Source organism: Cobetia crustatorum (genome assembly GCF_000591415.1).
Taxonomy (GTDB): domain Bacteria; phylum Pseudomonadota; class Gammaproteobacteria; order Pseudomonadales; family Halomonadaceae; genus Cobetia; species Cobetia crustatorum.
In genome coordinates, this window is record NZ_JEMF01000083.1 from 1 (window position 1) to 51,628 (window position 51,628).

A 51,628-nucleotide genomic window follows, 5' to 3' on the forward strand; every position below is an offset into this window, starting at 1 on the left:
GATAACGATGCGGACGGTGGTAACGACACCGATGCCCTGACGGTCAGCCAGGTGGGCGAAGATGCCGCCAATGTCGGTCAGCCGACTGCCGGTGACAACGGTGGCCAGTACACCGTCAATGCCGATGGCAGCTATGACTTCGCGCCGGGCGCGGACTTCGACGACCTCGCGGTCGATGAGACCCGTACCACCAGCATCAGCTACCAAGTCAGCGATGGTCAGGGCGGCCTTGATACCGCCACCCTGAGTGTCACCGTGACCGGGGCTGATGATGCGCCTGTTGTTGTATCTGATCTACCAGACCGTACCGCCGGAAATGGCGGGGATATCTCAATTCCTGCCGGAGAAGCCTTCGCCGATACTGATGCCTCTGATGAGTTGACGTATTCGGCAAGTGGCCTTCCTGAAGGGGTGATGATTGACCCGCAAACAGGCCATATTTCGGGGCAGCTGGCTCTGGACGCTTCTCTTGATGCTCCATATGTCATTACCGTCACTGCTGATGATGGTAATGGTGGAACTGCCAGTTACAGTTTCACGCTATCCGTTCCGGCTGAGCCTTTGGCGTCACCAGGAATCACTCAAGCCCCGAGCACCTTTGTTCCTGACGCACCTGTGACAGATCCTTTTGTCAATGAGGTGCTTGGGGCAGAAGGATTCGTAGCTGGTAGTGATGACTCGCAGGGGCAAGATGGTGGGAATGACATTGGCAATCTCGACTACTTCCTTCGGACAGCCGCTTCCAACACTCTGAATGACATAGGTGCGTTTGGCCTGCCAGAAGCGATGACAATTCGCTACCAGGGGACGCAGACCGATGGCTCGCCATTACCGGGGACTTTGACAGTGGATGCTTCCTCTGGGCAGCTGTCTGGAAGACTGCCGCCGGGAATGGAGCGTGCACGAGTTACTGTGATTGGTATTGATGAATACGGTAATACGCAGCCGCGTGAAGTATTGGTCGATGCTGATGGACAGGTGCTGGAAGAGCGTGAGGATCAAGTGCTGTATCGCCGTCTTGATATCAGCATGGATTCCCAAGGATCGGCCGAAGTCGTGCATGAAGAGAATGCCGGTAATGACATGCAGATCGGCCGTATGAGTCTCACCGGCTCGCGCTTGGTTATCACTCTGAATGACCCACGTACTGCGGAGGTCACTCTATATGAGGCCTCTCTTGGCGATGGATCATCTTTGCCAGCAGGGCTGTCGATTGATCCGCAGACAGGTGATGTAGTGGGTGACATCAATGGGATAAGTGACTCTCTGAATATCCGAATCGTGGCAATATCGGGAGATGGTACAACTCGCATCTTGTCTTTGGATATTGCGTTGCCTGAAGCCTTGGATACCGCCGAGGTTCGCTGGCAGTCGCTAGGTCAACAGGCTGAGGAAGCATTGGCAGAAGTTGGCGATAATCACCAAGAAGATAGTCTGGCCAATCGCTTGGCTCGTATGCTTGGTCTGTCATGAAGCATGGCCAATTATTATTAAAAATAAGCACGGACTTCAATAAAATGACTTCAGGAAAGGGACTTATGAGTCAAAAGATACTCACGGCATCACCTCTGGCAGCGTTGCTTTTGTTAAGCGGCTGTGCAGTCACTCCAAATCCACTGACGATGGCGGAAATACAGCCGAAGGCGGCTGAGGACGTCAAGACACTCAACGCCTCGCAGAGTAAGGTGACAGGATTGCTGACGCCCGAAATGGCGGTTGCAAGGGCACTGCTCTACAACCGGGATAGGCATGTCAAGACGATGCAGTCTGCCCTGAGAAGCCAACAATTGGATGCAGCCAACTACGACATGCTGCCGTCATTGACCGCGCGCGCCGGTTACACGACGCGTAGCGAATATGAAGCCACCCAGAGTGTGCCTTTTGTCGATGGTGAGCCGAGTAATTCATCAAATGACAATAGCTACAGCATTTCCCAAGAGCGAAATCGCAAGACTTACGGTGTCGATTTCACCTGGAGCATTCTGGATTTCGGTCTTTCCTATGTGCGGGCAAACCAGAGTGCTGATCAGTATCTGATTTCTGTCGAGGAAGAGCGCAAGGCGGTTCAGAATCTGGCACAGGAAGTGCGTACCGCGTATTGGAAGTCGGTCTCTGCTGATCGTCTGCTGAACAAGGTTGAGCCGCTGATGGTTCGGGTCAACGAATCGCTGGAGCGGAGTCGCACAATCTCACGTCAGCGTCTTTCCAATCCGCTGGACAGCTACTCCTACGAGCGCAGCTTGCTGGACGTGAAGCGCAGCCTGGATAGTTTGCGCAATGAGTTGATCGGTGCGCGTGAAAAACTGGCCAGCCTGATGGGACTTCCACCGACTACCACGCTCGAACTGCCGCAATATGACAGCGCACAGCTCAAGGCACCGAAGGCCAAGCTTGATGTGGCGACCATGGAGCAGACGGCGCTGCTGATGCGTCCTGAAGTGCTGACGACACATTATCGTGAACGTATTGCGCGTGACGAAGTGCGGGCCTCACTGCTCAAGATGTTCCCTGACCTGAGCTTCTCCGCGAGCTATTCGTACGATGACAATCAGTACCTGCTTTTCCAGGATTGGACCAGTGCCGGGGCGGCTGTCAGCTATGACCTGCTCAACGTTTTCCAGGCGAAAGCCAATAAGGAAGCGGCAGAGACAAGTGTAGAGATCACGCGTGAAGAACGTCTGGCTACATCACTGGCAGTATTGACGCAGGTGCATCTGGCTCAGCTCAAGTACGTGGCAGCTGACCGTGATCTTGGAACTGCACAGAACTACCTGCAGGTCTCGCGTAATATATCCGATCTGGTGACTCAGCAGTCTCGTTCCGGCAGCATCGGCGAGCTGACCGCTATCAAGGAGCAGCTTAACTCTCTGATTGCCGAGTTGCGTCGTGACCTTGCTTATGCGCAGATCCAGAATGCCTACGCTCGCGTTTACCAAAGTATCGGCCTGGACCCTTATCCGAAACTTGAAGGTACTGCTGAGCCGGCACAGCTGGCCAGCGCGTTGGTGCAGCGTCGCCAGGATTGGGACGACGGCCAGATTGGTGTCGTGGTTGAGCCCATTTCTGAACAGTCGCCAATCCTGAAGCAGGGCGAGAATGGTGAAGCGCCGTCCTTCAGCTTTGATGCCAACACCTTCGCTGTTGCAGGCTCTGTGCATTACAGCTTTTCCACCCCCGCGGGAGAGGGGCTTCCGCAGTGGCTGACATTCTCTGAGGCCACGCGGACCTTCACCGCTGTGCCGGGATCACCGGCCACGCCTGTCACCATCATGATCAAGGCCGAGAACGAAAAGGGTGTCTATGCGTTGGATCGCTTTGTGCTAGCGCCGGATAGCAGTTTGACCGAAGCGTAACCTTCGCCTCTTCAGAAGTCTTTCGGGAGAGCGCCGTCTATCCAAGACGGCGCTCTTGTTTTCTTTATTCATTGGTGATGGCGTAAATCATGAAAAATTTAGGCATTCGGTGCGAAAAGCTGCGGCACTGGGGCACTGTCGTCACGCTATCGTGTATTTCTCTGACGCTGGGTACTGCTGCACATGCGGCTGGTGAGGAAGATGCCGCAGAGTCGCGATTGGAGCCGCAGCGCGCTGTCATTGAGGCAACTGACAGAGCCACTATCAGCAGTGAGGTCAGTGGCCGCATCGAAAAGATGGAGTTTCGTGAGGGGGATGCTTTCACGAAAGGGCAGACGCTGGTCAAGATGGATTGCAGTCTTTACGCTGCCGAGCGCGATCGTGTCGGCGCGAGGTTGGCAAGCGCGCGGCGTCAGCTGCAGAACAATCAGCGGCTTCTGGAGTTGCGTTCCGTCGGCCAGTTAGACGTCGATCTGTCGCGACTGGCTGTCAACGAGAACGATGCCGAGTACCGGATCGCCCGTACCAACATGAACCGGTGTGATATCAAGTCGCCTTACGACGGCCGTGTTGTCGAGCGCAAGGCTAGCGTAGGTCAAAGTGTCGAGGCTCAGGCAGAGCTGTTGTCCATCGTCGGACAGGCGCTCGAGGCGCGCATCATTGTGCCGGCTGACTGGCTTGCCTGGCTGGAGCCGGGACGACAGGCACAGCTGACCATTGAGGAAACTCGCGAGAATGTGTCGGCCAAGGTGACGCGAGTAGGAGCCAGTGTCGATCCTGTCAGCCATACCATTCCCATCTGGGCGGAGATCAAGGTCACGCCAGCTCTGCGACCCGGGATGACAGCTTCCGCGATTTTCACGCCGCCACTTGATTTATCGCAAGGGCAGTAAGGCAATGAACCGGGCAGTAAGTGAGACATTATCGTGAGTGAGCCGAATCAATTCGATACCGCACAACTCTCGGCATTATTTGATGTCGAGCACCGTGCTCGCAAAGCCGAGACCCTCAAAGCGCTGCGTTATGTGGCTGTCAATGATGCCCGTCAGGTGATCGACTATCAGCAGGCTGCGATGGTGGAGCGTTCCGGTGTCAATGGATGGCGGATTACTGCGCTGGCCAATGTGCCCTCAGTAGATCGCAACAGTCTTTATGTTCAGTGGGTCGAGCACGTCATGGCTCACCACCTTCCTGTTGGGTCAGAGCCTACCGTGCTTGGCACTGACGGGATGGATGAATGGGCGCTTGCTACCTGGCGAGAAGTCTGTCCCGGGCAGGTGTTACTGGTGCCAATGAATACTCGAGAGTCCTCGGCCTCATGGCTCTGGTTGACCCGAGAGGCTCCCTGGCAACCAGCCCCTATCAACTTGGCGGCACATCTTGGTGAAGTATTCGGTCATGCCATGAATGCGTTCGTCCAGACTCGACAGCGCGCTCAATGGCGAAGCAGACTCCGCTCATCACGACTGTGGTGGGGGGCATTGGTATTGGCTCTCCTGATACTTTGTCTGCCGGTGCGGTTATCTGCACTGGCGCCAGCTGAGGTGGTAGCAAGAGCTCCCCTGATGGTGTCATCTCCGATGGATGGCGTAGTGGATCATGTGCTGGTTGAACCCAACGCCCAAGTCATCAAGGGCCAGCCACTGGTCAAGTTGCAGGACATTGATGCCCAGGCAAGGCTCAAAGTGGCTGACCAGGCACTCAATGTTGCCCAGGCACGCTATGAACAGGCCCGACAGGAAGCGTTCGGTGATGCAAAGTCGCGTGCCAGCATGGCCGCGTTGAGTGCCGAGCGTGATTTGCGAGCCGTGCAGCGTACCTACGCTGAGGTCCAGTTGGAGCAAGTGATTCTGAGGCTGATGAGGCCGGGCTGGCAATTTTCGACGATCCCAATGATTGGGCAGGGCGGCCGGTACGGACAGGCGAACGCATCATGCAGCTGGCTGACCCATTGGATCGTAAGGTGAACATTGAACTCCCGGTTGATGATGCTCTTGTGTTATCCAAAGGCGCACCGATCACTCTATTCCTGGATTCTCGCCCACTATCTCCCATTGAGGGCGAAGTCGAGCGAGTTAGCTACAAACCCATCATTAATGGTCGCGATCAGCTGATCTATCATGTGTCGGCCACATTGGAGGAGTCTCCGGACTTTCTACGCATCGGGCTTCGTGGGACGGCGCGTATCAGCGGTGATCGTGTACCGCTGGCTTATTACTTGTTCCGTCGGCCGCTTGCAGGCCTGCGCCAAGCCTTGGGGGTCTGAATATGGAGTCAATGCAGGCTCCAATGGACGATGCTCCTCTGCCCGAATTACGAGCCGATCTTCGTCTTAGTCGTAGTGCTCCAGATACAGATGGCGCCCCGATGTGGACGTTGTTTGACCCGATGCGCGGACTCTACTTTCACCTGCATCTCAGCGGGCTACGTATCATCAGGCTCTGGCGGCAATGTAGCACTCTTGGCGAACTTGTCTTGCGGGCAAAAGCCGAGGGCGCTGCCTTGGATGATGGTGATGTCGAGGGATTAGTGCGGTTTGCGGAGGCCAATCACCTGGTAGTGGTGCAAGGGCATGAGGGTCGGCAGCGTCTCGCCAGTGCAATGGAACAAGTACGTGTTTCGACGGGTAGCTGGCTACTGCATCATTATCTGTTTTTCCGAATACCCTTGGTACGTCCAGATCGGCATCTTGAAGGCCTGCTGCCATTGGCGCGTTTACTGGTCAGTCGTACGGCGAAATTTCTGCTGCTGTTTCTTGCGATGCTGGGGTGCTACTTCATCGTGCGTCAGTGGTCGGATTTTGTCGGTACCTTGGTGCGCTTTCTTTCCTGGGAGGGCATTTTCTGGTACGCGCTGGCGCTTGTGATTGTGAAGTCAGCCCATGAACTCGGTCATGCTCTGGTCGCCAAGCATTATGGCTGCCGAGTGCCCACCATGGGAGTTGCCTTTCTCGTCATGTTTCCGATGCTCTACACCGATGCAACGGATACCTGGCGACTTGAGAAAGATCATGACCGGCTAAGAGTCGCCATGGCTGGCGTCATGACAGAGCTAACAATCGCGGTGTTGGCAACGGTGTGCTGGGGACTCTTGCCGGATGGTGCGCTAAGACAGGCGGCCTTTTTCCTGGCCACGACCAGTTTGATAACGTCTCTGCTGGTCAACTTGAGCCCCTTCATGCGTTTTGATGGTTATCACGCCCTGAGCGATCTATGGGGGATTCGCAATCTGCAGCCACGGGCCTTTGCGATCACCCGTTGGTGGTTGCGTGAACGACTGTTCGGCTTTGGCGAGCCACCGACGGAAGCTTTTACTCGTCGTCGGCGCCACTTGTTAGTCGTCTATTCCGTATTGACCTGGCTTTATCGCTTCTTCCTGTTTCTGGGGATCGCGTTACTGGTCTATCACTTTGCTTTCAAAGTGCTGGGCATCATCCTGTTTGCGGTCGAGATTTTCTGGTTCATCCTACGGCCTATTATGAATGAGATCCGAGAAGTGAGTAGACGCCGCATATCACTGAATATGCGCACCATCATCACGATCATGAGTGCCTGCCTGATACTGGGTATCTTGTTTTTACCTTGGCAAGGTCGGGTCTCGCTCCCTGCCGTGCTCGAAGCAGATGCCCATGTCGTATTGTTCCCTCCCGAATCGGCGCAATTGAAAAAGATGCCTGTCTCACAGGATGAGCATGTATCGGTAGGGCAGATCGTTTATGAACTCGAACAGCCTGAGATCAACGTCAACCTGCAGCAAGCCAGGCGGCGTATACAGGCGATAAAGGCACGTCTCGCACGCCGTGCGGGTTCTGCAGATGATCTTGCACAGCAGGGAGTGCTACGCACCCAGATGGCTGAGCTTGAAGCGCAAATCAGTGGTCTTGAGTCCCGTGCTCGTGCCCTCGTGATACGAGCGCCCATGGCGGGTCGGGTGGATATGCCAGACGTCTTGCATGAAGGCCAGTGGCTGGATTCTCGAACGCGACTTGCCGATCTCGTCAGTCAGCACAGTCTACGAGTCAATGCCTTTGTGCGTGAGCAGGACCTCGAGCGTATTCGTGTCGGAAGTTCGGCGCGATTCATCCCTGACGATGGCAACCACGATAGCGTGGACTTGACCGTGCGGAGTATCGATAACGTAGGGGCTGAGCGGTTGGCTTACCCCGGGCTTGCAAGCCGCTATGGCGGCCCTTTGCCTGTCGAGGAGCGGCGCCGAGAGGACCAGGACGGTTTGCGTCTTGAGGACGGTATCTATCGTGTCAGCCTGGTGCCTGATAGTGATGCTTCAGTGCGTGACTGGCAGGTCTACGGGAAAGTTTCGGTGGAGGGGCCTGCCGAAAGTCTGGCGGGTGCTATCTTCCGGCATGCCGCCAGTGTCTTGATACGCGAAAGCGGCTTTTGAGACTGATAGCGCTCGAGCTTCGTGCCGGTGACTGAATACTGACAATATTCGTACAGCGTTGCCCGCCAGTCCTGGGCTTGAGGAGTCATGAGTCATTCACTCCATCTGATTGGTCAGGCCCTGTGGATGACAATGCGTCAAGCATGAAAAGCCCCACTGTCTTTACTGAAGGCAGTGGGGCTTTTGGGGTAATGCATGTGTTAAGAGCGGCCTGGTCCGTCAGGGCTGCAAGAGGCCCTGGCAGCACAATAGCTCATGACAGGCACCGAGGCTGTGGTAGTCGCACTTGGCGCCCGGGGAGCTCTTGAGGTCATCAAAGCGCTGGTTGTCAGCATCGAGTATCCGATACCAACCGCCGTGCCGATGGTCGATCAGATGCGCCCAGGCGTATTGCCAGAGACGGTCATACCACGCGGTATAACCGTCATCGCCGGTAGCTTCGTACAACAGTGCCGCTGCGACCAGGCTCTCGGCCTGCACCCAGAAGTACTTGTCGTCGTCGCAGATGCGACCGTCTGGCGCGAAGCCGTAGTAGAGCCCACCACGCACGCTGTCCCAGGCTAGATCCACGGCAGTATCGAACAGACGCTGCGCAGTGGGGAGCAGCCATTCATCATCGCGATGACGCCTGAGCATCAACAACAGTTTGGCCCATTCGGTGAGGTGACCCGGCTGGAAGCCCCACGGACGATAGAGGTTCTTGGGATCGTCGCGGTTGTAGTCCCAGTCGACATTCCAGTCGTGATCGTAATGTTCCCAGATCAGGCCATCCGCCTTGGCTGCCTGACGCTGACAGATGTTGCTGGCAAGCGTCATGGCGCGTGCCAGATAGTGTGTCTCAGCGGTGGCCTCATAGGCGGCCAGCATGGCTTCACAGGCATGCATGTTGGCATTCTGGCCACGGTAGTCAGACAGCGTCTGCCAGTCGGCACTGGCTTCATCGGCATACAGACCGTGGTGCTCCGACCAGAAATGTTGCTCCATCAGTGCGTGGGTCTCGTCGAGCCAGCCTCGGGCTTCCTCGATGCCGGCGCGATAGGCGGTCGCGTAGGCCAGTATCACGAAGGCCAGCCCATAGCACTGATTGGTGTGATCGGTCTCGCCGTCCTCGCTGAGTGACCACAGATAGCCGCCGGTCTCTTTGTTGAGGTGGACCTCGCGCAGATAGCGGATGCCATGGTGAGTGGCTTCCAGGCATTCGGTGTCGCCAGTGCGCAGGTATTCCATCGCAAAGTTGAAGATCATTCGTGTGCTGCTGACCAGATGGCGAGCTGTCGGCGCATACACTGTGCCGTCATCACGCCAGGCCTGGAAATAGCCGCCACGCTCATGGTCCACCGCGCGCGGCAGGTAGAAATTCATGATCGAACGGATATGCACGTCCAGAAACTCACGGCTGGCAAAGGAGGCGGGTGGTGCCACTGGAATGTCAGGCTGAGCTGTCGTCAGTGTGCTTTTCGCGGCCATCAGGAGACCTCCACGGCACTGTCCTGCGCCTTGTTCGCAGTGAAGATGTCCAGCGGATTGAGCCAATAAAGATCCATCGCAGCGGTCCATGAGAAATCGCGTCCGCCACAGCCTTCGCCTGTCACCGAATTGAAGTATTCCCAGTAACCCGCGGCCGCGATGCAATCCTTGCTGGCCTGTTTGATCTGCGCAGCCTCCTGGGTGAGTCCATGGTCTTCACAGCCGATGGCCAGCATCCAGTTGATATGTAGCCAGCTTGGCCCGCGCCAATAGCGCTTCGGCTCGAAGCGAGTGCTCTCGGGATGGGTTGAGGCAACTCCATACGGTGCCTGGGCCAGCCAGTCAGCGACCAGACTTCCCATCTGTTTGGCCTGAGTATCGTTGGGCAAGCCCGCGAACAGCGGCAGTATCCCGGCGGTGGTCACATGCTCCAGCAGCACGTTGGCACGCGCATCACGGCTCAGGAAGCAGCCGAGTTCTTCGCTCCACAGTGCCTGCACGCCTTCCTCGGTACGGGCCAGCGATTGTTTGAGACTGAACAGCGCTTCGCCATGGGCGTTGACGAGATCGAGACTGGCAGCATCCTCTTCACACAGCGTAACCAGGTCCCGCGTGCCGCGATGCAGGATGGAGATCAGGCTGATATCTTCCACGCGGTACGGGCAGTCGCGATACAGCACCTTGGCATCGTGATCATTCTGCTGGAAGAACTTCACCAGGTAGATGTAGCGGTCGTATTCGTATTTGTGCGGGCGCTCGGACGGGTCGACCAGCCCGGTATCGCGGCGTACGTATTCGGCATCGACGGCCGGTACGCCAGCCAACGGACCATCCCACTGTGGACTGTTGTCCATGCCGGATTCCCACGGATGGTAGCTACAGACGCGCCCCGTACCTTCAGGGTCACGCTCGCGATAGAACCACAGGTGATAATCGATGACGGCCGGCAGCGTCGCGGCCAGCTTTTGCTCGGCAAGCGTCCGGTCACGACCTTCCTCGAACAGGATCTTCATCACGCTGGCTAGCACGGGCGGCTGTGAGATGGCGCTGGTCGACGGGCTGCGCTGCACGCCCCAGACCTCCGGCCCCGGGAAGTAGGTTTCCGCATCTCCATGGAAGACAATGTGCGGCACCATGCCGTTGTCCCACTGGCCTTCCAGCAGGCGCTCCACTTCGCGCCAGGCGCGCGCTTCATCACCGGCGGCCATCCAGCCCAGCGCCGTGATGGCGGCGTCCCAGTTCCACTGGAAGGGATAGAGGCCACGCGTGGGTACGGTATAACCGCCCAGATCGTTGAGCTTGAGAATGTCGTGGGCACTTGGGGCATCGGGCATTGCTGTCATGTGCAACGGGCTCCGTCGTCGGGTTGAAGGTCAGACATGGATGAATCAGGGCGTGTCAGGCAGACATCAGATGACCTGTCTGGTCATAGAAACGCATCTTTTCCGTCATCGGGCGGACGTGGATATCGCTGCCGTTGGCGATATCGAGGTCACTTGGCACATTCACGCGAATCATTTCGTCGCCGAAGCGCGCGGTGAGTTGCTTGTGCGAGCCCAGTAGCTCGGAGACCAACACGCGGACCGGTGAAAAGTGCTCGGTGGGCTCAAAGCGCACCTCAAAATCTTCGGGGCGAATACCGCATTTATGAATTCGCGACAGTGTCGGAGCGTTTGGCTGGGACTGCGTCCAGCGAGTGTCTGGCAGGATGAAGTTCATGGGCGGGTTGCCAATGAAGCTGCCGACGAATTCGGTGGCCGGGTAATGGTAGATCTCGGACGGTGGGGCGTACTGTTCTATCTCACCACCTTTCATCACTGCGATGCGATCGGCGAGACTCATGGCCTCGACCTGATCGTGGGTCACGTAGATGGTGGTGGTATCGGATGCCGACAGGATGGTCTTCAGCTCGGCGCGCATCTCGAGACGCAGCAGCGCATCCAGGTTGGAGAGTGGCTCATCCATCAGCAGCACTTCCGGTTCCATCGCCAGCGCGCGGGCGACGGCAACACGCTGACGCTGACCGCCGGAGAGCTGGCCGGAATAGTGATCCAGTCGGTCCTCGATGTGCATCAACTCGGCCGTTTCCTTCACCTTGCGCTGAATGTGCGCCTCGCTATCCTTGCGCACGCGCAGGCCGAAGGCGATGTTCTCCGCCACCGTCATGTGCGGGAAGACGGCGTAGTTCTGGAACACCATCGCGATACGGCGGTCCCGCGGGGCCAGTGAGGTGATCTCGCGGTCACCGATGCGAATCGAGCCGCTGCTCTCGTATTCAAGCCCCGCGATGATGCGCAGCAGGGTGGACTTGCCGCAGCCGGACGGGCCGAGCAGCACGGTGAATTCCTTGTCGCGAATCTCGAGATCGATGGACTTGAGGATTTCTTGCTTGCCGAACTGCTTGCGTACGGCACTGATCTGGATGGCTGACATGGTCGGACTCCTTGTGGTCGTGATCGACGGCGCTGAATGGACAGGTGACAGCCGTCGTCATGCATTGGCCGGATGAAAGGCCGTACGCTAGCGGTTGGAAATGCCCCACATGCTGAACAGGTACTTCCTGATCGCGAACAGGAACAGCAGTGCAGGGACGACCAGAATCAGGCCGCCGGCGTATTTGATCTCGGCGGGCGACTCGGAAAGGCTCTGAACGAGGAAGGCGGTCAAGGTGCGGTTCTGAACGGTGAGAATTGCCGAGGCAAATACCTCATTCCACGAGATGACGAAGGCGAACACTGCCGAGGCAGTAATGCCCGGCGCGGCCAGCGGCAGCACCACGCGACGGAAGGCCTGCCAACGATTGCACCCCATCAACCAGGCCGCTTCTTCAAGTTCGACCGGAATGCCCATGAACAGGCTTGAGGTGATCAGCACCGCGAAGGGCAGCGCCAACGTGGCATGCACCATCGCCAAGCCGAGAATGGAGTCATCGATGCCGACGCGAATGAAGATGACCGCCAATGGCAACGCCAGCAGAGGCATCGGGAAGGCTCGCGACAGAATGATGATCATCCGGTAGGCATTCATGCCCGGAAATACGAAGCGCGCCAGTGCATAACCCGCCGGTGCGCCCAACACGATGGCAATCACCATGGTGAAGCCAGCGGCCAGTAGCGAGTTGCCCAGCGCACTGATCACGCCCTGGTAGTGCCAGAAGAAGTCGAGCGTCTCGAAGCTCAATGCTGGTGTCAGGGTCTTGGGCCAGCCACTGATCTGCTCCGGTGTGCTGATGCTGTTGAGCATCAATAACGCGATGGGTACCAGCACCCACAGCACCAGAATCGCGACCCCCGCTCGGAACAGCCATTTCCAGGCCATGTCATGACGACGTGGTTTGTGAGCGATCTGCTCCAGCGGGCGCGCAGAGGCCTCGGAGGGTAGCGAAGAGGACATGACGGCTTCGGAGGATGAGGATTTCATCAGCGGGCCTCCTTCGGAACATTGAGGAACTTGAGGTAGCAGCCGGTGATGGCAACCGAGATCAACATGATCAGCACGGCGTAGGCGGCCGCAGCACCGGTTTGCTGGTAAAGGAACTGCCAGTCGAAGGTCTCGCTCATCAGCACCGGCATGTCACTGCCGCCCAGCATCATCACCACCGCGAAGACTTCCAGCGCCAGCAGGGTACGCAGGATCAGTGCTGACTGAATGCTCGGGCGCAGCATCGGCAGAGTGATCTTCCACAGGCGTTGCCAGTAGCTGGCGCCGAATACCTGCCCGGCCTCGTCATATTCCTTGGGGATCAGCCCCATGCCCGACACCAGGATCACCAGCACGATGGCGGTACCCCGCCAGATCTCGGCGACGACGACGGCCAGAAACAGCGCGAAGGCATTCTGATAGTTGAGCCACGAGGTTGGGGCGTCGATCAGGTTCACGGCGCTCATGAAGCTGTTGAGGAAGCCGAACTGCTCCAGAATCGCCAGCCAGATGATGCCGGCGGCCAGATCGGAGATGCCCAGCGGGATGGTCCAGATGTAGAGGATGCTGTCGCGACCCTTGTTCATCTTGGTCACCATCAATGCCATGCCGATGGCCATGACCAGCTGGACCGGCACGACGACCCCGGTCAGCAGTAAAGTGTTGGTGAGCGAAGGCCAGAAATTGAAATCACTGATGATGCGACTGAAGTTGCCCAGCCCCACGCCGCCGTCACTGTTGGTGAAGGCTTCAGCAAAGATCTGCAGAAAGGGATAGAGAAAGAATGCGCCCATGAACAGCAGGCTGGGAGCGATCAAGTAATAAGGTAGCCAGCGATTGTGCTTCATCAGTGCTCACCTTTGATTGTTGTGATGGTGGATGGCAGAGAGCAGACATGACAGGGGTTGGCGTACTGTCATGTCGACTCTTGAGGGCGCTTATGGTGCTTGTGAACTTACGGCAACATCGATGTTCTGCAGGCTTGCGAATCAGCGACTGTCTTGCGGTTCTGGTGGAAGGGGCGGAGTCATTTGACGGGACAGGGACCATCGCTGGGAGCATCCGGCAACCAACAGCCAGCGCCCGACTTGTCAATCAGGGCCTGTAGGCGCGGCGCGAGGATATCCAACGTCTCGTGAATGTCGGCATCGCGCAGCACGATCTGTACGAAGGCGTCACGATAGATCTTGTTGAATAGCCCCGATTGCTTGCCAAGGCCGCTGGGCAGCAGTGACAGCACGGCATCCTCGGCTGAGGACTGGGTGGCGACGGCCTTGCCGGACATGCGGATGCTGGCGGGCAGGTCATCGGGAAGCTCGGTTGCCACCACGGGGAAGAAGTTGGTGGCGCGCAGAGTGCGAATCTGAGCCTCAGGCGTCATCAGGTACTGAATCAGCTTGCGCGAAGCGTCTGGCGCAGGTGCGTTGGCGGGCACGGCCAGTCCGGCGACCACCGGCATGTAGCCACGTCCACTGGGGCCAGCGGGGGCAGGGAAGGCCACGAAATCATCGGGTCGCTTGTTGAAGGCATCCTTCAATCGCGCCGTGTGGTCGAACGCGACCCAGACTTCGCCGTTGAGCAATGGCTCCTGCATGAAGCCAAAGGCGGTAGAGCGCGGATTGGTCACGGCCCAGATCTCGCGGAACTTTTGCCACATCGCTACTGCGTCTTCACTGCGGAATTCGCGTACCACCGAGTGCGTGAAGGACGGATAGAGATAGCCCTCGAGGAAGCGATGGATCAGTCCCTTGCGACCCGCGGGAAAGCCCAGTTTCGGCTGTCCGGTGGCAGCCTCGATATTACGTCCCCAGGCCAGTAGCTCGTCGTAGCTCAACGCATTGAGGTCCGCGCCTTCGGGCAGGTAGGGCAGCGCCTTGCGACTGGCCGCCATGATGTAGGTGGCCTGCATCCAGGGGATGTAGCGCTGCTGCTCGCCCCCCAACTTGCCGAGTGACAGATACTGCTCACTGATACCCTGCTCACCCAGTGTGCTCATCAGGTCATCGAGAGGGGCCAATACCGCTGGCGTCAGCGAGCCAAGCTCACCATGCAGCCCGCCCAACACATCCAGTGCACCATTCGCGCTGCCTTTCTCAGCTTCAAGGCGCGACAGGAAGGTACCCGCCTCCTGGGGCATGTAATTCACGGCCTCGCCATAAGGCGCCAGCGCGATCTCGCGCATCTGCTGGGCTTCCTCCAGCGGTCTGGCCTGGGTGCTGAAGAAATTGATATCAGCCATGGCGGGCGTGCTACCCAGTAGTGCCATCAATGTGAGGGCAATTGGCGTCTTGCGCATGGAGCTCTCCCTTCTCGGGTGTCGTTGTACTTGTCAGGCGTGCTGTTGAAACATGTCGGCGAGGTCGATTGATCAACCGGTGGTATCGCGCAGCAGGAGTTCGTAGTCGAAGCAACGATGACGCGGTGTGCCACCCGCGGGAGCCAACACCAGTTCGATCAGCGCCTGACTGACGGATTCGAAGGACACTTCCAGCGTGCTGAGACTCGGCTGACGATACATCTGGGCGGGCAGGTTATCCGCGCCGATGATGGCGAGGTCCTTGCCAGGCACGCGTCCCGATTCAGTGGCTGCTTCCATCACGGCGTAGGCGAAGATATCGCTGGCACATACGAAAGCCGTGGGTGGGGTAGCGCTGGACAATGCTTCGCAAGCGGCCTGGTAGGCGCTGGCATACCCATGTTGGCAATGGCGTGACATGGGAGTCAGTTCGGCCGCCTGCATGGCATCGTGATAGCCCTTCTCACGTTCTACCGCCGTGTAGAGGTCACTGAAGAAGTTCAGGAACAGGATGTCTCGATGGCCGCTATCAATCAGGTAACGAGTGGCTCTGACAAATCCATCGGTCGCGTTGGTATCTACCCAGGCATGTTCATCAGCACGGCCTGTGCGTCCGTGGGTGACGAAGGGGAAACCGCTTTCGAGCAGGAAGTCGACGCGGGGGTCCTGAATACGGGTACGTGCTACCACGAAGGAATCCACCTTGCCGCCGTCGATGAAGCGCTTGTAGGTATCCAGCTCGTCGCGATCTTCCGGCACAGTGGTGACGATCAGGTCATGTTCCGGTGCGGCGTCATGTAGTGCCTGGCCCAGCGCAACCAATAACCGCGTGTTGAATTGATCGCGAAAGTCGCCCTGGGCACCGTTCATGATGTAGCCCACCGATGAGGTGCGACCGGTCTTCAAGCGGCGTGCGCTCTGGTTGGGCTGGTAGCCTACTTCATTGGCAAAAGCCTGAACTCGCTCACGGGTGGCGACACTGACATCCTCGAACCCGCCTAATGCTCTGGAAACGGTTGTCACTGAGAGTCCCAGTTGGCTGGCGAGATGCTTGAGCGTGATGTTGGGTGGCATGGCCAGAATCCTTGAGCAGCAATAACGTTAAAAACTGTTATCCGAAACGTTTCGGATGAATGATTTCACTGTTTTTCGTTCCTCCGCAAGGCTGTCGCTACTAAAGAATATGTCTGTAATGTTTCTTGCATCAACTTGACTGGGGCGCCTGTTGGCATGCAGCGAATCACACGCTGAGCACACGCAACCTTGATGGTTATCTTGGAGGCCGTACCCGCTCAGATGCCTCTGGTGGATACCGGTACGTATGGTGCATCAGCCCCGATACGTGGGACATGCCCTGCAAGGGTGGGAGCAAGAAGTACTGAAATCAGGGGCCCAGAAACGCAAACACCCCGCACAGGGCGGGGTGTCGATAAGAAAAGCGATAGAGCGTTAGACGAGGGCTTCGCCCTGTGGGTTCAGTCGTGCGAATCAGCTGCGCTGTGCTTGTAACGCCGCGTCCTGCTCGGCTTGTTCCTTGCGCGAGGGGCGAATCAGTCGGCCCTGCAGGTCTTCAAGTGAGACGCCTTTTGTTTCCGGCATGAAGAACAGCACGAAGATCAGCTGTAGCAGCATCATCACCGCGAAGAAGGCGAACACTGGGCCGCCACTGAACTGGCTGAGAATGGCGGGCATCAGCAGGGCGATCAGTGCCGCGAAGACCCAATGCACGGAGCTGCCAAAGGACTGGCCCAAGGCACGTACCTTGTTGGGGAATATCTCGGAGATGAACACCCAGATCACCGCGCCCTGGCCCATGGCATGGGCCGCGATGAACACGCCCAGCAATACCGGCACGCCATAACCGTCGAGAGCGCTGAAATCCTGGAGGTAGAACGCCCATGAGATCAGGCACAGCGAAAGCAGATAGCCGGCTGAGCCGATCAGAATCAAGGTGCGGCGGCCCAGCTTGTCGATCAGTGACATGCCCAGCATGGTGAAGACCAGATTGATCAGGCCGATACCCGCGGTCGAGAGCAGAGCCGCGCTCGTCTCGAGTTGTGCCTCGGCGAGAATTCGCGGCGCGTAATAGATGATGAAGTTGATACCCGACAGCTGGTTGAAGGCGGCGATCAGGAAGGCGAATAGCACGGGAAGACGGTAGCGCCACGCGAACAGGCGAGTGTGCTTGCCGACGGATTCGGGGGACTCGGTGCCGCGAATGATGGCGACTTCTTCTGCGATATTCGCGTTGGGGTCGATCATCCTGATCACTTCACCGGCAGCGGCTTCATCGTTGCGTTGCAGGATGAGCCAACGAGGGCTGCGTGGCACCTTGCAGATCATCAGCAGATAGATCGCCGCTGGAATCGCCTCGACGCCCAGCATCCAGCGCCAGTTCTCGCCCTCGATGAAGCCGATGAAGTAGTTGGACACGAAGGCGATCAGGATACCCAACACGATATTGAACTGATAAAGCCCGACCAGCGCTCCGCGTCGCGCACGTGGCGCAATCTCGGAGATATAGATCGGTGCGGCCACGGAAGAGGCACCGACACCCAGGCCCCCCAACAGGCGGAAGAAGGAGAAGATGTAAGGATCGGTTGCCAGCGCTGAGCCCAGTGCCGAGACGAGATAGAGCACACCGATGCCGATCAGCGTCGCACGACGGCCAAAGCGATCCGTCGGCCAGTTGCCGAAGATGGCGCCAATCACCGTGCCCCATAACGCCATCGACATGATGATGAGGCCATGCGACAGGTCACTCAGCTCCCACAGCTGTTGCAAGGAGGTATCCGCGCCAGAAATGACGGCGGTATCGAAGCCGAACAGAAAGCCGGCCAGCGCGACCGTTATCGACCATTGCAGAATTCTAGACATGAGAGTTTCTCGTCCGATGAGAGATGATTGACCACTTTTAGCTTAAGATGAATCGAGTCACCTTGTAAATTAGCTTGGCATGTCTCTTTCATGTGTATCTGCTAGACCTTGTATGAAGGCGACGGTATCTGCCGCCGTTACAGTGCTGTTCATATTGGGTTAAGCAAATAATATCAATTAGTTATCAGTACACATATTCATTTATTCCATATAGGAATAACGTTATTCGTTATTTTGCATCTCATGCGATTGAGGCGTAACCTGAAGTCAGTTTTCCGACACGATCTGACCTACGAGGTATGCACCTATGGCGCCCTCTATCCTACATCCTGATGTCACCAGCTTCTTTGACAAGGACAGCAACACCTTCACTCATCTGGTGTGTGACCCGCAGTCGCGCCGCTGCGCGATCATCGACCCGGTACTGGATTTCGATTATCCCGCCGGCAAGACGAAGACCGATTCTGCTGATGCTCTGCTGGCCCATATCGCGGCGCAGTCACTGGAAGTGGAGTGGATTCTCGAGACGCATGTGCACGCGGACCACCTCTCGGCGGCCGCCTATTTGAAAGACACGCTGGGTTGTCAGTTGGCGATCGGCGCACGTATTCGTGAAGTGCAGGACATCTTTGCTGATATCTTCGCCGCCGAGTCCGGTTTTGCCCGCGATGGTCGCCAGTTTGATCGACTGCTGGAAGAGGGTGATAGCTTGGCGATTGGTGCGCTTGAATGCCGAATATTGCATACGCCGGGTCATACGCCCGCCTGTGTCAGCTATGTGATCGGGGATGCGGTATTCGTGGGTGATACTCTATTCATGCCGGATTACGGCACCGCACGCTGTGATTTCCCAGGCGGCGATGCGCGCACCCTGTATCGTTCGATTCACAAGGTATTGGCGCTACCCGCAGACACGCGATTATTCCTCTGCCACGATTATTCGGCAGACGGGCGTGAAGGTTTCTGCTGTGAAACCACCGTGGGCGAGCAGCGTCAGCACAACGTACATGTCCATGAAGGCATTGATGAGGAGGCCTTCGTCAGCATGCGCTCCACGCGTGATGCAGGCTTGGGTATGCCGCGCCTGATGTTGCCAGCGGTTCAGGTCAACATGCGCGCCGGGCAGATGCCGCCGGTGGAAGCCAATGGGCAGGTCTATCTCAAGATTCCCCTCAATCACTTTTGAGTGGTGCAGATGGCAGTCGGCATTCGTGGTTCAGGCAACGCTCCTGCGTGGCGACAGCGTGGGTCTCAGCGAATGATGTAAGTGAATGACGTAAACTTCTTACCGACACATGTTCCTTTTCTTTTTCAGGAGTCACGGATGAACAACCCAGTCACCGAGTCAGCGTCCGCACAGCCTTCACACGCTACGGCGTCAGTCACGATTCCGCCCAATGCTCACAAGGTAGTGATTCTGGGCGGCGGTGCTGGCGGTATTGCCGTCGCGGCCAGCCTGCTCAAGCGCCAATCGGACATGGATATCGCCATCGTCGAACCCGCTGAGCAGCACAGCTATCAGCCAGGCTGGACGATGGTTGGTGGCGGTATCTTCACGCCGGAATACACGCGCAAGCCGATGCAGGCGGTAATGCCCAAGGGCGTGCATTGGTATCGCGAATCGGTGATGGCGATTGATGCCGAAGCGCATGAAGTCACGCTCGGCGATGGCCGCAAGCTCAGCTATACCCGGCTGGTCGTTGCCATTGGCCTTGAGCTTGACTGGGCCGCCATCGAGGGTCTGGAAGACACCTTGGGCAAGAATGGCGTGACCTCCAACTACCGTTACGATCTCGCCCCTTATACCTGGGAGCTGGTGCAGACTCTCAAGGGCGGCAAGGCGCTATTCACCCAGCCGCCAATGCCGATCAAGTGTGCCGGTGCTCCTCAGAAGGCGATGTATCTTTCCTGTGATCACTGGCAGCGTGAGGGAGTGCTCGGTCAGCTGAACGTCACCTTCCACAATGCGGGCGGCGTGATGTTCGGTGTACCGGCCTATGTGCCGGCGCTGGAAGAGGCCGTCAAGGGCTATGGCATTGACGTGCAGTTCAACCAGCGCCTGATCTCCGTTGATGGCGAAACGCAGACGGCTCGCTTTGAGGTGCCGGCGACCGAAGAGGGAGGAGAGCCGCAGATCGTCGAGCAATCCTTTGACATGCTGCACGTAGTGCCGCCCCAGAAGGCTCCCGCATTGATTGCCGAATCAAGCCTGGCCAATGCCGGTGGCTGGTTGGATCTCGAGCCGGAGACCCTGCAACACGTGACGCATGCCGATATCTTCGGGCTGGGTGATGTCAGTGGCACCGCCAACGCCAAGACGGCCGCTGCAGTGCGCAAGCAGGCACCTGTGGTGGCTGAGAATCTGCTTGCGACCCTGGCCGGTGGTGCACTTGTGGCCGGTTATCGCGGTTATGGTTCTTGCCCGTTGACGGTCGAGAATGGCCGCATCGTGCTGGCGGAGTTCGGTTACGGCGGCGAACTTCAACCCACGTTCCCTAAGTGGATCAATGACGGCACGCGCCCGACACGGCTTGCCTGGCAGCTCAAGTCACGCGGGCTGCCGTTCATCTACTGGAACATGATGCTCAAGGGACACGAGTGGCTGGCGCGTCCGGCGTCACATGATGTCTGAGCAGGCTCGCGGAGCGGATAGCCGTACACTCGCCCGCTGGCTACCTCTGGCGGGTTGGTTGGAACATTATGATCGCCAGAGTTTCGGGCGCGACCTGCTGGCCGCAGTGATCGTCAGCGTCATGCTGGTGCCGCAGGCACTGGCGTATGCGCTGTTGGCGGGACTGCCCGCGCAGGTGGGCCTGTATGCCAGCATGTTGCCGTTGGTGCTGTATGCGCTATTCGGCACCAGTAGCACGCTGGCGGTGGGGCCGGTGGCGATTATCTCATTGATGACAGCCTCGGCCATCGCGGGTATGACGGGGGCTGATGGTGCAGCGTTGAGCACTCCTGAGATGCTGGGTGCCGCGCTGCTACTGGCGCTGGTGTCAGGCGCGCTGCTGGTGACGATGGGGCTGTTGCGCCTCGGGGCGCTGGTCAATTTCATCAGCCATCCGGTGATCTCAGGTTTCATGACAGCGTCTGGCATTCTGATCATCGCCAGTCAGCTAGGGCCCTTGAGCGGACTGAGTCTCAAAGGCGGCAATCTGATCGAGATGGGCCAGTCGCTGCTGGCGCTGCCAACAGGGATAGGCATTCATCTGCCGACACTGACCATCGGGCTGGGATGTTGGGCGGGGCTCATTCTGGCGCGCCGTCATCTCAAGAATGGAGTGATGGCGCTGGGGCTAAGCAAAACAACGGCAGGCATGTGCTGCAAGACGACCCCGATCATCGCGGTGATCGCCTCCAGCCTGCTGGCGTGGGGATTGAACCTGGGAGATCAGAACGCAGAGCACAGCATGGCCCTGGTCGGTGCTGTTCCGGCCGGTTTGCCGGTGATCAGCCTGCCGTCATTCGTCAGCCACGACTGGTCTGGCCTGCTGATGTCGGCGCTGTTGATCAGCGTGGTGGGGTTCGTCGAGTCGTTGGCACTGGCACAGACACTGGCCGCGCGTCGTCGTCAGCGCATTGATCCCGACAAGGAGTTGATCGCGCTGGGGCTCTCCAACATGGGGGCAGGCGTCAGTGGTGGCATGCCGGTCTCTGGCGGGCTGTCGCGTTCAGTCGTCAACTTCGATGCCGGTGCCGCGACGCCGTTGGCGGGTGCCTTTACGGCGCTCGGTATCCTGCTGGCGAGCCTGCTGCTGACCGATTGGTTGGCGTGGCTGCCGCGCACCACACTGGCGGCGATCATCATCGTGGCCACCACCAGCCTGATTGATATCGCGGCGATCAAACGCACCTTCCGCTACTCACGCGGTGATGGTACAGCGCTGGCGATCACGCTGATCGTGACACTGCTGCATGGCGTCGAGAGCGGCATCATGGCGGGAGTAGTGATTTCACTGGGTTTGTATCTAAAGCGTACCAGCCAGCCGCACAGTGCGCTGGTCGGGCGTGTGTCGGGAACCGAGCACTTTCGCAATGTCGAGCGTCACGCGGTGGAGACTGATCCTGAATTGGCGATTCTGCGTATCGATGAGAGTCTCTATTTCGCCAATGCGCGCTACCTGGAAGACACCGTGCTGGCGTTGACGGCCGACCGTCCCTCGCTGCGCCATCTGGTGCTGGCCTGTCAGGCCGTCAATCTGATTGATGCCTCGGCACTGGAAAGCCTCGAAGTCATCAACGAGCGCATGACAGCGGCAGGTGTGAAGCTGCATCTGAGTGAAGTGAAAGGGCCGGTGATGGACCGCCTCAAGTGCTCTGATCTGCCAGAGAATCTTGGCGGCGAGATCTATCTCAGCACCTTCGATGCCTGGCAGGCGCTCAGCATTCATGGCAGCCATTGCGGACAGGCCTGCGCGCGGGATGGCGTCAGTCAGACAGCGGCGCTGAACGGATAGTGAGCGAGATGACTTGATTGAATGACCCGCGATAGACCAAAACGCCCCGAGCCTGCCAGTGGCAGAGTCGGGGCGTTTTTCTTTACGTTCTGTTAGCTACGTTCTATTAGCCACGTTCTGTCTTGTGAGTTCTGTTGCGAGCGCTAGCCATGCCGCCCAGTCAGCGGGCGATGCTCAGAGACTGATCAGTCCTGTTCACTTCAGTCCTGTTCACTCCAGTGCAGTGCAGCTCAATGTAGCCCGGTTCAGTCGAGTACTGGGCCGATGATGTGCTTCACTTCCAGATAGCCTGCCAGTCCCCACGGGCCAAGCTCGCGGCCGATACCACTGTGCTTGAAGCCACCCCAGCTGGCCTGAACCAGTGGAATCTGCTCGCTGTTGTACCACGTCACACCGGTACGCAGACGGCGGCACACGGCACGAGCACGTTTGGCATCGCCACTGACGACGGTGCCGACTAGGCCATAGTCACTGTCATTGGCCAGGCGGACGGCCTCGGCTTCATCAGCCACGGTGTGCGAACACAGCACCGGCCCGAAGATCTCTTCACGCCACAGGCGGCTCTCCAGCGGTACCTCGGTGAAGAGTGTCGGCGCCACGAAGTAGCCTGTGCCGGCAAGGTACGATGCGTACCATCGCGCAGCACGGTCAGGCATTCTTCGCGTGCCACGTCCAGATAATTCAGCACGGTGTCACGCTGGCGTGCGCTGGTCATCGGGCCCATCTGGGTCGCGGCATCCATTGGATCGCCCAGCACCAGCGCATCGATGCGCTTGGCAAGCGCGGCGTGCAGATCATCGGCGACGGCTTCATGCACCAGCAGGCGCGAGGTGGCAGAACAGATCTGCCCAGCATTGAAGTAGATACCTGCCATGACCCAGTCAGCGGCTTCCTCAATGTTGGCATCTTCCAACACGATGATGGGCGACTTGCCGCCCAGCTCCAGTGATACTCCGCGAATGCCGCAGGCAGCGGCTTGCATTACCTTCTCGCCGACCACATTGCTGCCAGTGAAGGAAATCTTGTCGATACGCGGATGACGCGTCAGCGGGCCACCGATGCCTTCGCCATCACCGTGCAGCAGGTTGAATACGCCCGTCGGCAGCTTGGCTTCCAGCGCAATCTCGGCCAGCACCTGTTCCGGCAGCGGGGTTACCTCAGACGGCTTGATGACTAGCGTGCAGCCCGCCGCAAGCGCGGGAGCGACCTTCCAGGCACTGGTGACCAGCGGGAAGTTCCACGGCGTGATCAGCCCGACGACACCGGCGGGTTCCTGGTAGCAATGTCCGGCGTAGCCCTCGACATCATGCTCCACCGCGACGCCCTGACGGGCATCCAGTGCACGTGCCTGCTCGGCGTAATAGCGATAGCAACCGATGGCATCGTCGAGATCGATTTCGGCTTCGGCGCGAATCTTGCCGTTATTGCGCACCGATAGTTCGACCAGCGCCTCACGACGGGTCGTCAGGCCCTCCGCGAAGGCCTCCAGATACACGGCGCGCTCGGCGCCACTCAATGTCTGCCAGCCCTCGAAGGCAATGGCGGCGGCCTCGACGGCAGCATCGACATCACGGGGATCACCGGCAGTCACCTCGGCAATCACGCTCTCCTCATACGGGTTGGTCACGACCAGACGGCGCTCACCGTGGCTCTTGACCCACTGGTTGTTGATGAATTGATGGAGACACTGATTGCCGAGAGTCTGCTGATCGAGCTGTTGCATGTGAATTCCTTGAGACGATGACGCCATGAAGCGGATGAAAGTGCCAATGAGGTGACAGGCAGATGATCTAGCGTACGTGATGGCACCACGCGGCCGCATCTATTTCTACCAGCAGCGGTGCCTTGGCATTTCGTTCGGTCAGCGAACGGGTCAGGCTGTCCGGCGAGTCGACACGCACGGCGGCACAGCCGAAGCCTTGGGCGATCAGCTGGAAGTCGGGTGCCTGGATGTCGACGCCCAGACGGGTGACGCCGGCGTTGTCCATGAAGCGGCGAATCTCTTCATAACCCTGGTTGTGCCACAGCACGATGACGACGGGCAGCTGCTCTTCCACCGCGCAGGCAAGCTCACTCAACGTGAACATGATGCCGCCATCGCCGACCAACGCGATCACCGGCAGGTCAGGACGCCCGAGCGTCGCGCCCATTGCGGCAGGCAGGCCATAGCCAAGGGTGCCGTAACCGGTCGCGGAGTTGAAGTAGCGCCGCGGCGCCGGCTGGCTGACCAGATGATTGGCAGCGTAGACGGTCGCGCAGGAATCACCGACCCAGATGGCCTCTGGCAGTGATTGCTGCAAGGTGTCGAACAGCGGCACGTAGGGTGCGAAGGCCGGGTCTGTCGGTAGTGCGAGCGCTTCCAGTGCGGCAGCGGTGATCTGCGCGCCCCTGGTTGAGCCATTGCTTGAGCCATTGGGCGTGTGTTTGCTTGCTTCACTGCAGCGCTTGGCCAATATCTCCAGCGCCAGTCCTGCATCGGCGACCATCGCCAAGGTGGCGTGCTGGTTGCGGCCCAGCTGCTCAGGATCGATATCGATGCGAATCAGCTTGCCACCAATCACGAAGCCGTCATCGAAGACGACGTCATAGTCTGTCTCGCCCAGCTCGGTGCCGATCGCCAGTACCACATCGGCATCACGTGCCAGTTCGCGCACGGCAGGCAGTGAGGCATTGGCACCGAGATCCAATGGATGAGCAGCGCCCAGCAAGCCCTTGGCATTTACCGTAATGACGGTGGGCGCATCGAGCGCCTCCACCAGCTGTCGTGCAGCCTCGGGCGCGGCGACACAGCCACCGCCGAGCAGCACCAGCGGGCGCTTGGCGCCGTTGAGCAGTTCGACCGCGGCATCGATCAGCGCGGGGTCGGGTGCGGTGCGACCAATACGCGGGCGAGTCCACTCATGCGAAGTGCGGCCGTGTGGCGGCGCGACTTCCGCGGGAAACAGGTCGATGGGAATCTCGATGTGCACCGGGCCGGGGCGTGCACCCTCGAAGAGGGCAAAGGCACGGGCCAGCACTTCTGGCAGCGCCGATGGATCAAGCAGGGTATGACTGAAGCGTGCGACGCCCGCGACCAGCTGCTGCTGGCTGGGCAGCTCATGCAGACGACCCTGACCACGGCCCAGCGTATCGCTGCGATTGACGCTGGAAATCACCAGCATCGGGATGGAGTCGGCCAACGCCTGGCCCATCGCGGTGGTGATGTTGGTCATGCCCGGGCCGGTGATGATGAAGCACACGCCCGGCTTGCCGGTGGCGCGCGCGTAACCATCGGCCATGAAGCCAGCGCCCTGTTCGTGGCGTGGCGTGACGTGGCGGATGGTCTTGTCAGTGCCGTCGTCTTCCAGGCCACGTTTCTCTTCCAAACCACGATAGAGCTCGATGGTATGCACGCCAGGGATGCCGAACACGGTATCCACGCCGTAGGTATCACGTAGTAGTCGAATCAACAATTCAGCACAGGTCATGGCAGGTTATTCCAATGACGGGAGCACCTGGGTGCTCCCGTATGAGACAAGAAACGTGTCAGGGGTTCGCGTGACTCAGAACACGAACACATGCGCGATGAAGGCGATGATCGGCAGGGTGATTAGCGTGCGCAGCAGGAAGATGGCGACCAGCTCCCATATCTTGAGCGGAATCTTTGACTTGAGCAGCAGGGCGCCGATCTCTGACATGTAGATCAACTGGGTCAGTGACAGGCAGGCGATCACGAAGCGCGTCAGTTCGCTGTCGATATCCTTGGCCAGCACCGCCGGCAGGAACATGTCAGCAAAGCCGACCAGCGTAGCAGGTGCCGCCTCGGCTGCGTGGGGAATCTGCAGCAGTTCCAGCAGCGGAATCATCGGGTAGGACAGCCAGGTGAACACGGGGGTGAACTCGGCCAGCATCAGCGCGACGGTACCGATGGCGATCACGACCGGCAACAGCCCCAGGAAGATATCGGCCACATTGATACCGGCTGTCTTCGCCAGTTTCAGTGGGCCCGGTGCAAATTCGGCGCGAGCCACGGCCATGCTGAGGGCGAAGCGCAGTTCACTGCCGTCAGTCTGATTCTTTTCAGAGATCTGGCAACCGACCGGCTCATGATAGCTATTGCTCTTGCGTGACAGCGGCGGCAGGCGCGGTACGATGACCGCGGCAATCAAGCCCGCCACGATGACGGTCAGGTAGAAGGGCACGAACAGGTGATTGATGTTCATGAAGCTGGTGATCAGCAGGGCAAAGGCAATCGAGACTACTGAGAAGTTGGTCGCGATCACCGCGGCTTCGCGCTGGTTGTAGAAGCCCTGCTCATACTGCTGGGTAGTGATCAATACGCCGACGGTGCCAGACCCCATCCATGATGCGGTGGCATCGATGGCGCTACGGCCGGGCAGATTGAAGATGGCGCGAAACGGGCGACATACCAGACTGCCGATGAATTCCATGAAGCCGAAATCGACCAGCAGCGGCAGTAGAATCGCCGCGAAGAAGAAGAAGGTCAGCAGCACTGGCGCGAGGTCATTGAGCATCACGCCACCGGTGAAGGCCGCCGTGACGGCGGTCGGCCCCCACTGGAAGTAGGTCATCAGCGCGAACATTGCGCCGAGTGCCCGCATGCCGAACCAGACGGCAGACACATCGAATAGCTCATGGGCGGCACCTTGCTTGGCCCAGTTAGGCTTGGCGAGCTTGACGAAGCCCGTCAGCAATACCGAGAGGCACAGCACGACGACGGCGATGGCGGGCAGAGAGTCGCCGAGCGACGCCTTGAGCCAGTCAGCCATCAGGCCCATGCCGATATTGATGGTGTCGCCGACGCTGAACGGCACCAGGAAGAAGGAGACGCCGATAATTGATGGCACCAGGAACTTGATCAGGCCGCGCTTGCTCAACGGGGCGGGGGCCGTGGCGATTATTGTTTTCTGTGTCGTTTTCGGCTGATCGGAGCGCGGAGGCTGATCAACAGAGGACGGCGTGGTAGCCGCCGTCGGATCAATGCTTGAGGACATGGTAAGTCACCTTGGTCTTTTTATAATGGTCAGGCTTCGTTAACGCTTTGTTTTTACTGAATACTTTCATGAGACTGTCGCAGGGCAATGCATTGGCAGGTCTTGAGACTGTGCGCTGCTCGCCTGACGGGACGATCAAGCGGGCAGCGCGAAGCTCATGCCAGTCGAGTACGACTCAGTCGCGCTGCACTACGCCCGGCAGCACACACAGCATTTCGTAAAGCAGGGTCGCGCCCATCAGCGCGGTGTTGCCGCTGGTGTCGTAGGGCGGAGAGACTTCCATCAAATCACCGCCGACGATATTGAGGCCACGCGCACCACGCACGATTTCCATGCCCTGCGGCATGGTCAGGCCACCCGCTTCCACGGTGCCGGTGCCCGGTGCCACGGAGGGGTCGAGGCCATCGATGTCGAAGGTGATGTAGACGGGGCGATCGCCCATCATGTCGCGCACTTCGGCCATCAGCGGCGCGAGTGACTTGAACCAGCACATCTCGGCGGTCTCGACACGGAAGCCCTGCTGACGACACCAGTCGAAATCATCGGCGGAGTAGCCAGTGCCGCGCAGGCCGATCTGCACCACACGCGTGCTGTCGAGCAGGCCTTCTTCCTGAGCACGACGAATCGGCGTGCCGTGGGCAATCGGCTCGCCGAACATGTGGTCGTTCACATCGGCGTGGGCATCGATATGGATCAGGCCGACCGGCCCGTGCTTCTTGGCGATGGCCCGCAGCACCGGCAGAGTGACGGTGTGGTCACCGCCCAGCGTCAGCGGAACGCAATCGTGGCTGAGTACTTCATCGTAGAATTTCTCGATGATGTCCATGCTCTTGGGCAGGTGGAAGGTGTTGATCGGCACATCGCCGATGTCCGCCACCTGCAGGCTATCGAAGGGCGCGGCGCGGGTGGCCATGTTGTAAGGGCGCAGCATGCGGGATTCATCGCGAATCTGGCGCGGGCCAAAACGGGCGCCGGGACGGTTGGAGGTGCCGATATCCAGCGGAATACCGATGAAGGCCACATCAAGATCCTTGGCCGTCTCTTGAGTTGGCAGACGCATCATGGTGGCCGGGCCGCCGAAACGTGGCATGTCGTTGCCGCCCAACGGCTGATTGAATTCGCTCATGAAACTCTCCGGTAGTCCTGTATCGCTCGTCGGATGAAGAGGACGAGCGGTGTATTGTCGTTTTAGGCCCGAGTGAATACTGCGGCGCATATTCTAGTATTGCAGTAAGTGTGCCAACTTTTAGTCGTCTGTTTTTTTATAGATTTTTTATAAAGCGATTCATTTATGGATCATCAGGAATGCCTACAGTGATCCATTTATGTATCATCGATTCATAAATGGATCACTCTCCAGGTGGCTGCGATGTCAGAGCTCGACCGTCAGACCCTCAAAACCATCATCGACACCGCGCACGATCACTACTTCGTGGTGGGTGCCGATGGGCAGGTGCTCGATGTCAGTCCCGGCGCGGCAGCGGTGTATGGCATGACGCGTGAAGCGCTATGCGCGGCCAACGTGCATGAGCTGGAAGCCAGTGGCGTGCTCAAGCCTTCCATCAGCCTTGAAGTGCTGCGCACGGGACGCACGGTACAGATGATGCAGCTGACGGCCACAGGGCGGCGGGTTGTCGCGCAGGCGCATCCGGTATTTGTCGAGGGGCGGCTTGAGTGCGTGGTCAGCCGCTCGATGGACCTCACCGACATTCAGCTGTTGCAGCAGGAATATGCCGTGCTCCAGCAGCGCTTCAGTGATCACCTGCGGCGCAATACGCGTGGCGGTGAGCTGTCGCGGGTGTCAGCGATATCGGGGCGTTCCGGTGATGTGAGTCAGTACGACGATGAGGGACAGAGGGCAGAGCAGAGAGAGGAGGAGAAAGAACAGGACCTGCTGACCGACATGGGCGAGCTGAAAGTCTGCAGTCCGGTGATGCGCGAGATAGCGTTACTGCTCAAGCGTGTCGCGCCCACCAACGCCACGGTACTGATGCTGGGCGAATCCGGGGTCGGCAAGACGGCCTTCGCGCATCAACTGCATCGCTGGAGCCAACGCGCTGACGGCCCCTTCATCGAGGTCAATTGTGGGGCGATTCCGGAAAGCCTGTTCGAGTCGGAGATGTTCGGCTATCAACCCGGTGCCTTCACTGGCGCAGGCAATCGTGGCAAGGCGGGCCTGATGGAGCAGGCCGAAGGCGGCACCTTGTTCCTGGATGAAATAGGCGAGCTGCCGCTGGCCACGCAGACCAAGCTGCTCAAGGTGATTCAGGATGGCGTAATCACACGGCTGGGTGACACCACCACTCGCCGCGCCGACTTCCGGCTGGTCGTCGCCACCAATCAAGACCTCGCCGCCCGCGTGGAGCAGGGCCAGTTCCGGCTGGACCTCTACTACCGCATCAATGTGCTACCCGTCAGCCTGCCGCCGCTTCGTGAACGTCGCGAAGATATTCCCTCGCTGGTCGAACAACACCTCGCACGTCTCAATACCCGCCACGGGCGTGACAAGCTTCTCGACGCCTCGCTCTGGCCTGTCCTCATGCGCCAGGACTGGCTCGGCAATATTCGCGAACTCGAAAACTGGCTGGAACGCGCCTGGCTCAGCGCCCCCAGTGATGTCATCGACAACGACTCAGTACAATCGCTGCTCAACACTTGTTCCACGAATAACGCTAATGGACTAGGCAATTCATTTGGATTTAGTAATGACAAATCTAATGGAATAGGCATAACTAATACTGTTGCCATTGATAATATCTCTCAAGGCAATAACTCCCTCTCAGAGCCTGCCGCTGAGGGGGCGGTAGCCATGCCAATACCCAAACTCGGCCCCAACGAAACTCTCAAGGAAGGCTTGGCACGCATTGAAGCGCAATGGCTACGCGAGATGGCTGCTGAATTGCCCAGTACCTATGCGATAGCCAAGAGGGCAGGGATTAGTCAGCCGACGGTGGTGAGGAAGCTCAAAAGGTTGAAGGATTGATTCCTTTGTATCTGTATTCGCCATAAGTTAAAGACTGAAATTGCCCAGTAACCATGGACACCAATCTAAGAGCTCATTCGGATTTCGAAGGCCTGAGTGACAATCACCATGATGGCACAGGCATTGTCATAGCCCTTTCCCTTGACGCTCATGCTGCATTGGAGATCGCAGTGGGTCAACAACGACCGATAAAGTTTCGATATCTTTTGATGAGTTGTAATGTGTCAATTAATTTCAATGATGAATCATGCTAAATTGTCTCTTTTTTTATACTGTAAGTTCTTAAGACGCTACTAGCGCGCATTGATGTGTGAGTGACAGTGGGTTTATTGAAATCTGAATGCATAAAGTTTTTACGGGGCAATAGCGTAGTGGTTGGATAAATATTCTTGGTATGTACGTATGCTCTAAATAATATCGATTGAGTTGGTTTGGATGTGGTGAGTGCATTTGATTTAAATGGCAAATAGTGAGGTGGAAATGGAATTTCTTAAAGTAGAGATCGAAAATGTTAAAAGTATCAAAAACTTTAGTTTAGAGATACCTATCGAGCAAGGGTTATACGCTATTGCAGGTACTAATGGTGTAGGAAAAAGCACTATTATGGCCTTGTTGGCAGTGCCTTTTAGACCTGCATTATTAAATGATCTTTTCGGTAGATGTGGTAATGCATCCAAGGTTAATTATTTTTATGAAGGTAAGTCGGATTACTGGGAGAAGGAGGGGGCAGGTGCAAGATGGAAGGTTAAAGGTAAGTCTTCTAAGGATATAAGGATTGATGGTTTTATTGAGGGTAGTATTATTCATGGCACACGTTTCTCCGATTCTACCCTTGAATCTTTGCAACTGTCAGATAGTGTTAGTGAAGAGCATCTAGTCGATGCTGATGATTTTATAAATACTAACTTCAATTATATTTTGCATGGCAAGAAGGGTGTTTATCCCATAATTAGGAAAGTTAGGAATAGACAAGTAGCTTCTAAGCTTGGATTTGAAACAGTACCTTATTTTATGCACTATCCAGATACAATGCTAAGTCAGTACTGGCTCAGCACTGGAGAAAATCTGCTTTTGAGCCTGTTACATTTTTTGAATAATAAGATTTTCCAGCAAAAACGAAAGGGCACAGATAATAAGTCATTTATACTTATTGATGAAGTTGAGCTTGCGTTACATCCTGTGGCTATCAGTAGGTTGCTTGGTTTCCTGAAGTCTATATCAAGAGAGTATAATCTCGCCGTATACTTTTCTACTCATTCAACTGAGCTGTTACGTGGTATTGGTGCCGATAGTATATATTATCTTCAGACTTTGCCAGATAGAACTATTGAAGTGATCAATCCATGCTATCCTGCTTATGCAACTAGATTTCTTTATAATCAAGATAGCTATGATTTCTTGATATTATGTGAAGATGAACTAGCTAAATTTATTATTGGTGAAGTAATAAATGCAGAAAGCCTCTATAGTGGAAAGCTATATCATATATTACCTTGTGGAGACTGGAGGAATACTATCAGGCTTCATAGGGAGATTTACGATTCTAACTTAGCCAGCAAAGCTACAAAAATTATCTCTGTTTTGGATGGTGATGTAGTTGAGGAATTTGAAAAGAGTAAGTCTAATGATAGTATTGTTGCAAGACTTAATGTAACATTTCTTCCCGTGCCTAGTCTTGAGAAGTACTTGCATTCCAATTTAATTGAAAGCGTTGATACAACTTTGTTTAGAGAGTTGAATGATAGATTTTTCAGGAAAGAGTCGCTAGATGATGTGATTACAAAATACCAAGATGGCAAAACTGACAATAAAGGAAAAAAGCTTTGGAGCCTGATGGTGGCAAGCGTAGCAAGTAATAATGTTAGTGAGAAAGAATTTTTGAGAGAAGTTTGTGGAGTTATATATAAAAAGGTGAATACGGATTCGTTAACTGATCGAATCGTCAGAATGTTCTAAGTAACTTATAGCTCGTCAATATTAATTGGCGAGCTATATCCGGACTAAGTTTTTACGCAAAACTTCTAGTGGGGTACTAACACTTTAGATGTTAAGTGTAAATATATGTTTATGATTAACATGAGTTTTGGAAGCAGATAGAGCACCTTAATAGTTTTCTCAGTAACCATATATATTTTTCTGTTTTTATAATGATAAGTTTTATTTTATGTAATTAATTATATATATTTGTTCTAATCTATGTCCATCACCACTAAACTCCCCATCACCCTTCACATAACGGCTTGATCTCGCTGAAGCCTTCCTCGACGGTAAAGTCCGTCTTGGCTTTGGCGTAGGCGGTGCCGTCGGCGGCGGGGTGATAGCTGGTGCAGTGCAGGCGGATCAGTTTGTCATCGAGGAAGAGGCCGTATTCGCGGGTCTGCGAGGTGATGGGCGTGCCCTGGTGTCGCTGTGTCATGGCGATATCGAACCAGTTGGCCCGCCGGTATTGGGTGTGATGATGATGCGAGGGAGATATCGGTGATCAGGCGGATTCATGGGAGAAGTGCAGGGGGGGGAGCAACGAGATAGCAACGAGATAGCATACTGTCTAACGGCTGACGCTGGTCTCGTATGTCTGCATCACCGCCGAGCCTTTGATCACTCCACCACACAGTGTCTTGAGTGACTCGAATTCGCTGTTGGAATCCCGATCGCGAGGCGATTTCACTTCTGTCACCCCCTCTGGCAGCGCCTGATAGGCACTGCAGCTGAGCCGTACCATCTTGTCGTTGATGAAGATGCCGTACTGACGGGTATGCGAGAGGGTGCGCTTGTTTTTATGCTGTTGTGCCATCGAGATATCAAACCAGTAGCCCGGACGATGATTGATGGTCGTAACGCCAGAGTCGAGCATCTCGCTGCCTTGCGGCGCCCATCGGCTGAGCTGTTGGTTGGCTTGCATCACCTTTAGCTGTTGGGCATTGATAGTGGCGCCGTCCAGGTCATAGACCTCCAGCACGATCAGTTGCATACCGGTGCCGACCTGATTGCGCCATTTCTGCACGATATGTGGCTGTCGACTTTCCTTGGCACCCCAGGAGGCAGGCAGACGCAACGTGAGGTCTACTCCTCTCGATTTGGCATGCCCCTTGGTGCTGAATTGCTGATAGTAGCCGTCGTATAGCTCATAGACCGGCTCGTCCTGGTAGGTGGTCGCCAGCAGATATTCGCGGTAGGGCGAAGGGATGTCATCACCTTCAGCGCGGCGATGAAGGATCTCGAGGAAGCGCTGTGAGAAGTCGGTCGTCAATACGGTTGGTGCCAGCATGGCGGCCAATTTCTTGTGGACTCGCGTCTCGATGCGCTGCATCGCGTTGGCCGTCGCCTCGCGCCCGATGAGGGACTCTACCGCCCGCGTCAGCCGCTGGGTGATATTCGGGAAGGCATTGTCGAAGTCGGTCGCGGCGGCACGCACCTCATCCTGAAGTTCTGGATGTTGCTCCGCTATCCGCGAAAGCGTGATGTCCTGCGCCACGATGAAGCCGTAACTACCCCCCAGGTTATTGAGCACTATCTGAGTGTGCTGGAAATGGGCGGCGTTCGCGGGCGATGTGGCAGACAGCAATACGCCAGCCCCACCGAGCATCAGTGCGGCAACGGTACGCCGCGCCATTGAATCGTATCGCGCCAGAGAGGCGCGACAGGTAACCGAAAGCGACATGCATGACATCCTGTCAGAGTACAAGTGACGCAAGACCCACAATGGAAAACGTGACATCGCTGAGCACTGCAGGGAAAACATCGTGAGAACAGCACGCGACAAGACGCTGTTCTGAGAAAGGTGTGACTCGATGCTGTGGCTCGATGCGTTGATGTGCGGCCGTGCCAAGCGCCGTGATAGCCCATGACAATAAGCCACAACCGAAAAGGCCACCAGAGTGATTCTGGTGGCCTTTTTTGCTTTCAGCATCTCTCGAAAGAATCAGCGTCTCGCGACCTGATCAAGCGGGGGGATCAGCCGCGTGCGTTCACTTCCTCGATCAGCTGGCTTGCGCCGGTGAGGTCCGGCAGGCAGGCACCATCGGCGATCTTCGCCAGCAGCACGTCTTCCGCTTCTTGGACCTCGATGGCGTGGGTGGCGATGGCGGAGACTTCTGAGGGGGCCATGACGATGACACCGCTTTCATCGGCGAGGATGGCATCGCCCGGATTGACGACCACGCCGCCAATGCTGACCGGCACGTTGAGCGCGCCGCCGATTCCGGCGAAGCGGGTGGTAAGCGAGGCGACCCCGCGACTCCACACCGGGAAATGCTTGTCGCGAATGGTCAAGGCGTCGGTGGCCATGCCGTCGATCACCACGCCGGCCACGCCCAGACGTGAGGCGACCGTGGTCATCACGCCGCCCCAGCAGGCGCGGTGGCGATCGCCCTGACGATGCACGATGAGCACATCGCCCGGGCGCACCAGACGCATCAGGTGGTTGAGCAGGGTGCCATCTTCCGGTGGCAGCGAGACGGTGACGGCGGTGCCGGCAATCCGTACCTGGGGCAGCATGCAGGCAATCGCCGGTTCGACGAAGCCGTGGGTGTGGAAGTGGCCGATGGTGGCCGTCTCGCACTGGGTGAGCTGTGCCAGCAGCTCCGGCGCGACCTGGTCTGGCATGTCATTGAGTTGGTACATGGAAGTCTCTCGGCGTGGTCGGTCAGATCAGGCTGGGCAGGAAGGTGGTGAGTGCCGGTACCCAGTAGAGCATCAGCATCGCGAACAGGAAGCAGATGACGATGGGCCAGGCGGCGGCGTAGATGGTCTGCATCGGGGTCGCGGGGGCGGCACCTTTCACCGCGAACAGGTTGTAGCCGAAGGGCGGGGTGAGACTGCCCACCGAGATGTTGATCAAGAACAGTGTCCAGAACCACACCGGGTCAAAGCCATACAGCTTGACCAGCGGCGCGTAGATGGGAATCACCACCATCATGAAGGCGATCTGGTCGATGAACATGCAGGCGATCAGCGGAATCAGCATCAGGATCAGCAGCATCCATACCGGGTCGAGATCCAGCCCGGTCACGCTGCTCACCAGCCCGCTGGTGGCGCCGGTGAAGCTCAACAGCTGCGAGAACAGCTTCGAGCACGCCAGGATCACGATGATCATGGTGCTGACCTTCAGCGATGACATCACCGCTTCGCCCGCCATCTTGAACGAGAACTTGCGGTAGTAGGCCGCAACCAGCAATGCACCCAGCACGCCAGTGGCGGCGGACTCGGAGGGCGTGGCGATACCGAGCAGAATCAGTCCGAGCACGGCGAAGATGATGATGCTGAACGGCAGCATGTTGATCAGGGCGCGCCGCTTTTCCTGGGCACTGCCACCGCCGCTTTCATCGATGGCCGGGGCACGGCTGGGGTCCAGCGTGATGCGCACCTTCACATAGAGGATGAACAGGGCCGCGAGCAGAATGCCGGGCAAGATACCGGCGATCAGCAGGCGGGCGATGGAGACATCGACCATCGAGCCGATGATGATGACCAACAGGCTGGGTGGGATGATGGGAGCGAGACTTGCGCCCCCCAGAATCAGACCGATGGAGAGGCGGTCATCATAGCCACGCTGCTGCATGGTCGGCAGTGCCGAACGACTGAGCATGGCGGTCACCGCGAGCGCGGAGCCAGACAGGGCACCGAACAGGGTCGAGAGCGCGACGACGAAGAAATAGAGGCGTCCCTTCATGCGTCCCATCAGGGTATCGAGGGAGTCGAAGATGACGTCGATGGAACCGGAACGGAACAGTAGCTCGCCCATCAACACGAACAGCGCGATGGTGGTCAGCGTCTCCGAGGTCATGCTGTCGTAGATGCTGTTGGCGAACATGCCGAAGCCGGCAGTGCCCATCAACCACAGCGTGCCGAGCACGTTGATGGTCAGGAATGCGGCAAAGACGGGAATGCCGAGGGCGAACAGGCCCATCAGCACGGCAATGGCGAGGCCCAGAGAGAAATACCATTCCATGACTCAGGGTCCTTTTGTGGGGTCTGTCGCAGATGTGGACTTGGCAGGCGTCGGCTCAACAGCTTCTGGCACCGCCGGGCGGCCGAAGCCATGACGCAGGAAGTGCAGTGCAGCGCTGACCAAGGCATAGGCGATGAACATCGAGATCCAGACTTTCGGAATGTCGAGCCCCAGCGCCGTGGTGGTGTGTAGGTGAACTGGCGCAGGCTTTCTTGCACGCAGATCCAGCCGGCCACGGCACAGACACCGCCAGTCAATACCGCGAGTGCACGGTCATAGCGGGCGCGGGTGGCAGGAGACAGCCGCTCCGGCAATACCGTGATGGCGATGTGGCCGTGGGTGCGGGCCAGTTCTGGCATCGCCAGTGAGATCGAGAGGCACAGCAGGTAAGCCACCATCGCGCCGGACCACAGCGTAGGGGAGTTGAAGAAGTAGCGCGCGATGACTTCCAGCCAGAAGCACAGGACGATGCCACAGAGAGTGACACCGCCCAGAAGGAAGCCTGCTCGCGTCACGCCGTCATGCACACGTGCAAGCAGGGTTAGCATGGTGAATTCCTTACTCGCTGACGGTGGTCAGGTTCTTCTCGATCGCCAGCTTGCGCATGGCCGTCACGGTCTCTGGTGTCTTGTCGATGCCCAGCTGCCAGATACCGTCGGTGACCAGCGCATCCAGACGTGAAGCATCTTCGGGTGAGAACTCGGTCGGCTGCATGCCTGCCGCTTCCAGTGACTTCCACTCATCGATGGCCAGCTTGTCCATCACCGGCGCGATCTCGGTTTCAAGCTGACGACCTTGATCCAGCAAGACTTGCTGCTGTTCCGGCGAAAGGCTGTTGAAGGCATTCAGGTTCATCAGCACGAAGTTGTAGGTCTGACCGAAGGTCGGCTTGGAGAAGTAACCGGCCACTTCCTGCCAGCCCATGTCCTTGACGCCGTTCAGGCCCCAGGCGGCACCGTCGATCACGCCGCGGTCCATGGCGGAGTAGACATCGCCGCTCGACATCAGCACCGGTGTGCCACCCATGCCCTTGGTAACGTTGGTATAGGTCGGGCTGCCGCGCAGGCGGCGACCATCCAGACCCGGTGAGCCTTCAATCGGCTTCTTGAGTACGTACTGGAAACCACTGCTGCCCAGCGGCGGAATCGAGATCAGCTTGAGGCCGAGTGTCTGGTAGTGCTCATCGACCAGATCCCAAAGGCCGGATTCACGCGTCTGCTCAGGGTTGACCTTGATCGCATCCATCGCAGCGCCGACACCGGTAGTGTTGGTGTGATACGCGGCGTGGGTGTAAAGCAACTGGAAAACACCTGCGGCCACTGGCTGCAGCTGCTCGAACGGCGACACGACATCGGGGCCGGTCAGCTTGATGGAGAGGTCTGCCGTGTCGTTGGCTTCGACTTCCTTGATGAAGCGCTGGGCAATTTCACGCGAGTAGGCGCTGGTTTGATCGTAGCTTGCGAGCATGCGCAGCTCGGTCGCCATGGCAGACGTCGCGGGCAGCAGGGCAAACAGCGGGAGCAGTAGGGTGGGCTTGAGTGTTTTCATTGAATTATCCGCATTATCGTTATTTTTGAGTTCCCGAGATCGTAAGATCTGGAAGCTAGAGGCAGTGGTGAATACTGACCAAGTGGCCAGGAACAGGTGGCATCCTTGGTAAGCACTAGGGGTGCCTTCTCTGTCATCAACATGATGGTACGCCTTCAATCTATGAGTCGCTCAGGCCACGGTCAACGAATCATCTTCCTTTTGGCTTTTCAAATTTCAATACTTGGTATTTATATTATTTATGTTAGTTAATAAACTTATATTTATGCTCAAGATTGACACGTTGTAATTACAGATTGATCTGAAAGTCATGTGATTATCGCTGACGGAATTGAACATCAATTACCATTCGATAGTATATAGAATGCGACCATCAGAAACGCACGACACCCCTTCCAGAACCCCAGTGAAGGGTGCAGGAAAGGGTGTCGAAAGTACCTTGAAATGCAGCGTCGCTATCTGCACTCATTTCATGAATTCAGCTGCTGAGTTCTATTGGCCTAACCTCTGCATCAACGCCAGCAAGCACTATCACTCTGCGTTGGACGTTGTCGTCAGCGGTGATCGTGCCTGACGCAAGGCGAGTGGCATCAGTGCCAGTGAAACGGGTAAGCCAATCATCACCGGATGCAGTCCGAACGGATGCCCAAGTATCTGCCACATGACGGCAGTGGCGAGACCGCCCCACATCATGACCTGACCGCCACGCGGATTCGGCGTACGGCAACACAGCGCCACTATCGTGGGGACCAGTACCCCGCATACCAACATGGCGCTGCCCAGGATCCAGATATCCAGCAAGCGCGGCGCATAGAGCGCAAGTCCCAGTGAAATCAATGACATGGCGATCACAGAGTGGCGGCTCATGCGTAGCATGAAGGCATCATCACGGCCTTTCATGCGCGGTTTGATGACGTCATTGGCAATCGACGAGGCACCCGCGATGAAGAACGAATCCGCACACGAGATGATGGTCGCCAGCAGCACCACGACCATGCTGACCATCAACGGCAATGGCAGGGTCGCCTTGATGATGGCATAGAAGGAGAGATCCGGATTGGTGACCGCAATGTCCAGCCCCAGCCTGGCGAAGCTGCCGATCAAGACCACCGCCGCACCGACCAGCAGCGTGAAGACGATGGCCACAGCGTAGCCGGTACGTGCCGCTCTGAGGCTGCGAGCGGCCCAGAAGCGTTGCCACAGGTCCTGACGCACGAACTGATAGGCACCGATGGTCAGCATGTAGACCGTCAATTCGTGGCCGGAAATGCCGGTCAGGCTCAGGAAGTCAGGGCTGTCAGTGGGCAGCGGCGCGGCCGACATCACCTCCCAGCTACCGCTGGCAAAATAGACCATGCCCAGCAGGAAGAAGATACCCAGCGTTTGCAGGGTGCCGAGGATGGCGTCTGACCAGATCACCGCCATCAGGCCACCCAGCCAGGTCTTGGCGGTCAGCAGTGCCCAGGTCAGCAGGATGCCCACCGGCAGTGCCAGCCCGAAGACTAGCTTGAGCACCGTGGCCACCGCGACGAATTGCATGCCGGTGATGGCGGAGTAGGCGCACAGCACACTGATCAGGGTGGGGGTTCTTACGCCTTCACCGAAGCGACTGACCAGAAAGTCGGCCAGTGTCACCATGTTCAGGCGCTCACCTTCAGAGTGAATCCTGGCGATGAAGAAGTAGAGCGCCACACCGGCAACGGTCATGCCGACCGGTAGCCACAGCTGGCCAAGCCCGAACGCATAGCCCTTGGAAACGAATCCCAATAATGTGGACCCTCCGACGGCGGTACCAATGAGTGTGCAGATCAGCGGGAAGGTACCGGTGGATCGTCCGGCAACATTGTAGTCGTCATAGGTCTTGATGCGGCGGAAGAAATAGAGCGAAAGCCCCATCATAAATACGCCACATGCTATGATCATGATCGAGAGGATGAAGGTTTCTCGGCTATTGAACATCGTCTTTATTTCCGCTTTCTTGGTATTGTATTTAACGTCATAACAGCGTGAGTTGTCATAGCATATTGCACAGGCAAACTCGACTGTCGTACGGATTTTCTCACGACATACAGGAAAAAGTGACATGCGGCCTATTCATGACACGCTGGACTGGAATCTACTGCGCACCTTCATTGTTATTGTCCAAGAGGAGAGTGTCAGTCGTGCAGCCGCACGTCTTTACCTGTCTCAACCCGCGGTCAGCCTGTCACTCAAGCGGCTGGAAGAAAGACTGGGGCAGCGATTGATCGAGCGTGATAGTCACCGCTTTCGGGTGACATCGGCAGGGCAGGTAGTCTATCGCGAAGCGGTGGAGATCTACGCCAATGTGGCACGTCTGGCGTCGGAGGTGGGCAATAGTCAAACGGAGATTTCCGGGCATGTCTCGCTCCTTTTCGTGACTGGCATTGAATGCCGTTTCCTTGATAGCGTCTTTGCACGCTTTCATCGCTGTTTCCCCCAGGTCACCTTCTCGATACAGGACATGTCCAGTCACGAGGTTCAGCAGGGCCTGTTGCAGCGCCAGGGGGCATTGGGAATCTGTCTGGCCCGCCAGACACCGGACCAGCTGATGTCACAGGTGTTGGTACGCCAGAGTTATCACTACTTCTGTGGCCAGACCCATCCGCTGTTTGGCCGCCAGAATCTGCCCCTCGAGGCGCTGCGCAGTGAGCGCTACATCTCGTTTGGCAGTGAGCAGCTGGATGGTGTGTTGTCGCCGCTGGCGATGTTCCGCGCCAAGGAAGGCCTGCAGGGGCCAGTGGTCGGCCAGTCCAGCAGCCTGCAGGAAATCCAGCGCATGGTGCATGCCGGCTGGGGCATCGGCTGCATGCCGGAACACATCGTCAGGCGCGAAGTCGAACAGGGTCAGCTGTGGCCGCTGCCGCCCTATGGCGGTGTCGCGGATATCGACCTGCATCTGATGTGGCACCGCGAGGCGCGCTTCAGTGCGGCCGAATCCACCTTCGTCGACTTCCTGCATAACGCACTCGCCAAGGTACCGCTGGAAGACCGCCTGCATCGCGGCCTTGAGTCCGTGCGTGCGCCAGAACCAGATGCCAAGACGGCAGCGCCAGAGAATCGATCGTCCGATACGCCGCGAATGATTGATTCCCTGACACTGCCGCCTGCGGATACCTAGTAGTCGAGATTGATCCAGGTGGTCTTCAGGTCTGAATACTTGTCGAGGGCGTGCAGTGACTTGTCACGCCCGAAGCCAGACTGCTTGACGCCACCGAAGGGCACGCTGATATCGCCATCGGCGTAGCAGTTGACCCACACCAGCCCCGCCTTCAATCGACGCGAGACACGGTGGGCGCGGGCCAGATCGCGCGTCCACAGCCCCGCCCCCAGGCCATAGACTGAGTCGTTGGCCATCGCGACCGCTTCATCCTCACCATTGAAGCGCGTCACGCCCAGCACTGGCCCGAAGATCTCTTCACGCATCACGGTGCTGTCATGGGCGCCTTCCACGATGGTCGGTTCCAGATACCAGCCGCCTGCGCACGCTGCGCTCGGTGGCAGCGAACCGCCTCCCTGATGCAGTGTCATGCCTTCCGCGAGTGCTGTCTCGACGAACCCCAGCACCTTCTGATGATGATCAGCGCTGACCAGTGCGCCCATGCGCGTGGCCGGGTTGAGCGGATCACCGGCCGGCATGGCGCGGGCACAGGCGATCAAGCGCGGCATGAAGTCGTCATAGATGGCGTCATCGACATACAGACGTGAGCCCGCGATACAGACTTCGCCCTGATTGATGAAGATGGCATCAGCGGCCGCGCGCGCCGCCATGTCGAGGTCCGGGCAATCGGCGAACACAATATGCGGCGACTTGCCGCCGCACTCAAGCCACACACGTTTGAGGTTCGACTCGCTGGCGTAGCGCATGAAGCGCTTGCCGGTGGCGGTAGAGCCGGTGAAGGCCAGTGCATCGACTTCCATGTGCAGGCCGAGTGCCTGTCCTGCCACTGCGCCCAGCCCTGGAGTGACATTGAAGACGCCCGACGGAATGCCGGCGTCAGTGGCCAGTGCCGCCAGACGCAGCGCACTCAGGCTTGAGGATTCGGCCGGCTTGAGTACCACGCTGTTGCCCAGCGCCAGCGCCGGGGCGAACTTCCAAGAGGCGATCATCAGCGGGAAGTTCCATGGCACTACCGCCGCGACCACGCCCAGCGCTTCACGGGTGATGGTGGCGTGAACGTTCTCGCCCGTCGGTGCGATCTCGTCATAGTGCTTGTCGATGGCCTCGGCATACCAGGCCACCGAGCGGGCGGTTTCCGCCAGATCAAAGCCCAGGCTGTCACCGATCGGCTTGCCCATCTCCAGTGTCTGCAACAGCGCCAGCTCTTCGGCATGCTCGCTGATCAATGCCGAGAAACGCTGCAAGACTGCCTTGCGTGCCTGGGGTGACTGACGCGACCAGATGCCAGAGTCAAAGGCACGCCGCGCCGCTATCACGGCGCGGTCGATGTCCTGCTCGGTGCAGGCGGTGATATGCGCGAGCACTTCACCGGTCGCCGGATTCCAGGCCGGGAAGGTATCGCAGCCGGTGCTTTCGACATACGCCCCGTCAATGAAGGCGCGGGTCTCGAAGACGAGCCCTGCCGCGCGTGCTTGCCAGTCGGCATGCGTCAGCGGGGCGGTAGAGGCCTGAACCGAAGTCGCCTGATCAGAAGAGGTGCTCATTGCGCAGCCTCCTGCGGGTTGGCAACGACACCGGCACGTTCCAGCATCGCCAGCAGCAGAACATTGGCGCCGTCTTCGAGATCCTCCGGTTCGGCATTCTCGCTCTCGTTATGGCTGATGCCGTCCTCGCAGGGCACGAAGATCATCGCGACCGGATTGATGCCGGCGATCTGCACGGCGTCATGGCCCGCGCCGGTTTCCATGTCGCGGAAGCTCAAGCCGAGATGTCGACTGGCACCGCGCACCATCTCGATCAGCGCCGGCGCGAAGGGCGTCGGCGGAATATGCTGCACTTCGATCAGCTCAACCTCGACGCGCTGCTTGTCGCTCTGATTGGCCGCGTGATGCTTGAGGCACAGCGCCTTGAGTCTGGCGTGCATCTCGGCGAGCACTGGAGGTTCGAGGTGGCGCAGGTCAACGCTGAAACGCACCTGGCCCGGAATCACGTTGCGCGAGTTGGGATGCACATTGAACTCACCACAGGTCACGCGGCCGTTGGGCTGGTAGTCATCGGCCAGCGTCAGGATATCGCTGACCAGCGCGCAGGCGGTCTTGAGCGCATCGCGACGGTAGGGCATCGGCGTCGGTCCGGCATGGGCTTCCTGACCGCTGACGACGACATCAAACCAGTGCAGGCCGAGGGAGCCGGTGACGGCGCCGATGGTGATGGCTTCTTGCTCCAGCACTGGGCCCTGCTCGATATGCGCTTCAAAATAGGCCCCAAACTCATGGCTGCCCACGGGCACATCACCGGCATAGCCGGTGCGTTCCAGCGAGGCGGCAACGCTGTCGCCGTCGCGGTCGGTGGCGGCCAGTGCCTTCTCCAGCGGGATCAAGCCTGCATGCACACCAGAGCCCATCATCACCGGCACGAAACGGCTGCCTTCCTCGTTGGTCCAGATCACCACCTCCAGCGGTGCTTCGGTCTCGATGCCGCGTTCTTGCAGCACGCGCATGACTTCGAGTCCGGCCAGCACGCCGTAACAGCCGTCGAACTTGCCGCCGGTCGGCTGGGTGTCGATGTGACTGCCGGTGGCGATGGGCGGCAGGGCATTGTTACGGCCTGCACGGCGCGCGAAAATATTGCCGATCTGATCGACGCGCAGTGTCAGGCCAGCGGCTTCCAACCAGCCGGTGACCAGCTCACGACCGGCGCGATCTTCCTCGGTCAGTGCCAGACGGCAGTTGCCGCCCTTGGGGGTAGCGCCGATCTTGGCCAAGGTCATCAGCGCTTCCCATAGGCGCTGGCCATCGACGCGCAGGTCGAGCGTTTCAAGAACATGATGAGGTGACTGGGGAGATGTTGTGCTCATGTCAGACTCCTGCCTGTGCGGTGGTCGCGTTGCGGGCCAGGGCATCTTCGCGAATGCCGCTCAGCAGCTTGCCGGGGGCGATGCCGTCCGGGTCATAGCGCAGCTCGATCAGGGCCGGCAGGCGCTCGCGATCAGCGAATTCCAGCGCGCGCGTGAAGCTTGCCTCGAAGTCTTCGTCCTTCTCCACCACCTGACCGAGACCGCCATAGGCCGTCACCAACGCCGCGAAGTCAGGATTGGTGAAGGTCAGCGCGATCTCACGGCCCGGGAAGTCGTTCTCCTGATGCGCACGGATGGTGCCCCACATGCCGTTGTTGAACACCAGTACCACGATGCCGACGCGATACTGCAGTGCCACTCCCAACTCCTGCATGTTCATCTGGAAGCAGCCATCACCGGCGTAGCAGACGGCGGGGCGCTCCGGGAACTCGAGCTTGCTGGAGATGGCGGCGGGCAGGCCGTAGCCCATCGAACCGACGGTCGGGGCCAGCGAGCTACCCAGCCCGCGGAAGCGTACATAGCGGTGGGCGTACAGTGCATAGTTGCCCGCGCCGACGGTGATGCAGCCCTTGCCGTCGAGGATGCGATCAACCGTCAGGCTGACCTTGTCCAGACTCAGCGGGCCCGGCGACGGTTGCTCTTCCAGCGTGGCCAGATAGGCGGTGCGGGCAGCGCGAGTGATGTCAGACCAGCGCGGTGCACTGTCCGGTGACAGGGTGGAGAGCGCCAGCGCGAAGCCGTTGACGTCGGTGTTGATGGCCAGTGTCGGCTGATAGACACGGCCCAGCTCTTCGGGGTCGGCGTAGACGTGCACCAGCTTCTGTGTCGGCACCGGTGACTGAATCCAGCTGTAGCCTTCGCTGGTGGCTTCGCCGATGCGCGTGCCGACTGCGATGACCAGGTCACTCTCGACCAGCTGCTGACGCAGTTCAGCGTGCATGCCCATGCCGACGTGACCGGCGTACTGCGGCAGTTCGGCATCGACGCATTCCAGGCGCCGCCAGGCGACGCCGGTGGGGATGTCGAAGCGCTCGGCGAAGCCTTCCAGCGCGACCTGGGCATCACGGGTCCAGCCACTGCCACCGACCAGCAGGAAGGGGCGCTCGGCACTGGCCAGCAGGCGCTTGAGTTCATCCAGCTGCGGCTGTCCCGGGTAAGTCATCAGGCGCGGATGCGGCTTGACGTCCGCGACCTGCGCCTCGCCCCACAGGGTATCTTCCGGCAGCGCCAGCACGACAGGCCCCGGACGCCCACTGCGCGCGACCTGATAGGCGCGAGCGATGTATTCCGGAATGCGTGAGGTGTCGTCGATCTGCGCGACCCACTTGGTCATCTCGCCGAACATGCGGCGGTAATCGATTTCCTGGAAGGCTTCGCGCTCGATGAAGTCGCCCCCGACCTGACCGATGAACAGAATCATCGGCGTGGAGTCCTGATAGGCGGTATGCACGGCGATGGAGGCGTTGGTGGCGCCCGGGCCACGCGTGACGAAGCAGACGCCCGGCTCGTTGGTCAGCTTGCCGTAGCTTCGGCCATGTAGCCCGCGCCACTTTCCTGACGGCAGACGATGGGCTCGATGGCGCCCTTGTGTTCATTCAGCGCATCGATGCACGGCAGGTAGCTTTCGCCGGGCACCAGGAAGACACGCTTGGTGCCGTGCAGACGGATCTGGTCGACGAGGATCTGTCCGCCATTGCGCAGCGGGTATTCAGAGGCAGTGGAGAAACCGGTGGTGTCAGAAGCAGCGGTGGCCTGAGTCATGGAGGTGCTCTCGTTATTGTTGAGGAGATCAGAAGTGGGTTCGAGACGTCGGCTCGAGAAGTGGCATCGCCAGCGGCATCAGGTCGCTCAGCGCTTCCAGTTGTTCGGGGTGAATCACGCAGCGTGCCTTGAAGCCCTGCTGATTGGCCCAGTGTTGATCAGTGCCCAGGCCATTCTTCCAGCGCCATGGCCCGTCGATGGCCAGCCGCTGATGTGTCCGGCAGGCGGTCGCCAGTCGCACGCGCCACGGCTTGAGAGTCTCGGTGATCAATGTCGGGTCCTGGGTGGTCGATAGACCAAGATCAAGCGCCAGATCACCGGTGCCAATCAGCGCACCCAGCAGGCGTGGCGTATCGGTCGCCGGTGCGAGCAGCTCATCAACCGCCATCAGGCCTGCCTGGCTCTCGAGCGTGGCGATGCCTTTCAGGCTGCCTGTCGGTAGCTGATGCAGGCGTTCCTGCTCTGCGAGTGCGTGATCCAGCGTGACCAGATGCTCGCGGCACTCGACCGCCGGGAGAAAGACGGCGGCAGGACAGGCAGTGATATCGCCCATCGCATTCGTGATCAGGGCAGCCAGTTCTTCGCGCCCACCTTGCTCCAGCAGGTTGAGACGTACCGCCGGCCACAGATGCAGGCGACGGGCACGTCTGGCGAACTCGGCGAAACGACTGATCGCCAGTGCACGTCCTTCGGGGGCGGTGAATTCCTCGAGATCCACCACGATGGCGTCGGCACCGCTTTCCAATGTGGCGTCCAGCCGTACGGCATCGTCACCTGGCACGAACAACCAGCGCTGTGGCAGGGTCTGGTCAACAGAAGTCGTCATCACTTAGCCCTCCATCAGGTTGGGCAGGAACAGCACGAGTTCCGGAATGAAGGTGATCAACATCAGCACGCAAATCATCGCGCCCAGCATCAGTCCCAATGGGCGCAGCGAGTCACTGACGTTGATGCCGGCGATACGACAGGCCGCCATCAGGTCAATGCCCAGCGGAGGCGTATTGGCACCGATGGCCAGGTTGACGGTCAGCAGCACCCCGAAGTGCACCGGGCTGATGCCGTACTGGGCCAGCAGCGGCATCACGATCGGTGTCACGATGATGATGATCGCCACGCTTTCCATGAAGGAACCCAGCACCAGCAGTACGGCGGTCAGCAGCAGCAATACGCTGATTCGGCTATCGGTGAAGTCACCAATCAGTTGGGCGATGGCCTGCGGCACCTGCTCGTAGGTCAGCCCCCAGGCGAACATGCCGGCGGCGCCGATGATCAACAGGATGGCGCCGGTGGTCTCGGCGGTCGCCTTGACGCTATCCAGCATTCCGCGCCAGGTGAGGCTGCGATACACGCAGGTACCGATGATGATGGCGTAGAGAATCGCGGAGGCCGCGGCTTCGGTGGGCGTGAACACCCCGAAGCGAATGCCGCCGATGATCATCACTGGCACCATCAAGGCTGGTAGCGCACTGATGAAGGCGCGGCGACGTTCGCCGGGCTTGCGTTCAGCGACACCCCCGGACCAACCATGCTTGCGTGAGGTGTAAAGCGCCACGCCCACCAGCGCCGCTGTCAGCATCAGGCCCGGCACGATACCGCCCATGAATAACTGACCGACCGAGGTGTTGGAGGTGGTGCCGTAGACGATCATCACGATGCTGGGCGGAATGACGGTGCCGATGGAGCTGGCAGTCCCGACCAGCGCACTACTGAAGCCCTTGTCATAGCCGTTGCGCGCCATGGTCGGTAGCAACATGCTGCCGATGGCGATCACGTCCGCGACACCGGAACCGGACAGCGCACCGAACATCATGCAGGCCAGTACCGCGACCACGGCCAGACCGCCGCGAATGTTGCCAACCATCGCCATGCACAGCTTGACCAGACGCTCGGTCAGTCCGGCACGGTTCATCAATTGTGCGGCGAGCACGAACAGCGGAATCGCCAGTAGCGTGAAGCTTTCCATGCCGGCGACGAATTGCTGCGCCGACACCATCATCGGTGCCGCACCGAAGGCCAGCAGGTAGACGAGTGCCGACATCAACAATGCGAAGGCAATGGGAATGTCGATCAGGATGCCCAGCGCGAATACGCCGAGCAGAGCCAGGGCGCCGAGTGTCATGAGGCATCTCCTTGGCGAGATGAAGCGTTGTCAGGCGCAGTGGCATCCGTCTCGTGAACATCGGCTCCGATGGCCGAAGGGCTCAATAGATGCTCAAGCTGGATCAGGGCCATCGCGGCGCAGCACAGCGGCACGGACAGGTAGACGATGCCGGCCGGAATCTGCAGCGCAGTGGTGGTCTGACGCATGGTGATCACGGACAGGTCATATCCGGCCTTGGCCAGCATCAGCAACATGATCAAGATCAGCGCATCGGTGATGCGGCCAGTGATACGTTGCACCTTGAGTGAACGCACCAGCAGCGGCAGTAGACCCGCACTCAGATGAGTGCGGTTGCGCGTGCAAGAGACGGCGGCCAGCAGGGTGGTCCACACCAGCACCAATTGCGGCAATTCTTCTGCCCAGTGCGGTGGCTGACCCATGACCCAGCGCATGAATACCGTCCAGATCACCAGTGCCGAGAGCAGCGCCACGCCGCTGGCCGCCAGGGCCAGACAGCCCTGGCAGACCCAGCGTGACAGGGTGATGATCAAGACGCGCGCAGCAGACATGACTGAGGGCTTGGCGGAAGGAGAGAGGAAAGCCATGCTTACTCGCCCTTGCGGTACTGCTCGACCAGGCCCATCAGCTCAGGCCCGAAGACGTCGGCATACTCTGCCCACACACCCTGCACCTGCGCATTGAAGGGCGCGGTATCAACCTCATTGACCTTCATGCCCGCCGCTTCTAGCTTGGCGACCAGCTCGGCGTCGTCCTGCTGAGTCATGGCGCGCTGCTTGTCACGCCACACATCGGCGCTCTGCTGTACGGCTGTTTGATCGTCAGCGGAGAGCTGATTCCAGCTGAAGTTGGACATGGTCAGACATGCCGGTGCCCAGACGTGGCCGGTGAGGGAGACGTAGTCCTGCACTTCGCTGAACGAGGAGGAATAGATGATGGCCAGCGGGTTTTCCTGGGCATCGAACACGCCCTGCTGCAACGCGGAGTAGAGTTCACCGAAGGACAGCGGTGCAGGACTGGCACCCAGTGCGGTGAAGGTGTCCAGACGCATCTTGTCTGGCGTGACGCGAATCTTGAGGCCAGCGAGATCTTCAGGCGAGGTGATCGGGCCACGGTTGTTGGTGACGTGACGGAAACCGTTTTCCCACCACGACAGAATCTTCATGTTGTGCTCGTCGCTAGCGCCTCGAGCGCGTCGCCCAGCTTGCCATCGTAGGCGGCATAGGCGTGCTCGCGGTCCGGCCAGGAGTAGGGCAGTTCGACGATACCGAAGCGGGCATCCAGCGGCTGGAAGGAACCACAGCCGATCACGCCAGCCGGTACGCTGCCAATCTGCATGCCTTCGACGACGGTCTTTTCGTTGCCAAGCTGACCACTGGGGAAGACCTGGAAATTGACGCGACCGTCGGTCGCCTCAGCCACGTCCTTGGCGAAGCCTTCGGCAGCGATGTTCCAGCTGTGCGTCGGGGCAAGAACATGACCCAGCTTGATATCCTGAGCCTGAGCGGCGCTCAGTGGCAGGGCGGTGGCAGCCGCGATGGCAGCGGTCAGTAGAGCAGGCTTCAACAGGACGGATTTCATCGGGACACCTCTTGGAGTTGTTATGGTCATGACAGGCGTCTCTGTGTACGCCTTGACCCAAGAGTGTGTTCTGCTCGTGTATTTCGGTAGTTGCGAATTCTTATTCTTGGTATTAATCAGATTTATGCTGGGTCTCGATGCCAAGCCAATCTGGCAGTGAAGTCTTTTATATACCGTTATATTTTCGAGCTGTTACTAGCAAGCCTGAGAGAGATCTCACAGAAACGCTTGTGATCAGGATATTGGGCGGGGCGTCAAAGATGGGGATAGTTATTAAAATCTTCTAGCAATTGATTATGTGCTATCTATTTAGTCCAAAGGGTACGATGTACATAGTACAAACCATTACAGCTTTAGACTAAACGTCCCACCATACTTTTACTGAATATAGCGGAGCGCAGCAGTATTATTTCAACTTATGTCCTCTCGTTAGCCAAATAAATAATTATGAATTCGCGCATCGCCTAGCTTTCGTAGATGGCATCTCCGGTAGTCTCGGCAGCTAGAGTATATCACTTTTTGCATGAGGTAGATTCGCAGTATGCGCTCAAGTTCGCTAGTGGGTGCCTCTGATCGAAATTTTACGAATTAGGGTGTAGACAGAGCATTGATCAACCCTTTCTCACATAGCATCACCTACGCTATGTCACTAATGATATTCGGAGAGTGACTATCTTTTTAACCTGATGTTTCTGCTTAAGCGAACGATATTTACTTCATCTGATGGCTATGACGGGCGATGGAGAGATAGTATATGTTATACTCCACCGAAGTTGATCAAGAAGCAACACTAAGTCTGTATAGTATTAGCTTAGAGCGCTTGTGTGATGCTCAGAGTTGGTTGTAGTTGCATGCCGTATACATTGGCATTATAATGCATTTTGAATGGTAGCTGTAGGGTGCACTTTTTAAAATATATTTACAGCCACACCTTCTTAAGTAAAGGTTAAGCGATTTACAGTTTGTAAATAGTGGCCCGTTAGTCTGTTCGCTAATTGACATGGATAATTACGATGAGCTCAATATACGAAGAAATGATAACTTATTTGCATGTATTAAGCCCTAAGTTCGTCAACAGCTCTATAACGGATAGCTTTACCATACTAGTGGGATTTATTGCTATAGGAATACCATTAAGTCTACAAGTAGTATCTAGAGCAACTGAGAGATACAAATCGGACTATCTGGTGAAATATCTTAGCAGCTGGAGGTGTGTTACACCTCAAAGTATATACTGGGCTTCAATTTCCTATATTAGTTTGGCTTTGATTTATAGGGCGTTAGTATTCAAGTTTGAGCCTGGAGAGTACCCTATATATGTTTATTGTTACGCTTGGGTTTTAATGCTCGTATACTCTTTTCTTTTATTAGTTGTTGGTTTTTGGTATCACCACCTTTTTACACAGATGTCTAAGCGCCCAAAGGAGATATATAATGATCTTAAAAAGTAAAATTAAGTGTTTGGGTTTCTTAACAAAAAAGAGTGATCTAGAAAAGTTAAAGGCTAGGATTGAAGTTTCAAGAGAGGGTTTGGTAAACAATCCTTTGGATATTGATCTTGAAACTACTATCACGGAATTGAGACTGGAAGTTGTAACTTTAATTTATAGTGGTAGTTGGGTAAATCCTCTTCCGGAATCCCATAAAATTATTGTTGATATTTTCATACTGTCATTCAATGAGGTTGCTTCAGTAGCAAAAAGGAATAATCGAGGACTATATTTCTCTGCTCAGCGTTCAGTTTTTTGATACTAGGTTATATATTCAATCATCCAGAATTTAGTGAATTGTATAATTATTGGCGTGAAAGACAATCTGCTAGCAGTCTACAATTAATGCAAATGATGTATAGCGAGGCCGAGCGACAAAACCATGAACCTAGCCTGTTTGGTGATCTTTATATAGAGGGTGAGTGGCTTGGATATGTTTTTGGTAGGTTGTACTTAAAGAGTCGTAGCTCAGTTAATCCACAAGGTATGCAAGAAGCATTGAGATTATGGGAAAGTTTTGTCTCGCTGTCAGCTATGAGCAAACCCAATCGAATACCTAAATTATTTGGGAATATAACATCTAGTGCTATAAGTGCTGTTAGTAAGAATATGAATATCCCAATTCTGCGAGATAAAAGAGATGAAGTGTATGTCAGTTATTTAAAATGGGTTGAAAGATTTAATGGCATAGACAGTGCTGGGATTGTAAGCATTAACCAGTATGAAGCAGCATACTCTGTACTAAGAGGTGAGAAAGTATATGGTGAGTGGTCTGAATTCAATAACTTGTTTGAGGCCTCTCATTTTTATCAAAATACTATTTGTAATAAAGAAGACGTCTGGAAGGCCTGTATCCAGAAGTCTGCTTTTGATTCTATTGCTTACATGTATGGCATATGTACTTATCATGGATGGCGGTCTCAATAACCAAG

Annotated in this window: 37 protein-coding genes and 3 pseudogenes; 14 read left to right on the top strand and 26 right to left on the bottom strand. The window is 57.5% G+C overall.

Going from position 1 to position 51,628, the window contains the following annotated elements:
• The 6 genes from BF12_RS20440 to BF12_RS0115055 form a co-directional block, all read left to right on the top strand.
• A partial coding sequence (locus tag BF12_RS20440) for a putative Ig domain-containing protein (protein ID WP_035160303.1) occupies positions 1-1,473 on the top strand: 1,473 nt, incomplete at its 5' end.
• A 65-nt stretch (positions 1,474-1,538) separates the two neighbouring features.
• The gene (locus tag BF12_RS20445) at positions 1,539-3,353 is read left to right on the top strand and encodes a TolC family protein (protein WP_024952984.1); all 1,815 of its coding nucleotides are present in this window, start codon (positions 1,539-1,541) and stop codon (positions 3,351-3,353) included.
• 89 nt (positions 3,354-3,442) lie between these two features.
• Positions 3,443-4,246, top strand: a complete 804-nt coding sequence (locus tag BF12_RS0115040) for an efflux RND transporter periplasmic adaptor subunit (protein ID WP_024952985.1) — start codon at positions 3,443-3,445, stop codon at positions 4,244-4,246.
• A 33-nt stretch (positions 4,247-4,279) separates the two neighbouring features.
• Positions 4,280-5,320 (top strand): HlyD family secretion protein, encoded by a 1,041-nt coding sequence (locus tag BF12_RS0115045; RefSeq protein WP_024952986.1) that lies wholly within the window; start codon positions 4,280-4,282, stop codon positions 5,318-5,320.
• Positions 5,317-5,619 (top strand): hypothetical protein, encoded by a 303-nt coding sequence (locus tag BF12_RS0115050; protein WP_500778380.1) that lies wholly within the window; start codon positions 5,317-5,319, stop codon positions 5,617-5,619. The genes BF12_RS0115045 and BF12_RS0115050 overlap by 4 nt, the downstream gene beginning before the upstream one ends.
• A 23-nt stretch (positions 5,620-5,642) precedes the next feature.
• Complete coding sequence (locus BF12_RS0115055; RefSeq protein WP_024952988.1) at positions 5,643-7,754, top strand: site-2 protease family protein; 2,112 nt, start codon at positions 5,643-5,645, stop codon at positions 7,752-7,754.
• A 219-nt stretch (positions 7,755-7,973) separates the two neighbouring features.
• On the opposite strand, the gene BF12_RS0115060 is transcribed toward BF12_RS0115055, so the two are convergent.
• The 8 genes from BF12_RS0115060 to BF12_RS0115095 form a co-directional block, all read right to left on the bottom strand.
• Complete coding sequence (locus BF12_RS0115060) at positions 7,974-9,221, bottom strand: AGE family epimerase/isomerase (RefSeq protein ID WP_084488154.1); 1,248 nt, start codon at positions 9,219-9,221, stop codon at positions 7,974-7,976.
• Positions 9,221-10,564 carry an MGH1-like glycoside hydrolase domain-containing protein gene (locus BF12_RS0115065; RefSeq protein ID WP_024952990.1) on the bottom strand — a complete coding sequence of 448 codons (1,344 nt, stop codon included), beginning with the start codon at positions 10,562-10,564 and terminating at the stop codon, positions 9,221-9,223. The genes BF12_RS0115060 and BF12_RS0115065 overlap by 1 nt, the downstream gene beginning before the upstream one ends.
• Positions 10,565-10,619: 55 nt before the next feature.
• Positions 10,620-11,654: an ABC transporter ATP-binding protein gene (locus BF12_RS0115070; protein ID WP_024952991.1), complete on the bottom strand. Its 1,035-nt coding sequence runs from the start codon at positions 11,652-11,654 to the stop codon at positions 10,620-10,622.
• Between the two features lie 87 nt (positions 11,655-11,741).
• On the bottom strand, positions 11,742-12,641 hold the full coding sequence (locus BF12_RS0115075) for a carbohydrate ABC transporter permease (RefSeq protein WP_211242472.1): 900 nt from the start codon (positions 12,639-12,641) through the stop codon (positions 11,742-11,744).
• The gene (locus BF12_RS0115080) at positions 12,641-13,489 is read right to left on the bottom strand and encodes a carbohydrate ABC transporter permease (protein WP_024952993.1); all 849 of its coding nucleotides are present in this window, start codon (positions 13,487-13,489) and stop codon (positions 12,641-12,643) included. Before BF12_RS0115080 ends, BF12_RS0115075 begins: the two co-directional genes overlap by 1 nt.
• Before the next feature lie 179 nt (positions 13,490-13,668).
• The gene (locus BF12_RS0115085; protein ID WP_024952994.1) at positions 13,669-14,937 is read right to left on the bottom strand and encodes an ABC transporter substrate-binding protein; all 1,269 of its coding nucleotides are present in this window, start codon (positions 14,935-14,937) and stop codon (positions 13,669-13,671) included.
• A gap of 72 nt (positions 14,938-15,009) precedes the next feature.
• Positions 15,010-16,011, bottom strand: a complete 1,002-nt coding sequence (locus BF12_RS0115090; protein WP_024952995.1) for a substrate-binding domain-containing protein — start codon at positions 16,009-16,011, stop codon at positions 15,010-15,012.
• Positions 16,012-16,425: 414 nt separating this feature from the next.
• Positions 16,426-17,814: a sugar porter family MFS transporter gene (locus BF12_RS0115095; protein ID WP_024952996.1), complete on the bottom strand. Its 1,389-nt coding sequence runs from the start codon at positions 17,812-17,814 to the stop codon at positions 16,426-16,428.
• A 319-nt stretch (positions 17,815-18,133) separates the two neighbouring features.
• Between BF12_RS0115095 and BF12_RS0115100 the strand changes: the two genes are divergently transcribed.
• The 3 genes from BF12_RS0115100 (at position 18,134) to BF12_RS0115110 (ending at position 22,274) form a co-directional block, all read left to right on the top strand.
• Complete coding sequence (locus BF12_RS0115100; RefSeq protein ID WP_024952997.1) at positions 18,134-19,000, top strand: MBL fold metallo-hydrolase; 867 nt, start codon at positions 18,134-18,136, stop codon at positions 18,998-19,000.
• A 138-nt stretch (positions 19,001-19,138) separates the two neighbouring features.
• Positions 19,139-20,446 carry an NAD(P)/FAD-dependent oxidoreductase gene (locus BF12_RS0115105; RefSeq protein WP_024952998.1) on the top strand — a complete coding sequence of 436 codons (1,308 nt, stop codon included), beginning with the start codon at positions 19,139-19,141 and terminating at the stop codon, positions 20,444-20,446.
• The gene (locus tag BF12_RS0115110; RefSeq protein ID WP_051511062.1) at positions 20,439-22,274 is read left to right on the top strand and encodes a SulP family inorganic anion transporter; all 1,836 of its coding nucleotides are present in this window, start codon (positions 20,439-20,441) and stop codon (positions 22,272-22,274) included. Before BF12_RS0115105 ends, BF12_RS0115110 begins: the two co-directional genes overlap by 8 nt.
• A gap of 245 nt (positions 22,275-22,519) precedes the next feature.
• On the opposite strand, the pseudogene BF12_RS20450 reads toward BF12_RS0115110, so the two are convergent.
• The 4 genes and pseudogenes from BF12_RS20450 to speB form a co-directional block, all read right to left on the bottom strand.
• Positions 22,520-23,997, bottom strand: a pseudogene (locus BF12_RS20450) (aldehyde dehydrogenase family protein).
• Between the two features lie 67 nt (positions 23,998-24,064).
• The gene (locus BF12_RS0115120) at positions 24,065-25,741 is read right to left on the bottom strand and encodes a 5-guanidino-2-oxopentanoate decarboxylase (protein ID WP_024953000.1); all 1,677 of its coding nucleotides are present in this window, start codon (positions 25,739-25,741) and stop codon (positions 24,065-24,067) included.
• Positions 25,742-25,816: 75 nt separating this feature from the next.
• Entirely contained in the window at positions 25,817-27,268 is a 1,452-nt protein-coding gene (locus tag BF12_RS0115125; RefSeq protein ID WP_024953001.1) for a YjiH family protein, read from the bottom strand.
• A gap of 175 nt (positions 27,269-27,443) precedes the next feature.
• Positions 27,444-28,394, bottom strand: a complete 951-nt coding sequence (gene speB / locus BF12_RS0115130; protein ID WP_024953002.1) for an agmatinase — start codon at positions 28,392-28,394, stop codon at positions 27,444-27,446.
• Between the two features lie 243 nt (positions 28,395-28,637).
• On the opposite strand from speB, the gene BF12_RS0115135 reads away from it, so the two are divergent.
• Both BF12_RS0115135 and BF12_RS0115140 read left to right on the top strand, forming a co-directional pair.
• A complete protein-coding gene (locus BF12_RS0115135) occupies positions 28,638-30,251 on the top strand; it encodes a sigma-54 interaction domain-containing protein (RefSeq protein WP_024953003.1) in 1,614 nt (537 codons plus the stop codon).
• 480 nt (positions 30,252-30,731) lie between these two features.
• Positions 30,732-32,207 carry an AAA family ATPase gene (locus BF12_RS0115140; protein WP_024953004.1) on the top strand — a complete coding sequence of 492 codons (1,476 nt, stop codon included), beginning with the start codon at positions 30,732-30,734 and terminating at the stop codon, positions 32,205-32,207.
• Positions 32,208-32,472: 265 nt separating this feature from the next.
• Here BF12_RS0115140 and BF12_RS0115145 read toward each other — a convergent pair whose 3' ends face one another.
• The 7 genes from BF12_RS0115145 to BF12_RS0115175 form a co-directional block, all read right to left on the bottom strand.
• Positions 32,473-32,667: a hypothetical protein gene (locus BF12_RS0115145; protein WP_024953005.1), complete on the bottom strand. Its 195-nt coding sequence runs from the start codon at positions 32,665-32,667 to the stop codon at positions 32,473-32,475.
• Positions 32,668-32,799: 132 nt separating this feature from the next.
• A complete protein-coding gene (locus BF12_RS0115150; RefSeq protein WP_024953006.1) occupies positions 32,800-33,912 on the bottom strand; it encodes a hypothetical protein in 1,113 nt (370 codons plus the stop codon).
• Between the two features lie 293 nt (positions 33,913-34,205).
• Positions 34,206-34,874, bottom strand: a complete 669-nt coding sequence (locus BF12_RS0115155) for an RraA family protein (protein ID WP_024953007.1) — start codon at positions 34,872-34,874, stop codon at positions 34,206-34,208.
• A gap of 22 nt (positions 34,875-34,896) precedes the next feature.
• Positions 34,897-36,201, bottom strand: coding sequence for a TRAP transporter large permease (locus BF12_RS0115160; RefSeq protein WP_024953008.1), 1,305 nt, complete (start codon positions 36,199-36,201; stop codon positions 34,897-34,899).
• Entirely contained in the window at positions 36,159-36,749 is a 591-nt protein-coding gene (locus BF12_RS0115165) for a TRAP transporter small permease (RefSeq protein WP_024953009.1), read from the bottom strand. The genes BF12_RS0115160 and BF12_RS0115165 overlap by 43 nt, the downstream gene beginning before the upstream one ends.
• Positions 36,750-36,759: 10 nt before the next feature.
• Entirely contained in the window at positions 36,760-37,749 is a 990-nt protein-coding gene (gene dctP / locus BF12_RS0115170; RefSeq protein WP_024953010.1) for a TRAP transporter substrate-binding protein DctP, read from the bottom strand.
• Positions 37,750-38,280: 531 nt separating this feature from the next.
• Positions 38,281-39,708 (bottom strand): sodium:solute symporter family protein, encoded by a 1,428-nt coding sequence (locus tag BF12_RS0115175; RefSeq protein ID WP_024953011.1) that lies wholly within the window; start codon positions 39,706-39,708, stop codon positions 38,281-38,283.
• Positions 39,709-39,832: 124 nt separating this feature from the next.
• Here BF12_RS0115175 and BF12_RS0115180 point away from each other — a divergent pair, with 124 nt between their 5' ends.
• Positions 39,833-40,888: a LysR family transcriptional regulator gene (locus tag BF12_RS0115180; protein WP_024953012.1), complete on the top strand. Its 1,056-nt coding sequence runs from the start codon at positions 39,833-39,835 to the stop codon at positions 40,886-40,888.
• Here BF12_RS0115180 and BF12_RS0115185 read toward each other — a convergent pair.
• The 7 genes and pseudogenes from BF12_RS0115185 to BF12_RS23595 form a co-directional block, all read right to left on the bottom strand.
• On the bottom strand, positions 40,885-42,432 hold the full coding sequence (locus BF12_RS0115185; RefSeq protein ID WP_051511060.1) for an aldehyde dehydrogenase: 1,548 nt from the start codon (positions 42,430-42,432) through the stop codon (positions 40,885-40,887). The genes BF12_RS0115180 and BF12_RS0115185 overlap by 4 nt on opposite strands.
• Complete coding sequence (locus BF12_RS0115190) at positions 42,429-43,745, bottom strand: Zn-dependent hydrolase (RefSeq protein WP_024953014.1); 1,317 nt, start codon at positions 43,743-43,745, stop codon at positions 42,429-42,431. The genes BF12_RS0115185 and BF12_RS0115190 overlap by 4 nt, the downstream gene beginning before the upstream one ends.
• 1 nt (position 43,746) lies before the next feature.
• Positions 43,747-45,506, bottom strand: a pseudogene (locus BF12_RS20455) (thiamine pyrophosphate-binding protein).
• 28 nt (positions 45,507-45,534) lie between these two features.
• On the bottom strand, positions 45,535-46,332 hold the full coding sequence (locus BF12_RS21300; RefSeq protein ID WP_144727631.1) for an aldolase/citrate lyase family protein: 798 nt from the start codon (positions 46,330-46,332) through the stop codon (positions 45,535-45,537).
• A 3-nt stretch (positions 46,333-46,335) separates the two neighbouring features.
• Positions 46,336-47,625: a TRAP transporter large permease gene (locus tag BF12_RS0115205; RefSeq protein ID WP_024953016.1), complete on the bottom strand. Its 1,290-nt coding sequence runs from the start codon at positions 47,623-47,625 to the stop codon at positions 46,336-46,338.
• Entirely contained in the window at positions 47,622-48,212 is a 591-nt protein-coding gene (locus BF12_RS0115210) for a TRAP transporter small permease (protein WP_248623734.1), read from the bottom strand. The genes BF12_RS0115205 and BF12_RS0115210 overlap by 4 nt, the downstream gene beginning before the upstream one ends.
• A gap of 2 nt (positions 48,213-48,214) precedes the next feature.
• A pseudogene (locus tag BF12_RS23595) lies at positions 48,215-49,236 on the bottom strand (TRAP transporter substrate-binding protein).
• A 1,404-nt stretch (positions 49,237-50,640) separates the two neighbouring features.
• On the opposite strand from BF12_RS23595, the gene BF12_RS22090 reads away from it, so the two are divergent.
• Both BF12_RS22090 and BF12_RS22095 read left to right on the top strand, forming a co-directional pair.
• Positions 50,641-50,955 (top strand): hypothetical protein, encoded by a 315-nt coding sequence (locus BF12_RS22090; protein ID WP_156941192.1) that lies wholly within the window; start codon positions 50,641-50,643, stop codon positions 50,953-50,955.
• A gap of 86 nt (positions 50,956-51,041) precedes the next feature.
• Complete coding sequence (locus BF12_RS22095) at positions 51,042-51,623, top strand: hypothetical protein (protein WP_156941193.1); 582 nt, start codon at positions 51,042-51,044, stop codon at positions 51,621-51,623.
• Positions 51,624-51,628: the final 5 nt, after the last annotated feature.

Bases quoted from the DNA above. Each gene is read 5' to 3' on its own strand.
- BF12_RS20445 (WP_024952984.1), top strand. From the start codon at position 1,539: ATGAGTCAAAAGATACTCACGGCATCACCTCTGGCAGCGTTGCTTTTG.
- BF12_RS0115040 (WP_024952985.1), top strand. From the start codon at position 3,443: ATGAAAAATTTAGGCATTCGGTGCGAAAAGCTGCGGCACTGGGGCACT.
- BF12_RS0115055 (WP_024952988.1), top strand. From the start codon at position 5,643: ATGGACGATGCTCCTCTGCCCGAATTACGAGCCGATCTTCGTCTTAGT.
- BF12_RS0115060 (WP_084488154.1), bottom strand. From the start codon at position 9,221: ATGGCCGCGAAAAGCACACTGACGACAGCTCAGCCTGACATTCCAGTG.
- BF12_RS0115065 (WP_024952990.1), bottom strand. From the start codon at position 10,564: ATGACAGCAATGCCCGATGCCCCAAGTGCCCACGACATTCTCAAGCTC.
- BF12_RS0115070 (WP_024952991.1), bottom strand. From the start codon at position 11,654: ATGTCAGCCATCCAGATCAGTGCCGTACGCAAGCAGTTCGGCAAGCAA.
- BF12_RS0115075 (WP_211242472.1), bottom strand. From the start codon at position 12,641: ATGAAATCCTCATCCTCCGAAGCCGTCATGTCCTCTTCGCTACCCTCC.
- BF12_RS0115080 (WP_024952993.1), bottom strand. From the start codon at position 13,489: ATGAAGCACAATCGCTGGCTACCTTATTACTTGATCGCTCCCAGCCTG.
- BF12_RS0115085 (WP_024952994.1), bottom strand. From the start codon at position 14,937: ATGCGCAAGACGCCAATTGCCCTCACATTGATGGCACTACTGGGTAGC.
- BF12_RS0115090 (WP_024952995.1), bottom strand. From the start codon at position 16,011: ATGCCACCCAACATCACGCTCAAGCATCTCGCCAGCCAACTGGGACTC.
- BF12_RS0115095 (WP_024952996.1), bottom strand. From the start codon at position 17,814: ATGTCTAGAATTCTGCAATGGTCGATAACGGTCGCGCTGGCCGGCTTT.
- BF12_RS0115105 (WP_024952998.1), top strand. From the start codon at position 19,139: ATGAACAACCCAGTCACCGAGTCAGCGTCCGCACAGCCTTCACACGCT.
- BF12_RS0115110 (WP_051511062.1), top strand. From the start codon at position 20,439: ATGTCTGAGCAGGCTCGCGGAGCGGATAGCCGTACACTCGCCCGCTGG.
- BF12_RS0115120 (WP_024953000.1), bottom strand. From the start codon at position 25,741: ATGACCTGTGCTGAATTGTTGATTCGACTACTACGTGATACCTACGGC.
- BF12_RS0115125 (WP_024953001.1), bottom strand. From the start codon at position 27,268: ATGTCCTCAAGCATTGATCCGACGGCGGCTACCACGCCGTCCTCTGTT.
- speB (WP_024953002.1), bottom strand. From the start codon at position 28,394: ATGAGCGAATTCAATCAGCCGTTGGGCGGCAACGACATGCCACGTTTC.
- BF12_RS0115135 (WP_024953003.1), top strand. From the start codon at position 28,638: ATGTCAGAGCTCGACCGTCAGACCCTCAAAACCATCATCGACACCGCG.
- BF12_RS0115140 (WP_024953004.1), top strand. From the start codon at position 30,732: ATGGAATTTCTTAAAGTAGAGATCGAAAATGTTAAAAGTATCAAAAAC.
- BF12_RS0115145 (WP_024953005.1), bottom strand. From the start codon at position 32,667: ATGACACAGCGACACCAGGGCACGCCCATCACCTCGCAGACCCGCGAA.
- BF12_RS0115150 (WP_024953006.1), bottom strand. From the start codon at position 33,912: ATGTCGCTTTCGGTTACCTGTCGCGCCTCTCTGGCGCGATACGATTCA.
- BF12_RS0115155 (WP_024953007.1), bottom strand. From the start codon at position 34,874: ATGTACCAACTCAATGACATGCCAGACCAGGTCGCGCCGGAGCTGCTG.
- BF12_RS0115160 (WP_024953008.1), bottom strand. From the start codon at position 36,201: ATGGAATGGTATTTCTCTCTGGGCCTCGCCATTGCCGTGCTGATGGGC.
- BF12_RS0115165 (WP_024953009.1), bottom strand. From the start codon at position 36,749: ATGCTAACCCTGCTTGCACGTGTGCATGACGGCGTGACGCGAGCAGGC.
- dctP (WP_024953010.1), bottom strand. From the start codon at position 37,749: ATGAAAACACTCAAGCCCACCCTACTGCTCCCGCTGTTTGCCCTGCTG.
- BF12_RS0115175 (WP_024953011.1), bottom strand. From the start codon at position 39,708: ATGTTCAATAGCCGAGAAACCTTCATCCTCTCGATCATGATCATAGCA.
- BF12_RS0115180 (WP_024953012.1), top strand. From the start codon at position 39,833: ATGCGGCCTATTCATGACACGCTGGACTGGAATCTACTGCGCACCTTC.
- BF12_RS0115185 (WP_051511060.1), bottom strand. From the start codon at position 42,432: ATGAGCACCTCTTCTGATCAGGCGACTTCGGTTCAGGCCTCTACCGCC.
- BF12_RS0115190 (WP_024953014.1), bottom strand. From the start codon at position 43,745: ATGAGCACAACATCTCCCCAGTCACCTCATCATGTTCTTGAAACGCTC.
- BF12_RS21300 (WP_144727631.1), bottom strand. From the start codon at position 46,332: ATGACGACTTCTGTTGACCAGACCCTGCCACAGCGCTGGTTGTTCGTG.
- BF12_RS0115205 (WP_024953016.1), bottom strand. From the start codon at position 47,625: ATGACACTCGGCGCCCTGGCTCTGCTCGGCGTATTCGCGCTGGGCATC.
- BF12_RS0115210 (WP_248623734.1), bottom strand. From the start codon at position 48,212: ATGGCTTTCCTCTCTCCTTCCGCCAAGCCCTCAGTCATGTCTGCTGCG.
- BF12_RS22090 (WP_156941192.1), top strand. From the start codon at position 50,641: ATGATCTTAAAAAGTAAAATTAAGTGTTTGGGTTTCTTAACAAAAAAG.
- BF12_RS22095 (WP_156941193.1), top strand. From the start codon at position 51,042: ATGCAAATGATGTATAGCGAGGCCGAGCGACAAAACCATGAACCTAGC.